This window comes from Vibrio lamellibrachiae (assembly GCF_050337265.1).
GTDB lineage: Bacteria > Pseudomonadota > Gammaproteobacteria > Enterobacterales > Vibrionaceae > Vibrio > Vibrio kyushuensis.
In genome coordinates this window covers 115,344-173,014 of the sequence record NZ_JAKJSU010000008.1, presented here as the reverse complement: position 1 = coordinate 173,014, position 57,671 = coordinate 115,344, and the positions used below count along the sequence as shown (strand labels likewise).

Here is a 57,671-nt window from a genome sequence, read left to right as displayed (position 1 = left end):
AGAAGATAAAAAACTTTTATAGGCCACTACTCAGCAAAAATCAATAAGAAGCACATCAATGATACGCTTTTATTATCCTCACTACTGCTCGTGGTATTAATGAGCGTAGTCTATTTAGCCTCGGTCTGATTTACAAACCTAATTCTCTTATTTGCTTTACAGCTCATCAAAAGCCGCAATTGCATCAGATAGCTTTTTAACCCCATGAATTTGCATACCGTCGATACCATTCTTAGGCATATTGGCGGCTGGAACGATTGCTTTTTTAAAGCCATGCTTAAACGCTTCCATCAATCGTTCTTGGCCACTTGGTACAGGGCGGATCTCTCCAGCCAAACCAACCTCACCAAAGACAACCACATCTTTCGGCAATGCTCTGTCCTTAAAGCTTGATAGTAACGCGAGCACCAAAGCAAGATCGGCACTAGTTTCAGTGACCTTAACGCCACCCACTACGTTAACAAAGACATCTTGATCAGCCATCTGCAAGCCACCGTGTTTATGCAATACAGCTAACAATAGAGAAAGTCGGTTTTGATCTAAACCGACGGATACGCGTCGCGGGTTAGCTAGCTGAGAGTAATCAACCAACGCTTGAATTTCGACAAGTAAAGGACGCGTTCCTTCCCATACCACCATGACTGAACTGCCCGACGTCTCTTCTTCACCACGGGATAAGAAGATAGCAGAAGGGTTGCTCACCTCTTTAAGTCCCTGCCCTGTCATGGCAAACACACCTAGTTCATTCACCGCACCAAAACGGTTTTTATGGCTTCGCATGGTTCTAAAGCGGCTATCTGCACCACCATCAAGTAAGACTGAGCAATCAATAATATGCTCAAGTACTTTTGGACCGGCTAATGTACCGTCTTTAGTTACGTGACCGACAATAAAGACTGCAACGTTATTTTGCTTTGCGTATCGGGTCAGCATCGTTGCAGACTCTCTTACTTGCGCAATACTCCCCGGTGAAGATTGCACATCCGCAACGTTCATCACTTGAATAGAATCAATCACCATAATACGTGGCTGCTCTTTTTCAGCGATTTGACAAATTTTGTCTACATTTGTTTCCGACAACATTTTTAGGTGTTCTTTCGGTAAACCTAAGCGTGACGCTCTCATTGCGACTTGCTGAAGCGACTCCTCACCCGTTACATATAACGTTGGCATTTGAGCTGAAAGCAAACACATGGTCTGAAGTAAAAGCGTCGACTTACCAGCACCAGGGTTACCACCTATCAATATCGCAGCACCGGGAACGACCCCACCGCCAAGTACTCGATCTAGTTCTTTAAAGCCACTGCTAAATCGAGGCACTTCTTGTAGATCGATTTCAGACAGAACCTGAACCTTTGATTCATTGATACCGCCTGCATATCCAGACAAACGATCATTGCGCGCTACCGTTGGTGATGCCGCCAAACGAATCTCTGTAATCGTGTTCCAAGCCCCACAAGCGTTACATTGCCCTTGCCAGCGGGGAAAATCCGCACCACAATCGTTACAAACGTATGCACGTTTTGCCTTAGCCATGTTTCCTCAATCTACTAAACTGTTTAATAAGCACTTAATTAAACGAATGATGAAAAGCGCGTGACGCATTCAGTGATGACTAACACCACTTGGTCACCTAGAGAGTTAACATCTGGCTAAAGATCTCGGTGATTCTGCCGATGTTAATGTAACGGACTACTCTAACAGAAAAATATGCAGCAATCTGAAATTCTATCTATCGCAGAAAGACTCATCCCCGCTTTTCATTCAGGGGATTTCGATTACCTTTTGTCACAAATGACAGAGGGTGAAGCTCCGTCAGCAAAACTGCTCATAAAGATGGAATTAAATCGGGTTATGGCACCTTGCACTAAACCCATTGACCTAAGAGGTCGAGTTCAAGGCGAGTGTCGAGAGTACGAGCTTGATGGTTTAAAGCACTGGCTCGATGATGTGGCTTTCAATGCCTACCACAAGAATTTCAAGAAGTTTAACGGCTACACCGAAGGAATGTGGGAAGCCTTAATTAATACCAAGAATAATTTCAGAGTAATGAAACAAAACGGTATTACGCCTCAAAAAGAGTCGTCACCAGAGACAACCCCTTTTCATGTTGAACCAATAACGCTGGGCTATGACTTAAAACGGCAAGAGAATCGCCTAAAGGTTTACTCTCAAGTTGAAATTACTTTGCAAAATAAGCAACTTGTTCATGCGGTGAGTATCGATCTGTCTCCCTCTGGCGCTAAATTTAAAGTTCCAGCCGCAATAAACTATAAGTTGGGCGAACTTGTTAGCGTTTCATTTGTTGAATTACAAAAATCGTCTGAAGTTGAAGAGATTGTTCTGCCGCTCAACTATCGGGTCGTGGGAATTGATGATAGTTATGAGAATGATGCGGTTAAATTTATTCGGGCACTCAAAGTGTCAGAATCTGATGTCATCAATCAAGTCATTGAAGAATCGCTACAAAACAACTCACAAAAAGTTCGCCATGATAACCAAGATAAAATAATTCGAGCTCGCACTCGTGGCTATGAACACACCTATTTAAAACATACCTGCAATCTGCCACTGTTTTTTAGTGGTAGTGAATTAAAGCTGATATTGATGACCGAAAATAACTTGCCCATTTGGAACTATTGGCAAGATGAGCGTAACCAGCAGGCTTTGGGATCTCTGTTTCACGAAGAGCGTATCTCACTGCTGACTAAGGCAGGTATTCGTGGCAGCAGCAACACAATTTACTCTTTCACGCATCAACATGAAGGGAAATCTCTTTTCTTCTCAATGATGATGCCTGAAGCAACGAGAGAAGAGCGTCAATTGTTCTGGCACGTAGGAGCAAGACGAAAAAGTTGGAAAGCCTTTAAGCTGTCTATTTTTGAACTCTCCGATCCTGAATGTCAGCAACTAGCGCAGCATGCCAACGAGTTGGGTATCAATACTGAAGCCCTCTCTCATTGCGGTATTTTACAAGAGATAGCTGATAGCGATTCAGCAGGGGATTATCTTTTCACTCAAAAGCCGAAACTACCAAGTAAGACGTTAAATCGCTTTCGACATACTCGAAAAATAATAGGCAACCCAACCTCTATCTATTTTGATGCAAAATCTCGTCGAAAAGAGCCTCGCTATCAATTTAAGTCACCCGTTGAATTAACCACACAATCTGGAAAAGTGTATTCAGGCAATACTCTTGACCTCTCAAGGCATGGCTTAAGTATTCAGCTTGATACACCCAGTGACATCACCGCAAATGACCGATGTACCGTAAACTTACGTGAATTGCAGTTGTACGATAAATCGTTGCCTCTCAGCGAAGTTCCTTATCAGGTAATACGTGTCGGTTCAGATGATCAACAAGTTCAAATGAGTATCGATAACTCGACTCAGAATTTAAGAACGATAGGCTTCTTTGATCGACTAATAAAACACAATGAGAAAAAGCTGCCACAGAAAAAAGAGCTACTCCCTAGTAATGAATTACTTGAAGGGCTGCACGATATTTTATTGGATAAGATGGTCAGCAATCCTGTCTTCATCGAAAAAATCAAAGGCTCATTAGTCCCTAGGGTGATCGGTGTGAACTACCCTCTTCCTCCACACTTAGTACTAATGGCAAGATTAGGCATTGAAAAACAGTTTTCATTAGAACCTATTTATAAAGGAAGAATGACGACACTTCTTTCTGTACCAATGAAGCGACTTGAGGGTGCTGTTCCGCAATATCATGAGGTTTATATCTCTGCACTGATTTTTGGGAATCGAATTCAGTCATTACAGACAAAGTTAAGCAGTGAGTTTGAGAGCAATAAAGAACGACTTATTTTCATTAAAAAAGCGATGAATGTGGGTGACTTTTATGTTTTGCGAGTCTCTGGCGCGCCCATTTTTGAACCACTGAGTAATCTATTAAAAGTGGATATTGAAGAGCTGACTCAAATCAGTATGCATCAAGCGAGAAGCTTGGAAAAAGAGATAAGTTCAACCGTTGGTTACGGTGAGATTGTTGATATTACCGATGAAGTATTAGTTCGATTAGAGCTGACTCGATAAGAGTAATAAGTCGCTTAAAGAATCGCGCGAGGGCTCTTCCTCGCGCTATATATGGCATAATTCGTTGAATTACAGCCATTGGGTTACCGTTTTTTGGCTACCGTTCACTCACATAATAGTCAGCCTAAGGTCTAGATTGCCAACTCAACTTCTTCTGTTTTACAAGCCCAGCAGAAAGTATGCATAGCACCCCACCAAGCCCTGAAAATCGAATCGCTGTTTGTGCCTGCTGTTCCACTTTTGCCTTTGCGTGATAAGCAATACCCAGACCTGCCGCATCCATCATAACAAGATCATTGGCACCATCGCCTACCGCTACAGTATTGTGCAGCTCAATATCGTACTGCTCAGACAGGTCGAGTAGAATATCCGCTTTCGTCTGTGCAGAGACAACATCCCCTAAAACATGGCCAGTTAACTTGCCATCGATAATTTCCAAGGTATTTGACTGAGCATGATGTAAGTTCAATTGCTCTTTTAGATAATCTGAGAAATAGGTAAAACCGCCTGAAGCGATGGCAGTTTTCCACCCCAGCGCATTGAGCGTTGTGACGAGTTCTTCTAAATCAGGCATGAACGGCAGGTCGCTACGTACCGCTTCTAAAATCGACTCATTCGCGCCAGTAAGCTTACCAACACGTTGGCGAAGACTCTGTTCGAAATCGAGTTCCCCTTGCATCGCACGCTCAGTAACCTCAGCCACCTCTTCTCCAACGCCTGCAAGTTTTGCAATTTCATCAATACATTCAATCTGAATGGCTGTTGAATCCATGTCCATCACAATCAAACCAGGCAGAGAAAGGTCAGGCATATCATCCAGACTGGCGAAATCTAGCCCCAATGAAATAACAATATCTTGATGCGCTTGAGTAAGTTGCCCAGACATTAGCGCGACTTCGTAGTGACCTACTTTCCAAGTTTCAACAATAGGCGTATAAACACCTGTGTAGGCATCGATGTCTTCAAAGTGCTGAGCTGAAAGCTGTGTTGAAAATATAATCCAATTAGCTTTGGCTTTATCATGTTGATTAGCAAAGCGAGTTTCTGGTAATCGGCTAAGAAGCGCAGTGTGTCTTCTAATAGAGAGTGTCTTTAACGTGTCCATGTTTTTAATCCTTGAAATAACTCCTCAACGTTACCCTATTGCAATTTAAAAACGCAAGTATCAATATTAATGAAAGTAAAATAAAATTAATGACAGTAAAATAATTCTGTCTAGGAATGCTATGAATCAATCATTGTTTTCATTTCGTATAGCAATCAAAGTCGTTGCGGTACTTACCCTACTCGCTATGGTGGCTGTCATTGCAGTCAATAGTGTTAAAATAAGCAAAGGTAATGAGCAGATTCAACATAATCAGCTCGAGACCTTAACCAAAATGTTGATTTCACAAGCCGCACTTTCAGCGAGTGAACCTGTCTTACAACAAGATCAGGAAAAACTGCTTAAGCTGGCCAATCAACTGACTCACAGTCACCTCTCTTTTGACGCTACAATTTATAATGCTGAAGGCGTTAAGTTAGCTGCTAGTGATGAAGCTCTATCAGCAAGAGAAGTGCTCGGACTCGATACGCCTTTATCTACCGCTAGAATAGGCCGTCAGCAGCTTGTAGAACCAATCATGCATGATTCAACTATTATAGGCTTTGTACGCATAACCTTTGAGACAGGGCGTGTTACAGCGATTTCAGATCACCACTATCGAAAGAGTGATCGTTACATGTACACAATGATTTTGATGAGTTTTATTGGTGGGGTGTTGATGCCGCTACTGATTAGAAAAAAGAGAAAGAACAAAGGCGAGAACTTGCTACTTCAAGGGCACTAGATATTCCAAGTACTTAGCTGATCAAGCATTTGTCTAAACACTCAAACAATAAAAACCTCAGGTCATATCGAACTGAGGTTTTTTGTTTTCTATTGCTAGAGGTGACAGTGAGAGTCATTCACTCAGATTAATCTTCGTCGCCAAGCAGTACTGAATCTAATGCAATTTCCATCATTTCATTGAAGGTCGTAGCGCGCTCATCAGAGGTTGTCTGCTCACCGGTTTTGATATGATCAGAAACGGTACAAATCGCCAGCGCTTTTGCACCATATTCTGCTGCGACACCGTAAATACCCGCTGCTTCCATTTCAACACCAACAATGCCGTACTTGTCCATCACATCAAACATCTCTGGATCTGGCGTATAAAACAGTTCAGCAGAGAACAGGTTGCCGACTTTTACTTCAATACCACGTGCTTTTGCTGCATCTTCAGCATTGCGAACCATCTTATAGTCTGCAATTGCGGCAAAGTCATGATCTTTAAAGCGAATGCGATTTACTTTTGAGTCAGTACACGCGCCCATGCCAATCACAACGTCGCGTAACTTGATATCTTCGCTTACTGCACCACAGCTACCAACTCGAATGATCTTCTTAACACCAAAGTCTTTGATAAGCTCGGTCACATAAATAGAGCATGATGGAATGCCCATACCGTGTCCCATTACAGAGATCTTGCGACCTTTGTAGGTGCCCGTGTAGCCGTACATATTGCGGACATCACAAACCTGAACGGCATTATCTAGAAACGTATCAGCAATGTATTTAGCACGCAATGGATCGCCAGGCATTAAAACGACGTCTGCAAAAGCACCATTTTCAGCATTAATATGTGGAGTTGCCATTATCTAATCCTTTGTTGAAAGCCTAGAGTTGATGACTAGGCTTGAATCATCATTATAAAAAGTTTTTACCGTAATCCATTGGCGAAGTGCCGAAATACGATGCCAAACTTTGACCAATATCTGCAAATGTATCTCTAAGCCCTAATGAGCCCGCAGGTACATTTTTGCCGTACACAATGACTGGAATATGTTCACGAGTATGATCACTACCAGGCCAAGTTGGGTCACAACCATGATCTGCGGTTAGAATAAGAATGTCATCTTCTTCCATTAACTCAATCACTTCATTCACTCGACTATCGAAATATTCGAGTGCTGCAGCATAACCAGCGACATCACGGCGATGGCCATAAGCAGAGTCGAAGTCAACAAAGTTAGTGAACACAATCGTATTGTCACCCGCTTCTTTAATTGCTTCTTTGGTTGCTTCAAACAGATCAGGAATGCCCGTTGCTTTAGTTTTCTTGGTAATACCACAGCCAGCGTAGATATCTGAGATCTTACCTATCGAATGTACATGACCATCTTTTTCTTCAACGAGCTTTTGTAAAACAGTTGCTGATGGTGGCTCTACAGAGAGATCTCTTCGATTACCTGTGCGTGCAAATTCACCCGCTTTAGCGCCAACAAACGGACGCGCGATAACACGACCAATATTGTAATCACCCAGCTCTTCACGAGCGATTTGGCATAACTCTAGTAGGTTATCTAGACCAAAGGTCTCTTCATGACAGGCAATTTGGAATACCGAGTCACCCGATGTATAAAAGATCGGAAGACCGCTCTTCATGTGCTCTTCACCCAAGTCATCAAGTACTTGAGTACCCGACGCATGGCAATTCCCTAGAAAACCAGACAGACCTGCACGTTTTAGAATGCGATCAGTGAGCTCTTTCGGGAAACTATTCTCTTTGTCGGTAAAGTAACCCCAATCAAACAGAACAGGAACACCCGCAATTTCCCAGTGACCAGAAGGAGTATCTTTACCTGAAGAAAGTTCTGCGGCATGACCATAAGCACCAATCACTTCGACACTCTCTTCTAAACCAGCAGCGAACTTACCCGTTGATTCTTTGTGAGCCATCGCAAAGCCAAGCTTTGACAGGTTAGGCAACTTTAGTGCCCCACTGCGATCGGCATTATCTGCCAATCCTTTACTGCACTGTTCTGCAATGTGACCCATGGTATCTGCACCAACATCACCGAACCTATCCGCATCAGCTGTTTCACCAATACCAAATGAATCTAAAACTAAAATAATTGCTCTTTTCATTTCTCTCTCCAACAGACTTTACACGTCTTCAGAACGAATTTGACGATAAACATCTGGAGTCGCTTGATACTCTCCGCCCACACTAATTGCATTTAATAGTGCAGATGCGGCCTCTTGCCATTGCTCTTCATTACGTGCATGGATAACAGCTAGCGGTTTATCGCTCGTCGCTACCTCACCTAGACGAATGAAGTTATCAAAACCTACTGCGTAGTCGATACTGTCAGTGGCAACGCGGCGTCCACCGCCCATGCCAACAACAGCCATACCGATAGCGCGAGTATCCATCGCAGATACAACACCGCTTTCAGATGCGTAGACAGGTTTGATAATTTCTGCTTTTTCTAAGTAGTTATTATAGTTTTGTACAAAATCTTCAGGACCACCAAGGCCTGCAACCATTTTGCCAAAGCACTCTGCAGCTTTGCCGTTATCGAGTACTTCCATTAGCTTAGCGCGCGCGTCTTCAGAGTCAGTGGCTAAATTACCCAGCACCAACATTTCAGCACAAGATGCCAAGGTAATATTGAGTAAACGAGGGTTACGGTATTCACCCGTTAGGAACTGAACCGCTTCTCGAACTTCAACGGCATTACCAGCAGATGAAGCTAGAACTTGGTTCATGTCGGTTAAAATAGCAGTTGTCTTAGTACCGGCACCGTTCGCCACAGCAACGATTGATTTTGCCAGTTCTTCAGATGCTTCATACGTTGGCATGAATGCGCCAGAACCCACTTTCACATCCATTACAAGTGAGTCTAAACCTGCGGCTAATTTCTTAGACAAAATAGAGGCAGTGATCAGTGAGATATTATCAACGGTCGCAGTGATATCACGAGTGGCGTACACGCGCTTATCAGCAGGAGCCAAATCGCCCGTCTGACCAATAATAGCAACACCTGCGTCTTTAGTGACTTGTCCAAAAACATCGTTGGTTGGCGTAATGTTGTAGCCAGGAATTGACTCTAGCTTGTCAAGAGTACCACCAGTATGACCTAAGCCACGGCCTGAGATCATTGGAACGAATCCGCCACATGCTGCCACCATTGGGCCAAGCATTAATGACGTTACATCGCCAACACCACCAGTTGAGTGTTTGTCTACGATTGGACCATCAAAGTTCATGTGACCCCAATCGATCACCATGCCTGAATCACGCATAGCACACGTGAGAGCAATTCGCTCAGGCATGGTCATTTCATTAAAGAAAATTGCCATTGCGAATGCCGCAATTTGGCCTTCAGATACGGTGTTTTTCGCAACACCTTGAATGAAGAAGTTAATTTCTTCAGTCGTTAGAATTTCGTTATCACGCTTTTTGCGGATGATTTCTTGAGGTAAGAAAGTTTGAGATAAAGACATTAGAGCCTCCCAAGCGGTTAAGCATGGTTAGTAAGGTAAGAGGTATATGGAGCGAACTAGATCAACTCGACCTAGTCACTCCACGAATCAGACTTATTGTTTTCAGTTCAGAGCCAGTAGCGATTAGTACGCTGCAGGATCTGCTGTTTCGTCTGTTACTTCTAATGTATTTAATAGATTAGTTAGCAGGCTTGATGCACCAAAACGATAATGCATATTATCTGCCCACTCAGCGCCAAGTAACTCATCAGCCATACCAAGGTAAGCTTGAGCATCTTCAGCTGTGCGAACACCACCAGCAGGTTTGAAACCAACTGTTTTTGCAACGCCCATGTCACGAATAACTTCAAGCATCATGCGTGCGTATTCTGGTGTTGCGTTTACTGGCACTTTACCCGTTGAGGTTTTAATGAAATCAGCGCCCGCTTCAATACAGATTTGAGAGGCTTTTTTAATTAATGCTTCTTCTTTAAGTTCACCCGTTTCGATGATCACTTTAAGAAGAATGTCACCACACGCTTCTTTACACTGTTTAACCAGCTCAAAACCAACTTCTGCATTACCAGCAATCAGTGCGCGGTATGGGAAAACCACATCGACTTCATCTGCGCCATAAGCAACGGCAGCTTTTGTTTCAGCAACAGCAATAACAACATCATCGTTACCGTGAGGGAAGTTTGTTACTGTCGCAATACGCACATCTGGAGTGCCTTGCTCACGAAGAGTCTTCTTCGCAATAGGAACAAAACGAGGGTAGATACAGATTGCAGCAGTATTACCTATGGCTGTTTTTGCATCACGACATAATGAGATCACTTTTTCATCAGTGTCATCATCGTTCAACGTTGTAAGGTCCATTAATTTAAGTGCGCGTAGTGCTGCTGCTTTTAAATCGCTCATTTCTATCTCCGATCAATATATTCAATTCATTTACCACTGGGCATGAGATCTTTAGTTATAACCTCGATAGTTAGCCCAGTAGCCTTAAATGAACGGACTTGGTTCCTTGAAGACTCAATACATACAGCGAACATGTATTGATTGCTATCCTTGTCACCGCACAGTACCAAATGGTACATGGCACAACCATCACTGATGGACGTACCTGCGTAGGCAAATCATTTGCCTGTATGAGATGTGCTGCCGTTAAGTGATAAGTGGTCACTCAAACAGAAGTGCTTTATTTAATCTATACAGTATAGATATTCATCGCAAAACTGTAGTGCCATATAAAACGCAAACGGTTTGTATCTCAAAAATCTTACGCTCTTTCCTAAATTCAGGTTTATTGACTCCCATCTCTACGACTTTAAGCCGTAATCAAGTGAAACAATAAAACCTTATCGCCCAAAACGAAAAAAGCCCCGCAGCAATTTCTTGCTACGGGGCGATTTATTAAGGCGTCTATATATTAATTACCGAGTTCTATTAAAGAGCCGCAAGGCTTAAACAGAAACCAGCAATTGTTGCTGCCATTAGGTTCGAAAGCGTACCAGCGGCAACAGCTTTCATACCCATGCGAGCAATCTCATGACGGCGTTCAGGAGCAAGGCTACCTAAACCACCTAGTAGAATCGCGATTGAAGAAAGGTTTGCGAAACCACATAGTGCGAATGAGATGATTGCTTTCGTTTTCTCAGAAAGAATAACTTCAGCACCTTCAGCAAGGTATGGAGAGAATGCAACGTACGCTACGAATTCGTTCGCTACGATCTTCTGACCGATGAATGAACCTGCAAGTGTCGCTTCAGACCATGGAACACCGATTACGAATGCTAGTGGAGAGAATACCCAACCTAGAATCATTTCTAGCGTTAGTTCTGGCATACCAATCCAGCCGCCAACACCACCAAGCATGCCGTTTACTAGAGCAATCAAACCGATGAATGCTAGTAGCATTGCACCAACGTTTAGAGCCAGTTGTAGGCCCATTGCTGCGCCGCCAGCGGCTGCATCAATTACGTTAGCAGGTTTGTCATCGCCACCATCTAAACTATCTGCAATGTTATCATCAGGCGTGTCTGTTTCAGGCATGATGATTTTAGCAAACAGTAGACCACCAGGTGCAGCCATGAATGATGCAGCTACAAGGTACTCAATTGGAACACCCATGCCAGCAAATGCTGCAAGTACACCACCAGCGATAGAAGCTAGACCACCACACATTACTGCGAATAGTTCTGACTTAGTCATCTTAGGAACAAACGGACGGACTACTAGAGGTGCCTCTGTTTGGCCAACGAAGATGTTCGCTGCCGCTGACATTGATTCCGCACGTGAAGTACCTAGCGCTTTTTGTAGTGCACCACCAAGAATCTTGATGACCCACTGCATAACGCCAATGTAGTAAAGTACAGAGATGAAAGCAGAGAAGAAGATTAATGTAGGAAGAACGCGGAATGCGAAGACGAAACCGCCGCCACCGAATAGTTCGAACATTTTACCCGATACTAGGCCACCGAAGATAAATTCAGTACCTTTGTTACCGTATGCGATTACATTTGATACTCCATCAGAGAAGCTTTTCAGCAGCTCTTGTCCCCAAGGAACGTAAAGAATAAATGCACCCAACACAAATTGAATAGCGAAAGCGCCACCTACAGTTCTTAAGTTGATCGCTTTGCGGTTGTCAGATAAAAGTACTGCTAGTCCAAGCAGAACGAACATCCCGACGATACTCATAAACAGGCTCATAGTTTATGATTTCCTTATTAGTTATTTATTGGCGTGTTACAAAGTGGAAGCTAAAAAAGCTAGTTAATTATACGCACCACAAATAAGATAAAGTAATGCCACGTTCACACTTTCTGTTAAGACACACAGTTCATTCATGCATAAGTGTGATCATGATCACTATTTTCAATAACTACATTCATCTATCGTACATTTTCTTTAGAAATCATTCACAAATAGAGAAGAGTAAATGGCTGTTTTGCCACAACGATTGCGCAATCGTTTGCTCTGTCTGTTTTTTCATCAAAGCCAGTTCTGATAACACTTTAGGTAGCATTAGTGGGTGATTATTTTGCCCCTGAAAACCATGCAGTGGCATATCTGGTGCGTCCGTTTCAATGACCAAATAGTCTAATGGTAAATCTGTAATCGCCTGCCTTGTCTTGTTCGCTCGTGGATAGGTAATGGTGCCACCGACGCCAATATAGAAGCCTAACTCAATGTAAGCCATTGCCTGCTGATAGCTACCCGAGAATCCATGCAGCACCCCTCCTTTCGATAACGGGTAACGTTTTAATAAAGGAATAAGACGATGGTGCGCTTTGCGACAGTGCAGAATGACGGGAAGCTGATACTGTTGTGCGAGTTCCAATTGCACTGAGAGACAACGCTCTTGCAGGCCATGCTCGCTCTCAATGGCGAAGTCAAGCCCACATTCACCGATAGCAACACAATGTGTAGAGCGCTGCTCTAGCGCTTGTGAGAGTGCAGGCTGTATATCTTTTGAGGTAGGCGGAAGAAACCAAGGGTGGAAACCTAGAGCGTGATAAATCTGTGGGTAGCGTTTTGAAAGGGATTGAATCGATGACCAATTGCTTTCATTGATCGCGGGAACTAAAAATCGCTCAACGCCCTGCCTTTCAGCTAATCTAAGTTCTGCTTCAAAATTGCCACTAAAACTATCAAAATCAAAGTGGCAATGGGTATCGAATAAACCAATCATCGATACCTACTTGTCTTTTTCTTCATTTGGTTTGTTAATCGAAGAGCAGCTATTGGCAGGGGCTTTCCGGTAAGGGACGCAACTTCGCTTGTTCTCAGGAGTCAGCCCCATAGAGAGACACCAAGCATCATACTTGCGCAAACAAGACTTCAACCATTTCAGCACTGCTGCTCTCCTTTTAATTCACCTATTAGCTGTTTAATAAACCAAAGAGCTTTATTGCTCATCACGTTTGAAGACAAGCTCTTTGTCTGACGATTCCGCTTCAACAAAGTAATAGCCTGCTGTATCAAAGCTTTGTAATGCCTCTACCGAATCGACTCGGTTTTCAATCATATAACGAGCCATCATGCCACGTGCTTTTTTAGCGTGGAAACTGATCACTTTGTATACGCCATTTTTACAATCTTTAAATACAGGCGTAATCACCTGAGCTTCTAAAGACTTAGGCTTGACCGCCTTGAAGTACTCATTCGAGGCTAAGTTAACCAATACCTTATTCTCTTGAGCCTCGAAAACTTGATTCAGCTTATCTGTAATTAGCTTGCCCCAGAACTGATAAAGGTTAGTACCACGAGGGTTCGCCAGCTTGGTCCCCATCTCTAGACGGTACGGCTGCATCAAATCCATTGGTTTAAGCAACCCATACAGCCCAGAAAGCATTCTTAGGTGTTGCTGAGCATAATCTAAATCCGCTTGTGAAAGAGAGCCTGCATCTAACCCTGTGTAGACGTCACCTTTAAAAGCAAAAATAGCCTGACGTGCGTTATCAAATGAAAACGTCTCACTCCACTGCTCAAATCTAGCCACGTTCAGCCCCGAAATTTTATCGCTCACCTTCATTAAAGCAGCAATATCGAGAGGCGTTAGTTTTCGGCACTCATGAATCAGCTCTTTAGAATGCTCAATAAAGTCAGGCTGAGTACACTGCTCAGTAGGAAGTGGAGACTCGTAGTCCAGTGTTTTAGCCGGTGAGATAACGATCAGCATATTTAGTTTTCCATGTAGGTTTATCTTTTATAGATTACAAAAAAAGCCATGCATTGTCTGCATGGCTTTTCAATTACTCTAATAGGAAGAACTAATTAGATTTCTTACTATTGTCCCAAATGCCTTTCTCAAGTTGAGACTGAAGCTCAGGGAAGTCATTTGCGTCAAATGTCGGCACTTTACCAGCGTCCAGTTGGCGGTTGTAATCTTTAGCCAGCTTAATCACGATGCCTGAAAGCAAGATGATCGCGACTAAGTTAACAATTGCCATTAAGCCCATTGATACGTCAGCCAGAGCCCATACCGTTGGTAATGACGCTAATGAACCAAACATCACCATGCCAAGAACAATCAGTCTAAAGAAGATAAGACCTTTCTTATTGTTGTGCTCTAGGAAGATTAGGTTTGTTTCAGCGTATGAATAGTTTGCAATGATAGAAGTAAATGCGAAGAAGAAAATCGCTACTGCTATAAAGATGCCACCCCAGTCGCCCACTTGCGCCGTCAATGCACGTTGCGTTAGTTCGATACCCGTAATTTCACCGTGAGGCACATACTCGCCAGACATCAAGATGATGGCAACAGTACATGAACAGATCACAATAGTATCCGTGAACACGCCAAGCATCTGCACATAACCTTGTGACGCAGGGTGTGGAGGATAAGGCGTTGCAGAGGCTGCTGCGTTAGGCGCAGAACCCATACCCGCTTCGTTTGAGAACAAACCACGCTTGATGCCTTGAATCATTGCTTGAGCAATCGCGTAGCCTAGGCCACCAGCAGCTGCTTCTTGAAGACCAAATGCACTCTTGAAGATCAAGCTAAGAACGTCTGGCACTTTCTCGATGTTCATCAACATAACGTAGATAGCGATCAATAGGTAAGCCAGTGCCATCACAGGAACAATCAGTTCAGCTGTGCGAGCAATCTTACGAATGCCGCCGAAGATAACGAATGCTGAAATAACAACGATAGCAATACCAACATACATCTCTTCAAAACCAAATGCGTTGTTCATCGCACCAGCGATAGCATTTGCTTGAACTGCATTAAAGACCAGACCAAATGCAATAATTAGGAAGATAGAGAACAACACGCCCATCCAGCGCATGCCTAGCCCTTTTTCCATATAGTACGCTGGACCGCCGCGGTAGTTACCGTCGCTGTCACGTGTCTTATAGAGCTGTGCAAGGGTACTTTCGGCAAATGATGTCGCCATACCAAGCATAGCAATCAACCACATCCAGAAAATCGCACCGGGACCACCAGCAGTCAGTGCAACGGCTACACCTGCCATGTTACCAGTACCGACACGAGCAGCTAAGCTAGTACAAAGGGCCTGAAAAGATGAGATACCCGCTTTATCTGCTTTACGGCTGTGTTTAAGAACGCTAAACATGTGGCCGAAGTGGCGAAACTGAATAAAACCAAGACGTACAGTAAAGTAGATACCAACGCCAACAAGTAGATAAACAAGGATCGATCCCCATAGAAGATCGTTCATCAAATTAATTAAGTCTGTCACAAGAACCTCTCTCGGTGTTTGCACTACTCTTAGCTACGAAAGCTTAGCTCTAAAAAACTCACATCGCTCTTCAAAGAGAAGGCGAAAAGTGTCTGTTATTTTATAATGATGTTTTTTATGTCGAACCCTAATTCTAGCTAGGGTTTCAAAGCAGTGTGTATTTTTGACCGCCGGATAATGCCGTGTGGCACATCAAAAATCAATACTCAACAAAACACACATAAATAGTATTCCACACTGTAAATTACGCCATTTTTAACATAAAACACTTACATTTCATCACAATTACAACACATAGATAAACTTCATTTGCAACATTAACAACTCGTTACATTCGGGCGGTCAAATTCAAGCCTAAAACACACCTCAAGCTAATAGCATAAAGGTGCAAAGGGTTTTGGTTCAATTTGGATAAATCATAAAGTTCAGCTTGTATGGTTTCTAATAAAAAGTGGCAAATGTTAACTATTGAAGCGAATCATCGTTTTTAATCCCATTTGCCAATTAACAGTAAACTTTATCGTTTGCTAACGTCTGTTTGCTTACTGTTTGACCAACTGAGTTTTGATATTTGTGATATTCAGTAAAGAAACCACATAAAATATTCATAAAAAATAAACAAATGAGAAACAAATCAAGGATAGTCTTAGGCAAAACATGGTATTAAAAAGATCCTGTTTCAGGCATATTCGAATAAATAGAGGTGGCTTATGGAAGGCATACAGTTCGACGAAGTTATGGAAACATCTTTCCCTAGAGGTAAAGCAGCTCGTTCAAAACCCGTTAAACGTAAATGGCGAGAAATAGAAGCAATAAAAGACCGACAACGTCTACGAAAAGAACTACTAGATATGGACATGAACCTTAAACTCGAAGACATAGATATTTAAAATTCACCACTTACATGGCTTAAAGAATTAGATATAAATAAAAGGCGCTACCTAAAGCGCCTTTTGTCTATCTGGATATTAATGACAGCGATTACTTTAGACACATTCAGAATCTAATTGGCTGATTCTGCGGGAGAGCTGCTGATATTTATCCGCGATGGTGCTACCAAATAAAGGATCGTCTTCACTCACATCCCAAAGTTTCTCAACCGCTTGCCAATCGCTGGTATTAAATGTGCGGCTTATAAGGGGGAGTATCGACTCCTCTTCAGTTTCTAAGTGACGCTTTTGTGCCAACATAAACTCTTCTAACAGACCGACAAACATTTCCTGAGGAATAACCGCATCTTTAAGAATCATGTCTACGACATTTAAAAACTCATGGGTCTTTTCTGATAGTTGGTGATGTTCTAGCTCTAAATTACTGATCTCAAATTGATGACCATATTGAGTAAGAAAGTAGTGGTATAAGATATTTTCTTTTGGGTGGTGTACTTTTTCAGAATGATTCGCAAGATAATCCACAACATCTCGAATGAGTGAATAATTGACGGTTTGTTCATTCTTCAGTCTTAATAGTTTTTGTCTCAATATAGCAAGCAAACGAATCATATAGCCATGCTCGCGCCGAATCCTTTCTATCATCATAACCTTCTCTCCTTAACACTTACTTTTTTTAAGTGTATATGAGAGTCACTGAGTGTGTATTGAGCTTGTTCAAAAAACACTCAGCTAATTTCAATTCTGGATTCTAACTCTAAATAGAGGCTATTTATTAGTAATAGAGTCGTCACTAGTACAACCTACCGAGTAAGACGCGGTTACCCAGTAATCGACATTAATCTAATTCAATATCTTTCAGTTTCCAATCAATAGGTTGTCTGTTTTGCTTCTCTAATAACTGATTGACTTGTGAAAAGTGCTGACAACCAAAGAAACCACGGTAGGCAGACAAAGGGGAAGGATGAACAGAGGTTAGAACATGATGCTTATCGCGGTCAATAAAGCGACCTTTCTTTTGAGCATGCGCTCCCCACAATATAAAAATAACCCCTTCATTATGTTGAACAATCTGATCAATCATGTGATCGGTAAATGTTTCCCAACCAATCTTCGAATGTGAATGAGCCTTACCTTGCTCGACAGTCAGTACAGTATTGAGTAGTAAAACGCCCTGTTTAGCCCAACTCTCAAGCGAGCCATGATTGGGAGCCTTAAAACCATCAATGTCCTGAGTAAGCTCTTTATAGATATTGACCAGTGATGGAGGGGTCTTAACGTTAGGAAGTACCGAGAAGCTTAGGCCATGCGCTTGATTTGGCCCGTGATAAGGATCTTGTCCTAAGATAACTACTTTGACTTGATCAAATGGCGTCATTTCAAATGCACGAAACACATCCTCTTGCGCAGGATAGATTCTGCTTCCACCAGAGCGTTCATCATCAATGAACGTCATCATTTTTGTAAAATACTCTTGTTGTTTTTCAGCTTCGATTAAATCGAACCATTGCACAGAGTTTGCCATGTCGCATCCCTATAAATTGCAGTTTTGCTCATTTTATCAGAACGCATGCAATTTACAGAGATTCGATCGGCCTCACGAGCTTTTCTGTGGCGTTCTAAAACGGCCTTGGCCACTAATATGGCGATTCGGAGTTGGCATGCGTGAAGCACGTGCAGTATATGATACAGGGGTATAATGAATAGTAGACTGAGTAATAATAGACATAGTGTGGCACTCCTCTTTGATACAACTAACAACATTTCTATTCCGTGGGGAGTTATCTATTAGATAGTCTCCCACTACAATGTTGATTCTCATTAGTAGTAATGAAAGATCAGTGCCAACTTTTTCATGATGACAATTAACTTATTGAGTTCCAATGAAACTTTCTTAATGCATTGATTTCCTCAGCCCAAACATCAGAGTCTATTGTCTCTAAAATCAAAGGGATACCGTCAAACCTAGGGTCTTTTGCTATGTATTCAAAACAATCCCAACCAATCTCACCTTGGCCCAAGGAGTGGTGGCGATCGACACGACTCGCTAATTCTACTTTAGAATCATTGATGTGCATTGCACGAAGGTAGTGCATACCAACGATTCGATCGAACTCTTCAAAAGTATGATCACAGGCTTCTTTGGTGCGTAAATCATAGCCAGCGGTAAAGGTGTGGCAAGTATCGAGGCAAACGCCTACTCTGCTCTTATCCTCTACTTTTTCAATGATTTGTGCCAAATGCTCAAACTTCCAACCCAGGTTAGTCCCCTGACCCGCTGTATTTTCAATAACAGCTATCACATCAGGTACCGCTTGGTGGGCTAGGTTGATTGATTCTGAAATTAATTCTAAACACTCATTCTCAGATATCTTCTTTAAATGACTCCCAGGATGAAAATTCAATAATGTCAGCCCCAATTGATGGCATCGTTCCATCTCATCAATAAACGCCGCTCTCGATTTGAGAAGCTTCTCTTCCTCCGGCGCTCCGAGATTAATTAGGTAAGAGTCATGGGGAAGAATATGATCGGTTGTAAAGCCGAGCATTTCGCAATTTGCTTTAAACGCGCTAATGGTTTTGGCCTCAAGAGGCTTCGCTTTCCACTGTCTCTGGTTTTTCGTAAACAGTGCAAATGCATTAGCACCAATCTCTCTTGCCCTCATAGGAGCGAGATCGACACCACCTGCAGCTGATACGTGAGCACCGATCAACTTATTGCCATATTTTTTCACATTCATTGTCACAAACTCGCTGTCTAATGGATCTCTTACAATCTCAATATGATTCATTTTTTCAGACGCTTTATAGCGCGTTTGGGCTTAAAAATCACCTTTTCATAATGTTGGAAAATTACTACAAAAAATCCGATTAAAAAATATTTTAATCTATAAACTATTTTGGAATCACTTATTTAACAACAAGTTATTGATCTAAATCAAAGAAATACCCATAATTTAAATAATGTTTTTGGTTGTATTTTGACTCAAATCAATATTAGAATAGACCGCATAAGATAATTATTATTAGCTCAACTTAAAATTTAACAACAATTTCCACGTGAGTGGACTAGGAGATAGTTATGATTCAAGGTATCCAAATTACTACAGCAGCAAACGACGACCTACTTAACTCAATCTGGCTACTAGATAGCGAGAAGAACGAAGCACGTTGTGTTGCTGCAGCAAGTGGCTACGAAGCTGACCAAATCGTTGCAATCAACGATCTTGGCCAATTTGAGAGCCGTGAAGTTGCAATCGAAACTCCACCAAAAATCGAAGGTGGTCAGCACCTGAACGTTAACGTTCTTAAGCGTGAAACTCTGGAAGATGCAGTTGCACACCCAGAAAACTACCCACAGCTAACTATCCGTGTATCGGGTTACGCTGTACGCTTTAACTCACTGACAACTGAGCAACAGAAAGACGTAATCGCACGTACTTTCACTGATTCTCTATAATCAGATTGCTTGTCATTCCGATAGGGGTGAACCAGTAGCAAATAAAAAAAGCGGCGCTATTAGATAGCGCCGCTTTTGTATTTAAGAGCCTCACCTACTTCCTAAATACAAAGTAGGTAAGATTTTAATCGTTGATTATTTTTGCACTCGACGTAAAACGACTTTAAGCGCGTCAAAATCATTCGCTAGATCTTCAGACAACAGTTCCATTGCTGCATGCTTAGCTAAAGGCGCTGGCACATCAATATCAGAAGATAAAATGTCATCTACCACTTCTTTAAATTTAGCCGGATGCGCAGTACATAAGAACAGACCAGTCTCACCAGCTTGTAGCTGATCACCGAGTAAACGGTATGCTATCGCACCATGTGGTTCGCATAGGTAACCTTCGTTATGCAACTCACGTACTGACTCAGCACTTTGCTCATCAGTTACCATACCTTTACCTAATGTATCTAAGCCCCAACCTTTCAACTGACAAAGCTCTTCAATACGTGGCCAGTTGTTTGGTTGGCTAACATCCATTGCATTTGATGTTGTAGCAACAGTTGGTTTTGGATCCCATTTACCTGTTTCTAGGTAACGTGGAACGGTATCATTTGCGTTAGTTGCAGCAATAAAGCGCTTGATTGGCAAACCTAACGCTTTAGCAAGCAAGCCAGCAGTAAGGTTACCAAAATTACCACTCGGTACGGAGATCACTAGGTTCTCACGCTCTGCTTTCGTTAATTGAGAAGCGGCCTCAAAGTAGTAACAAATTTGAGCCATCAGGCGGCTGATGTTGATTGAATTCGCAGAGTTAAGGCCAATCTCTTCGCGAAGTTGTGCATCGTCAAAAGATTGTTTAACTAGAGCCTGACAAGCATCAAAATCGCCATCAATAGCAACGGTATGGATATTTCCACCCAATGTGCAGAATAACTTCTCTTGCAGTGGACTGATCTTTCCTTTCGGATATAGGATTACAACATTGATGTCTTCCATACCGTAAAAGGCATGCGCTACTGCTGCTCCAGTATCACCAGAGGTAGCCGTTAAGATGGTGATTTTTCCACCATTAGACACAGCCGCTAGAGACTGAGCCATGAAACGACCACCAAAGTCTTTAAACGCTAATGTTGGGCCATGGAATAACTCTAATGCGTAAACACCATCTTTAACTTGTTTAATCGGTGCTGGAAATTGAAAAGCTTCAGCAACTAGACCAGTAACAACCTCTTTTGATAGTTCGTCACCGATCAGTGCCGATAAGATTTTTGCGCTGCGCGACGTGAAATCTTCTGCTAATAGAGCATCGATATCGTCAAATTTTGGCAATTCAGATGGGAAGAATAGCCCTTGATTACGACCTAGCCCTTGGCGTACGGCTTGGCTAAAAGAGACTTGTTCATCATTTTCTTTGATGTTGTAGAGCTTCATAGTGAACTTCCTGTAACGGTCGATCCTTGCTTATCCAAACGACAAACATGGACGAATCCTTCTTGATTTTGTGCATAATTCTGTTCGAGCCAGCGTGCAACTCGCTCGGCGACATCTTTATCTTGGCAAACACTGAATAGAGTTGGGCCGCTTCCTGAAATGCCAGTCGCTAATGCCCCTGCTGAGGTTGCGTATTTACGCGCTTCAGCAAAACCCGGTAGCAGTTTCTCACGATATGGTTCTGCAATCACGTCTTTGATCATTTTCGCGGCTAATTCAGGTTGACCAGAGTGACAACCGTGAATAAATCCTGCGAGATGACGACCATGAGCAATGATATCTTGTCGACGGTATTGAGAAGGTAATATTTCACGTGCTTCCGCCGTTGATACGGTAATGCCAGGGTAAGCCATAACCCAGTACCACTCATCGAAACAAGGGACTTCTTGGCTGATGATTCCCAACTCTTCAAGCATCAATTGTAAGCCACCAAGGTAACATGGAGCTACGTTATCGTAGTGAATGCCACCCGATATCTTACCTTCCATCTCACCCATTAATGCCAGCAGCTCAGTCTCATTTAATGGTTGACCGTGAAAACGATTCAGCGCATCAAGTGCGGCAACAATAGAACATGCACTTGAGCCTAGACCAGACCCAATCGGCATATTCTTCTCAAGCGTCATCTCTAGTGGTTTTAGCTCAATACTTTTTTTCGCTAACTCTCTGGAGAAAACAACCCAACAGTCATAAACGATATTTTCTTTTGTTTCTTTAGGAAGCTTTGAAACAAAGCTCCCTGAGGTTTTTAATGTAAACGCCTCTTCGCCAGGTTTTACCAATACTCGGTCACCTAGCAACGTACCGTCGATCGGTGAGACAGCGGCTCCTAATACGTCAAAACCAACACTGACGTTACCAATCGAAGCGGGAGCGTAAACAACAACATCCATATCACTTGAACTCATTATTAAACCCCTAACTTCCAACCAAGAGTACGCATAACATCCGAGAAAACACCTGCAGCAGTTACTTCAGTACCAGCACCGTAACCACGTAGAACAAGTGGGATTGGTTGGTAGTAGCGGCTGTAAAATGCTAATGCATTCTCACCATCTTTAATTTTGTACATAGGATCGTCACCATCAACAGCAGCAATACGAACCTTACATTTACCATCGGTAATTTCACCAACGTAACGCAATACTTTGCCTTCTTGGGCAGCATCTTCTACTTGCTGCTTAAAGTACGCATCCGCTTCAGGTAGACGAGCCATAAACTCTTCAACACTGCCTGAATCATCAAAGCCAGGTGGCAATGCTTGGTCAACAATAACGTCTTCAAGCTCTAACGCCATGCCAGCTTCACGAGCAAGAATAAGCAGCTTACGCGCAACATCCATGCCTGAAAGATCATCACGAGGGTCTGGTTCTGTAAAGCCATTGTCTTTAGCAATGTTAGTTGCTTGGCTAAGTGTCATTCCTTCATCTAGCTTACCGAAAATGTAAGAAAGAGAACCAGACAAGATGCCATTGAATTTTTCTAGTTCATCACCCGCAGAGATTAGGTTTTGCAGGTTTTCAATAACGGGAAGACCCGCACCTACTGTTGTTTCATACATCAACTTACGACGAGAGCTACGTGCGACTTCGCGTAATTGATGGTAGTAAGCCATGCTCGACGTATTAGCTTTCTTATTTGGTGTAACTACGTGGAAACCCGCACCAAGGAAGTCGGCATACTGATTCGCGATTGACTCACTTGACGTACAATCAACCAACACAGGGTTAATGATGTGGTTACGCTGAACCAATGAAATAAGACGCGCTAAGCTGAACTCTTCAGAGGCATCCTTCATACGGTCACGCCAGTGATCCAGTGGAAGACCAGCGCTATCAAGCAATAGGCCTTTGCTGTTTGCTAAACCACAAACTCGAATCACAATGCCTTTATCCGCTAGCTTCGCTTGTTGACGTTGAATTTGGTCAACAAGTTCACCACCAACACCACCAATACCAACAACAAAAACATCTAAGAAGTGTTTAGAGTTAAACAGATTCTCATGACACGCTTTAATCGCTTCAGCAATCTTGTCTTCAGGGATAACAGCAGAGATAGCACGCTCAGAAGAGCCTTGTGCGATAGCCACGATGTTAACGTTCACTTCAGCCAGTGACGCAAAGAATTGAGATGCAACACCACGTGATGTACGCATGCCGTCACCAACGAGCGTCACAATTGATACGTTGTCCATAAACTCAACAGGTTCTAGAAGACCGTCTTTGAGTTCTAGTTCAAACGCATCACTTAATACTTGTTTGGCTTTTAATTTATCAGCGGATTCAATACAAAAACTAATGCTGTATTCAGACGAAGATTGAGTGATCAGGACAATAGAAACACCCGCGGATGACATTGCGCCAAATACGCGACTTGCCATACCAACCATGCCTTTCATGCCAGGGCCAGAAACGTTAACCATGGTTAAGTCATTAAGCGTTGTAATACCCTTTATCGCTAGGTTGTCTTCACCGGTATCTTGACCAATTAACGTACCTGCACCTTGAGGGTTAAAGCTGTTTTTAATCAAGCAAGGGATATGGAACTGGGCAATAGGAGCGATTGTTTTTGGATGTAGTACCGACGCACCAAAATAAGAGAGCTCCATAGCTTCTTGATAGCTTAGCGATTTTAACAGGCGTGCATCATCAACAAGGCGAGGGTCACAGTTATATACGCCATCGACATCAGTCCAGATTTCACAGCAATCAGCTCGTAGGCAAGCAGCGAGTACCGCCGCTGAATAATCTGAGCCATTACGACCAAGCGTAACAAGCTCACCTTTTTCATTACCCGCAGTAAAACCCGGCATAATATTCACGTGGCCAGCAGGTAGTGGGTTTTGCTTAAAATTCTGAGTTGATACTTCGACATCAACCATTGCTTCTAGGTGGTCACCTTGAGCAAATAGGTATTGAATAGGGTCAATTAAACTTGCAGGCTGATCTTTCGCTTCAAGCACTGCTTTCATTAATTGAATAGAGATTCGTTCGCCTTTACTGATGATACGAGCATTGACATGGTTAGGGCACATACCCAATAAATTGATGCCATGAACAAATTGGCGTAGTTGCGATAAAGACGTTTTCAATTGATTGGTGAAGCCTTTACCACAAATGCTTGGTAACTCTGCCTTAATACGCTCAAATAGATCTTGAAAAGACGTTTCTAGCTCAGAAATTTGTAAATCCGCTTCACCATTTCTAAGAGCGGCTTCAATGACTGCTACTAGCTTATTGGTTGTTTTTCCTGGTGCTGACAGTACAACTGCCACCTCTTCTTGCTGTGCATTATTAGCAATGATATCCGCCGCTCTTAAAAAGCGGTCAGCATCAGCTAATGATGAACCTCCAAACTTTAATACTCGCATCCTTTCTCTCCAAAGTTTTTAAACTGATATAAAAAAAGGCCTGTATCTCGTGGGATACAGGCCTTTTTTTGAATTTCTTTTCGGTTAGCAGCCTGCCCCAACAAATGTAATGTCGGTAATAATAATGGTGGTCATTATTAGTGTGCGGCTGTGTAGCATAGAATATTCTCTAACCTTCTCTGTCATTACCTATACGTTTACCTTACTTTTAGCTAACGAGTCAATGAAAACTTATTTTTTTTAACGTTCGTTCACTAATCAAGCAACAAAACGCCTATATTCAACCACTTTTAGTGATACAAAGCTTATTTGAATATCCTAATAACCAATTGCTATATAGAAGACAAGACACACGGTTAGTTTTTGTGCTTTACTTATCGTTGCAACAAAATAGTTGCTTTAAAAAATAATAAAATATAAACCAAGGAGTGGCCTATGAAGATACTATTCAGTTTTATCATGCTGATGATGTGCTCATACGTAAGTGCTACGCCATTGCCTTCGCTACCATCTCTTGCCAATTCAGCAACGACTTCGCCACATAGGCTTTTTGTCACCAGTGAACAAGGCCCTACTCAATTTGATTCTTGGAAAATTGACAGTGGCTATTCATATAGCCTCTTTGACAAGATTGACCTATATGTAGGTACTCGGGTTAACAACTCAGACAGTAATGAAAATGGTTTTTTAAGTGGAGTTAGTTATCAACTCACCAATCGAGTCTCAGTAAAAAGTACCCTTCATTCATATTCTGAAGTAATCGATGACACGAAATCGGATTCTGTGTCTGCTGAAGTATCAAGTCGAATGAAAATCACCGATAACCTTGATTTGCATGCCACCCTAGATTATCAAGAGTGGCAGCAAGGTATTGAACTTGGGCTAGGATTTCGTTTTTAGTTAACCTAAACGGCTTGAGATCCCATTAAAAGAAAGAGCTAAAGAAGTTTTTCTTTCGATGTCAGCACACCATTCCAATCAGCGTATATATAGTCACCAGGTAGAATCATTTGGCCTTGAATAGAAAGTGGAACACTAACCTGCCCAGCCCCTCGTTTTTCTGTTTTCAATGGACAGGTACCTATCGCTTTGATTCCTAATTCCATTTGAGACAATACAGCCACGTCTCGAACTGCACCAAAAATGATGACGCCTTCCCAATCATTTTCGATAGCCATAATCGCAACTTGGTCACCCATTAATGCTCGTTTACAAGAATGACTGCCATCTACGACCAATACCTTACCTTTACCATTGGTACTCAAAACATCTCGAACTTTTGAGTTATCGTGATAACAGCGAACTGTCTCAATCTGTCCATAAAAAGCATCCTTTAAACCGAAGTTTTGTAACGGTTGCTCTATAAGGGTGACCTTATCTTCAAACTGGTCACAGATATCAGGTGTAATATCGTTCATACTTCCTCCATGATTTATATAAATCCTTTCCTGCATCTGGCGTTTAGCCGCCCAATACTTGTCTCTGCATGATCAATGCATGACAGTAGTATTAACTCGCCATCTTCAACGTAATAAATGGCATTTTGTGCGCATTTACTGGCCAGTTCCAATGCTGCTATTCTGTCAATAGCAACTGCATAACTCTCTTCATACCAAGTAAAATCTCGATTCCCGACTAGGACATTAACGACTTCTACAGTTGGCGCTGCTGCTAATAATTGCTCATTTTGCAATAGGTTATCTTGATGGGACTGCTTTTTACCGAAACGGTTCCATCCTGTAATGATTGCGTAGTTATTACTGTGGGGTGTACTAGAAAAATCAAAGTACGGATCTCCGTAAACTCCCCATAAATAGGCATCAATCATCATATACACCTTTATTACAACAACACCATACTATTAATATTTGTTACATTTGAACTATTGATATAAATCAACAAAATGAAAGGAATTAACATTCTTGCATTGTTAGCAAGCTGTTAAGAATATAAAATCCGCGTCATAGACTAGTAGAGTATCTGATAAGGAAAAGGAAATTCCCCCCACAAACTGTGGTACTAAGGATAGTAGGCAACTGTAGTATTATTTCTAATAAGTTTGGTTTATTATTAAAAATAATTAACATTATGTTATGATTTTTGCCTAGTATTTAATCTATTAGCACAATTTTATCACAAGTTTAGGTACCGCCAATGCAAACCCCGCAGATTCTTATCGTTGAAGATGAGCAAGTAACTCGTAACACTCTAAAAAGCATTTTTGAAGCAGAGGGATACGCTGTTTTTGAAGCCAGTGACGGTGAAGAGATGCACCAAGTTCTAACTGACAATCAAGTTAACTTGGTTATCATGGACATCAACCTTCCAGGTAAAAATGGTTTACTACTAGCTAGAGAATTACGTGAGCAAGCGAATGTCGCTCTTATGTTCCTAACCGGTCGTGACAATGAAGTTGATAAAATTCTAGGCTTAGAAATCGGTGCAGATGATTACATCACTAAACCATTTAACCCTAGAGAGCTGACTATCCGTGCTCGTAACCTACTAAGTCGTTCTATGAATGCAAGTGCTGCTCAAGAAGAGAAGCGCAGCGTAGAAAAGTACGAGTTTAATGGTTGGGTTCTAGATATTAACAGTCGCTCTTTAGTTAGCCCAAGCGGAGAAGGCTACAAGCTGCCTCGCTCAGAATTCCGTGCATTGCTTCATTTCTGTGAAAACCCAGGAAAGATTCAAACACGTGCAGACCTACTGAAGAAGATGACAGGCCGCGAACTTAAGCCGCACGATCGTACTGTTGATGTAACGATTCGTCGTATTCGTAAGCACTTTGAATCTGTTTCTGGTACGCCAGAGATCATTGCAACGATTCATGGTGAAGGTTACCGTTTCTGCGGTGACTTAGAAGAGTAAATAGCTTAGAGAGTTACTCTTTTAAATAAGATAACTTTCTGTTCTATAAGAAAGGCTTGCTATGATTAGCAAGCCTTTTTGTTTTATTGGTCACTTGTTTTAAGTAACTAACGTTTTACGTAACTAACAGCAGCGTTTAGTACACGACATCGATATTCACGTCATGCTCAACTAGCCACTTCTCATTACCATTGTTATTAAGCTGAATGGCAATATCAGCGGGCGTGTCTGGTGAAATCGGAAGCTGCCAAGCAAAAGCTAACTCCCAGTGACTGGCACTGTGAGTGCGTACATCAATCTCTTCACTCTCAATTAGCCACGTTTCTGCGCCTTGCTTAATCGAAACACTGACCACTTCTAATTGTGCCGGCAATTCATCTTTTGACTCAATAGAGAGCGCTGCATGCAAATTTTGCTCAGAAGAAGATGCTTCCCCAATGGTTGGCATTTTATCAATCCAAAGAGAGCTTTTAAGTTCAATCATCATCTCTTCAACCATAACGGTACTGTCTTGCTGCCAATTAACTTCTGCTGTCTGGCATCCACCAAGTAGTACTGTGGCTAGTGACACCAATGCGATTTTTTTTATCATATAATTACCTTTGCGCTAACCAATTTTTTAATATTTGAATATCGTGCTGATAGCCATTCTTGATCTCTTCAACCCAATCAGCAATATTTTCCCACCATGTTACTCGCTCTGGTGATTGGGCTTTTTGTGCGATACTTTGAATTCGTTTCAAACCAATTGAGCCCGCTGCACCCTTAATTTTATGAGCTTCCGATACTATTCTATCTTGATCCTTCGCCACCATGTTCGAATCTAATATTTCGATATAGTCAGGCATCATCTCCTCAAACATCTCGATGCTATCAAGAACAGGCTTTACACCAACTATATCTACATAGGACTCAAGCATAGGCAAATCAAGCAAGGTACAATACGTCTCATCTGAGACTTGTTCCTTTTTAACAGGCTCAGGTTTGGGCGCACATAGTACTGGATCAATATCGCATAAGCGAGCAATCACATCTTGAATTGCAATGACTGAAAGCGGCTTACTTAACGCATCATCCATACCCTTATCTAAATATTCTCTTTTATTTTTCAAAACATTAGCGGTAAGAGCAACCAAAGGTGGGAGCTTGTTATAGGTCTGTCGATAGGACTGAGCAACATCAAATCCTGTCATATCCGGCAGTTGAATATCCAATAAAACCAAATCGTAACTGTCAGGATTAAACTGTTCTATCGCCTCTTGACCTGTCATGGCGACAGTAACTTGGTGACCTAAGCTCTCTAATAATGACCGAGCAACGGTAATATTTAACTCAATATCTTCCACCATAAAGATTCTTAGACCCGGCTGGTCTACAGGTGCAAGCTTTTCTGTTGCAGACTCTTCAGCTAAAGGCACTGTCAAAGTCACACTGAATGTCGTACCAAAGCCCTCTTCACTAGAGACAGTAATATCGCCATTCATCATTTTGATCAGTTGCTTAGACACTGCTAGGCCAATACCAGTTCCAACGGCATGTAAGTTATCCTTACCCGATTTCACCTGATAGTACATCGCAAATATTTTATCTAACTCGCTCTCAGCAATACCAATACCGGTATCTTCTATTTCAATGATTATTTCAGCTTGTTCCCCTTGAGTTTCGGCGCTGACGGTCATGACGACACCGCCCTCTTTGGTGAACTTCATTGCATTACTAATTAAATTCCATAGCACCTGACGCAGTCGAGTCGCGTCAATTTCAACCGCAGAAGGTAGTGCACTTAATCGTTCTAGATCAAATCGAAGGCCTTTCTGCTCAGCCATCAATGCAGAAATACTTTCGATTTCAGCAATGAACTCTTCAAAGTGTAATGATGTAGGTAACAGCTCTAGTTTACGTCGATCAAACTTGTCCATATCGATAATGTCACTGAAAATATTTCCTAGTGTGATCGCACTGACATTGATGGTTTGCATGTATTTACGCTGCTCTTGATTAAGCTGGCTATCAAGAAGCATACGACTTAGACCGACAATCCCATTAAGAGGTGTTCGAAGCTCATGACTGATGGTAGAAATAAACGTTGTTTTGTCTCTACTCGCTTTCTCTAGTGAGTCCTCGTGCTGTTTACGCTCGGTAATATCTCGACCAAAACCCACTAAACCTAAGTGTGCGCCCTCTTTACTGTAAAAAGGCACTTTTCGTAATTCAAAGTAGTTCTTCCTGCCATCCGGGTATTCAAGCCACTGCTCGTACGTAATAGCTTGATTATCAAGAAAGACTTTTTGGTCTGTATCGATAATTTGATCGGCAATCTCTTTACTGTAGACATCTCTTGGCGTCAGACCAACAAGATCACTTTCTCGCTTACCCGTCAGTTCTTCCATCGCTCTATTACAACCAGAGAAGACGCCTTCCGCATTGCGGTAATAAATAAGATCGGGAGAAGCATCAATAAACGATCGGAGCAGTGCCGTTCTTTCCGCGAGTTCAACTTGGGTACGCTCACGCTGGAAGACCTCATTTTCCAGATCATTAATCGCTTCTTTTCTTGCCTCTTCTGCTTTAATTCGCTCTTCAATTTGCAGGTTTAATTTAGAGATATTCTGCTGAAGCCTTAAGTTCAACTCTTGATCGCGCGAGCGCATGTCTTTTAATTTAGACACCAACTTTGATAATCGCTGGCGAGACTCTTCGAGTTGATCAACAACGACAGAAAGGAAGTAAACAGCCCAAGGGGTGATAATTAAACCAAAGAATACTGAGCGAACAATATCAATATCATCAACATGACCACTCAATCCAAGCGTTATCCCTACCTGTACGACAACGGCGAGTGCAACAAGCGCCATTGCTAATAATATAGAGAAACGAAGGATACCCAGCTTGACTAATAGATCGACATAATACTGAGCAAGATTTTTGATTGGCTTCATTAAAGGCTTCCTGCGTTAACTGCTGTAGGGAACTGGTGGTAATTAGATATTTATTCTACTCTTTTTACTCTTGATAGGTAAGCTAAGTGCATCACATCCATGCCCTTCTGGGTTATGGGTTTAGCCACTAATAATCAAGTATTTATAGAGAGCTAACATGGATGTTAGTTCGATTGCGGCCATCCGACTTAGCTTGATACAAGGCGCTATCGGCCATTGCTACGATCGATTCCATTGAATCTGTCGGAGATGGAAGTATTGAGACTAGCCCTAGACTGACAGTGACATGTGAAGCCACACTAGAAGCTTTATGTTCAATCATAAGGGCTCTAACTTGAGCATGAACTTTCTCTGCAACATTATAAGCACCTTCCGTTGTCGTATTTGGTAGGATAAAACCAAACTCTTCCCCACCATATCGAGCGACACAGTCAGAAGATCGTGTTAATACACTCTTAAAAGCGTTAGAGACTAGTTTGAGAGCTTCATCTCCCTTCTGATGCCCGTAGAAATCATTGTATCCTTTGAAAAAATCAATATCGCACAGCAACACTGACATAGGCTGCTTCTCTCGAACATGAATAGACCACAATGTACTTAATTGTGAATCGAAATGACGACGATTAGATACCTGAGTTAACCCATCAATTAAACTTAATCGTTCTAGCTCTTGGTTTGCTTCTGCTAATTTTTGTTCAGCCAAGTATCGCTCTGAAATATCTCGCGACATAACCAATACTCCGTTGGTACCAGAGGTTGGTTCTCTGAACGGTGACTTAACAACGTCATACCATCTCTCATGCCCATCTGAACCCATAACTTTGTCCACATAGCGAAGTGAGATCTCCTCACTAAGAACGCGTTTATCTGAATCAGAAAAACGTTCATATAACTGCTTTGGAATAAGCTCATCAAGCCGACGGCCGATAAGGTCATCCACCTTTGTTAAGCCCAGATCTTTAACAAACGGTTCATTACAGGCCTGATACACCATATTCTCATCAAATATTCCAATGGAGTCAGGACTAGACTCAAGTATCACTTGTAGAATGGTATCGCGTTTGGCTAGTGCCACTTCCGTATCTTTACGCTTCTCCATTTCATCACTGAGATTCTTTTGAATATTGTGCCAATCCGTTACATCATGGCTGATGCCTAAAACCCCTAGCTGCTCACCTTCTGGCGACATTAATAAGTTTTGATATGTTTCAAGTAAGCAACCTTGACCGTCAGGAGAGGTTGTCCAATGTCGCTTACTTGCTCGACCTCGAATAGCCCCTTTAATATCTTTACTACCTTCCTCTTTTCGATCTAACCAAAAAGCATCAAAAGATCGATTACTAAAAACCATATTACCGTCGAGACCTTTTACAAAGATAAGTTCAGATAAAGAATCGAGTGCGGTTTTAGCCGTAGACAGTGAATTAATTTGGTCTTGAAGCTCCCTTGTGGAGGCTTGCTTAGGGAATGCATAAATCAACCAGACCGACTGGCCACGATAGGTCACCTTTCGCCCTGTTAAAGAAATAGGCAAGCTCGTTTGCGAAGTGACCGGCCATTGAAGTTGATGAGATTGAAACTGATCGGAAGTATAGCTTTCAAGCTCGTTAAGAATGAACTTATTAGGGATATGCTTAGGAAAGAAAGATGATCGGCCGATGAGTCGAATACCCAGCAACTGCATGGCAAGACGATTAGATAGCTGCAATTCACCACTTCTGGCGTTAACCACCATTAAGGCGGCTGGAACATCCTGAACGAGTGTTTCGATGTATCTGTTATATCGGGAATAAATGATCACAACGCATGCAATAGACAAAGCAATGATGATCACATCTAATCCGTGACCATCGGTCACATTCCACAACCAGTTTAACCATACTTCCATTGAAACAAATAACCCTAGTGTATCCATACTCTAAAGGGTACGAAAGATATCAGTTTCTCGCTGACTATTCTTGTGCTAACACGGGTTTTGAATAAATAAATGGCTGAGAAATTAATGAACCCTGAGCACCATCACTGTCTAGAGCCCGGCCGATTTCGGTCATCGCTAGCCAACGATTTTCACACCACAAGGGGGCAAGCAGTGTTGGACGACGAGCCGCAGAAGAGACGCGATGGTAAATGATGTCTGGTGGTGTCATCCGAATCATCTCACTAGCGATAGATACGTACTCATCAAGCTCTGGCGCTTTTAGTTTTCCGGCACGCCACGCTTTTGCCATTGTACTGCCTTCAACAATATGTAACCCATGAAGCTTGATTCCATCTGTACCAACATCGAGTACTTTTTGTAGCGTCTCAAGATTGCCACTGCGAGCCTCTTTGGGTAAACCTACAATGAGATGAGTACATACTTTTATGCCTAAAGCGCGAGCGCGTTTGGTGATGTCAGCGTAACACTCAAAATCATGACCACGATTAATACGTTTTAATGTCTGATTGTTTGCAGTCTGCAAACCCAATTCTAGCCATATCTCATACCCCTTATCGACATATTCAGATAACAATTCTAAAACAGCATCAGGGACACAATCAGGACGAGTACCAACACACAAACCCACTATATCAGCCGCTTTTAATGCTTCTTCATACATGTTTCTCAGTACTTGAACTTCGGCATAGGTGTTGGTGTAGGCTTGAAAGTAAGCGAGGTACTTGCGTGCTCGTTTGATTTCTCCTGCTCGGTCGGTTAGTTGGTCAACAATACTCTGGACTTGTGTTTGCTCATCAACAAATGAAGATACATTGCAAAATGTACAGCCACCTCGGCCTATGGTTCCATCCCGATTTGGGCAGCTAAAGCCACCGTGCAAAGTCAGTTTATGTACTTTCTCACCGTAACGGCGCTGTAAATCTTGTCCAATGGTATTCACTAACTCATGTAACTGCATATATAAACCACAACTGTATTTATCGATACTCTTTAAACGAAACCATTCTCAATTCGATCACTGAAAGTTAATTACATTCCTTGCAAGAGAAAGTCACGCATCATAATTAACCCGCTAAAGGTAATAACTATCAAAAATCAATAAACATGCAGAATTATTGGTAAAAAACACTCTTGTTGCGTAAATGTTATCTATATTATGCATTTTTTAACTAAAAAAAAGCACGACGGCAGTGAGTTTTCATTGCAATCAGCCTCGACAAAATTGTAGGATACTTACACAATGCCGCATAAATTGTGATCTTTATTACAAGATTAGTTGCGGATAAATCGGTGAATCCTACCTCCCACCTATATAAATCACTGGATTGTGATTGTAAATAATTGGATTTCACCAAGGATTGTTTTTCTCGCCATATATTTCAGCGAGAGACAGAAAGGACTCAGGCCAACCACCACTGGTTGGTTAGATTCATAAAAATAAAGGAACAGACTCAACACTAAGTTGGACTTAGGCATGTTGCGTCAATATTTAACTGGAAGGATGTAATCTATGGTAGATAGAGAGCAGGAAGCGCAAGGTCTGTATACTCCAGAGCTGGAGCATGACGCTTGTGGTATCGGTTTTGTCGCTCACCTAAAAAACCGTAAATCGCACGATGTCGTTACTCAAGCGCTCGATATGCTAGCTCGTATGGAGCACCGCGGCGGTCAAGGTTGTGACCCAAGTAGTGGTGATGGCGCAGGTATTTTACTGCAAAAACCTCATGAATTTCTTTTAGAAGAAGCTGTTAAGCACAGTATTAAACTGCCTTCTTTTGAAAAGTACGGTGTCGGTGTTGTTCTATTCCCTAGAGATGAACACAAACGTGCCCAATGTAGAGATATTTTAGAACGTAACGCTCAACGGCTTAATCTTGAAGTGTTGGGTTACCGCGAGCTGCCAACAGATAACTCGATGATTGGCGCTGACCCTCTTAGCACAGAGCCTCAATTTGAACATGTCTTTATCTCTGGTGGTCCAGGTACAGAACCTGAAGAGCTTGAGCGTAAACTGTATGTTCTACGTAACTATACTGTTCGTGTTTGCCTAGAAAGCATCTCAAATATTGGCGATGATTTTTACATCAACTCAATGTCTTACAAGACATTAGTGTATAAAGGCCAACTAACCACAGAACAAGTACCGCAGTACTTCCTAGATCTGCAAAACCCTACGATGGTAACAGCGCTAGCACTTGTTCACTCTCGTTTCTCAACCAACACATTTCCACGTTGGCGTTTAGCTCAGCCTTTCCGTTACATTGCCCACAATGGTGAAATTAACACTGTTCGCGGTAACTTAAACTGGATGAAGGCTCGTGAAGCGATCATTGAATCAGATCTCTTTACTCAAGCTGAAATCGACATGCTACTGCCTATCTGTCAAGAAGGTAGTTCAGATTCATCAAACTTTGATATGGCACTTGAGCTCCTAGTTCTTTCTGGTCGTAGCCTGCCACATGCATTGATGATGATGATTCCCGAAGCATGGCAAGAAAACAAAAACATGGATCCAACTCGTCGCGCGTTCTATCAATATCACGCTAACGTTATGGAACCGTGGGATGGTCCTGCGTCTGTTTGTTTCACCGATGGTGTTCAAGTAGGTGCAACGCTTGACCGTAATGGTCTTCGTCCATCTCGCTATACAGTCACTAAAGATGACTTCCTTGTAATGGCGTCTGAGTCTGGCGTTGTTGAGATTGCACCTGAGAACGTCGAGTTCCGTGGTCGTCTACAGCCAGGTCGTATCTTTGTTGCCGATTTAGAACAAGGCCGCATCATCTCTGATGAAGAAGTCAAAGATGGCATTGCCAATGGTCAGCCGTACGAGCAATGGGTTGAAGAAAACCTATTGAGCTTGAACAAGCTACCAGAGGCAACAAACCAATACAGCCAACCTTCTCCAGAAAAATTGCTTAACCGTCAACAGTCGTTTGGCGTAAGCTCTGAAGAAGTGAATGAGATCATCATCCCGCTGGTTAAAACAGCGTATGAGCCTCTTTCTGCAATGGGCGCTGACTGGCCACTTGCGATTCTGTCTCATCAATCTCAGCACCTTTCAAACTACTTTAAACAGCTGTTTGCTCAAGTAACCAACCCACCGATCGACCCGATCCGTGAGCGCATGGTTATGTCTCTGAACACTTACCTAGGTAAAGATCAGAACCTACTAGCAGAAACACCTGAACACTGTCAGAAAGTTGAGCTTGAATCGCCGATTCTGTCTAACTCAGAATTAGAGAAATTGCGTGCGATTGATAACGAGCACTTACAAGCTAAAACGCTTGATATAGTTTTCCAAGCAAACGGTGATGACGGCAAGCTAGAGCGTGCTCTTAAACGTATTTGCCAATACGCTGAAGATGCGGTTATTGATGGCTACTCAATCATATTGCTAACTGACCGTGCCGTTAACTCGCACCACGCAGCTATCCCAGCGATGCTTGCTGTAGGTGCAGTGCACCACCACCTAATCCGTAAAGGGTTACGTGCTAAGTGTGACATCGTTGTTGAAACTGGCGATGCGCGTGAAACGCACCACTTTGCAACACTGATTGGCTATGGCGCAAACGCGATTAACCCATACCTAGTAATTGAAACGATTGTTGAATCACAGCGCACTAAGAAGCTTGATCCTTCAGCATCACCGAAAGATCTGTTCGAAAGCTACCGTAAGGGTGTGAATGGCGGACTGCTGAAAATCTTCTCTAAGATGGGTATTTCAACACTTCAGTCTTACCACGGTGCTCAAATTTTTGAAGCGCTTGGTATCAGCAAGTCTGTTGTTGATAAATACTTCACTGGTACGGTTACCCGTATCGAAGGCCTAACGATTGACGATATTGCGAAAGAAGTTTTGATTCGTCACCGTCTAGGTTATCCAACTCGTGAAGTGCCAGTACAGGTTCTTGATGTGGGTGGTGTTTATCAGTGGAAACAGCGTGGTGAAAAACACCTGTTTAACCCAGAAACTATTTCACTTCTACAGCAGTCTACTCGTGAAAAGAACTACTCTCAGTTTAAAGAATATACAAGCGCAGTTGACTCACAAGGTGATAACGCGGCAACACTACGTAGCCAATTAGACTTTGTGAAAAACCCTGCGGGCTCTATTCCTGTTGAAGAAGTTGAACCAATTGAAAGTATCTTGAAGCGCTTTGCTACTGGTGCAATGTCATTTGGTTCTATCTCTTACGAAGCTCACTCAACACTTGCTGTTGCAATGAACCGTATCGGAGCAAAATCTAACTCCGGTGAAGGTGGTGAAGATCCAGCTCGTTTCGAACCTAACGCAAATGGCGATTGGGAACGTTCAGCAATCAAACAGGTTGCTTCTGGTCGCTTTGGTGTAACGTCTTACTATCTAACAAACTCTGAAGAGATTCAGATTAAGATGGCACAAGGTGCGAAACCGGGCGAAGGTGGTCAACTACCGGGTGATAAAGTCGATGATTGGATTGGTGCAACACGTCACTCAACTCCGGGCGTTGGTCTAATTTCACCACCACCACACCACGATATCTACTCAATCGAAGATCTAGCTCAGCTAATCTACGATCTGAAAAACGCAAACCGCGCTAGCCGTGTAAACGTTAAGCTAGTGTCTGAAGCGGGTGTAGGTACGATCGCATCGGGTGTTGCTAAAGCCAAAGCTGATGTTGTACTTATCGCAGGCTTTGATGGCGGTACTGGTGCATCACCAATGTCATCAATTCGCCATACGGGTCTACCTTGGGAGCTTGGTCTAGCGGAAACGCACCAAACTCTACTGAAAAACGGCTTACGTAACCGTATCGTTGTACAGTCAGATGGTCAGATGAAGACACCTCGCGATCTTGCTGTTGCCACTTTATTGGGTGCTGAAGAATGGGGCGTTGCCACAGCAGCACTCGTTGTTGAAGGTTGTATCATGATGCGTAAGTGTCATAAAAATACTTGCCCTGTTGGTATCGCAACTCAAAACAAAACACTACGTGAGCGCTTTGATGGCCGTGTAGAAGACGTTGTTACATTCTTCCAATACATGGCAGAAGGTCTACGTGAAATCATGGCTGAACTAGGTTTCCGCACTATCGAAGAGATGGTCGGCCAATCTCAGAAGCTTAAAGTTCGTGAAGACATTGCTCACTGGAAATATAAAAACCTAAATCTGACACCTGTTCTACACATTGAACCGGCTCGTGAGAATGATGGGATTTATAACCAGACACAGCAAAACCATAACCTTGAAGACGTCCTTGACCGCAAACTGATTCAAGTTGCTGCTCCAGCGCTTGAGAAAGGTGAAGCCGTTAGCGCTGAATTCCCGATCATCAATACTGATCGAAGCGCAGGTACAATGCTGTCAAATGAGATTTCTAAGATCTACAAAGACCAAGGCTTACCTCAACCAATGAACGTTAAGTTCAACGGTTCTGCTGGTCAATCTTTTGGTGCTTTCCTAGCGAAAGGCGTTAACTTTGAAGTTGAAGGCGATGCGAACGACTACTGGGGTAAAGGTCTATCAGGCGGTACGCTTGTTCTTTATCCAGATACTAAGTCAACCATTGTCGCTGAAGATAATATCGTTGTAGGTAACGTATGTTTCTACGGTGCAACTTCGGGTGAATCTTATATCCGCGGTATGGCAGGTGAACGATTCTGTGTTCGTAACTCAGGCGCAAGTGTTGTTGTAGAAGGCGTTGGTGACCATGGTTGTGAATACATGACTGGTGGTGTCGCTATTATCTTAGGCTCAACAGGCCGTAACTTTGCTGCTGGTATGAGTGGTGGTGTTGCGTATGTTTGGGACAAAGATGCAGACTTCAATACTAAGCTCAACGCTGAGCTTGTTGATATCGACCCTATCGAGCAAGAAGACAAAGCTCTACTGCTAGATATGCTAACTAAACATGTGAAATTCACAGGAAGTGAAGTTGCTCAATCTTTCCTAAACAACTTTGAAGCGAACCTAGCCTCTATGGCGAAAGTGATGCCGCGTGATTACAAAGCGGTTCTTCAAAAGCGTAAAGCGATCGCTGAGCAAGCGCAAACGGAACAAGTGGAGGCAGTATAATGGGTAAGCCTACTGGATTTTTAGAACATGGTCGCGAGCTTCCTAAGAAGCTCGACCCTTCTGTTCGTATTGAGAACAATAAAGAGTTTGTTCTTAACGAAGAGTTTGGTGACAAAATTGGAACTCAAGCATCTCGTTGTATGGATTGCGGTGTGCCGTTTTGCCACAGCGGTTGCCCAATTGGTAACATTATCCCTGAATTCAACGATGCTGTTTTTCGTGATAGCTGGGAAGAAGCTTGGAATATTCTAAGCTCGACAAACAACTTCCCTGAATTTACAGGTCGTGTCTGCCCTTCTCCTTGTGAAAGTGCATGTGTTCTTGGTATCAACCAAGATCCAATCACTATCTGTAACATTGAGAAGACGATTGTAGAAACCGCTTACCGTGAAGGTTATGCAAAGCCTAAAAAACCACGCTCTCGCACGGGTAAAACCGTTGCCATTATTGGTAGCGGTCCTGCTGGGCTTGCTGCTGCAGAGCAGTTAAACAGTGCTGGTCACTGCGTGACTGTTTTTGAACGTGATGAGAAGGTTGGTGGATTACTTCGTTTCGGTATTCCTGACTTCAAACTAGGCATGGATGTCATCGACCGTAAAACAAACCTAATGGCAGAAGCTGGTGTTAAGTTTGTAGTAAATGCTCATATCGGTGTTGATATTAACGCTCAGCAATTGCGCCAAGATTTCGATGTAGTCTTGCTTACAGGTGGCTCAACGGTACCTAGAAATTTACCAATTCCTGGACGTGAGTTAACTGGCGTGCATTTTGCGATGGAATTTCTTGGTCAAAACAACCGCCGTGCCAACGACATGGATCTTAAAACAGAAGAGATTCATGCCAAAGATAAACACGTCGTGGTAATCGGTGGTGGTGATACTGGCTCTGACTGTGTAGGTACATCAAACCGTCATGGTGCAGCAAGTATTACTCAAGTTGAAATCATGCCGATTCCACCAGAGAAACGTCCGGTTAATATGCCTTGGCCGCAATACCCAATGATCATGAAGACAACCACTTCTCACGAAGAAGGCTGTGAGCGTCACTGGAATATTTTGACCAAAGAGTTTATCGGTAATGATAAAGGTGAAGTTGAAGGTCTACGTATTGCTGATATCGTTTGGCAAGATGCTAAGCCTGGTGAACGTCCTGGTTTTGAAGAAGTTGCTGGTAGTGAACGTGTGATTCCATGTGATCAAGCGTTCCTAGCAATGGGCTTCTTACATCCTGAACCGGGTGGTGTTCTAGCGCAACTCGACATTAAACTCGATGAACGTGGAAACGTGGCTAGCCAAGGTTACGCGACCAATCAAAAAGGTGTCTTTGCCGCTGGTGATATGCGTACGGGCCAATCTCTGGTTGTTCGTTGTATTAACGAAGGCCGTGAGTGTGCCATTGCGATTGATAAATACCTACTTGGTAACTCAAACTTAGAAGCTAAAGCGGATTCATTAATGCTTTCTAACTAAAGTCATGAGTTAAACTCAATACGAGTTACCATCTAAAGCCAGCATTGATTGCTGGCTTTTTTATTTCCTCCCCTCAAGGTTTATGTTGCTAAAATGTAAAATCACAAACCCTATCCTCATGAATATACATGATATTTCAGAGTATTAAGCGGTAAATCGCAGTGCAACATGATAACCATCCAAGAACTTGACCTTTTTTATAATAACCTATACTTTGTGAATTCATTGATATCAAAGTTAATGAAAATTGTTAAATCAAAAAGGTATTTAGTCGCATAACTAAGCAAATATAATAACAATAACGAATAGTTAGTCATTTACTGTCTGGATGACAGAGAAGCAAAGGGAGAATTGCAATGGCTTTATATGATCCAAGTCTTGAGAAAGATAACTGTGGGTTTGGCCTAATCGCGCATATGGAAGGCGAACCAAGCCACAAACTAGTACGCACCGCCATTTCAGCACTTGACCGAATGACACACCGAGGCGGTATCGCAGCCGATGGTAAAACTGGAGATGGTTGCGGTCTACTACTACAAAAGCCCGACAGTTACTTACGTCTCATTGCCGAAGAACTCGGTTTCAAACTAAGCCGTCAATACGCTGTTGGTATGATCTTTTTTAGCCAAGACAATGCTAAAGCTCAACGAGCGCAAGAGATCATTAATAGTGAACTGGCAAAAGAGACACTCACCGTTGCCGGTTGGCGAAATGTTCCAACTAACTCCGATGTCCTTGGCCCTATCGCGGTAGACTCACTGCCCAATATCCAACAAGTCTTTGTATCAGCCCCTGCTGGTTGGCGTGAACGAGATATCGAAAGACGTCTATACATTGCACGTCGACGCATCGAGAAGCAGATCCTCGACGATAACGAATTTTATATCTGTAGCCTATCAACTCAAGTCATGGTGTATAAAGGCTTGTGCATGCCTGCGGACCTTCCAAGGTTCTACCTTGATCTTGCTGATCTCAGAATGGAATCAGCAATCTGTCTATTCCACCAACGATTTTCAACCAATACCCAGCCACGTTGGCCATTGGCACAACCTTTCCGTTACTTAGCGCACAATGGTGAAATAAACACCATCGAAGGCAACCGTCAATGGGCTAAAGCTCGCGCTTATAAATTTGCGTCGCCGCTACTGCCCGATCTTCAAACTGCGGCACCTTTTGTTAATGAGACAGGCTCCGATTCATCAAGCCTCGATAACATGTTAGATCTATTCTTAGCTGGCGGAATGGACGTCTTTAGGGCGATGCGCATGCTCGTACCGCCCGCATGGCAAAACCACCCAGACATGGATCCTGAGCTTCGTGCCTTCTATGATTTCAACTCAAAGCATATGGAACCATGGGATGGACCCGCTGGGATTGTATTATCCGATGGACGTTATGCAGCGTGTAACCTTGACCGTAATGGTCTTCGACCAGCCCGTTATGTCATTACCAAAGATAAACTGATTACCCTTGCCTCTGAAGTAGGAATCTGGGATTACGCGCCTGACGAAGTCGCAGAAAAAGGCCGAGTGGGGCCTGGTGAATTACTGGTTATCGACACCAGAAAAGGGAAGCTATGGCAATCCAGTGAGATCGATAATGATCTAAAAACCCGCCACCCTTACAAGAGTTGGATGGAAGAGAATGTACATCGATTAACACCTTTTTCTCGGCTTCCTGACGATCAAGTTGGAAAGCGAACACTTGACGAAGATCAGCTTAAAACTTATCAAAAACAGTTTGCGATGAGTAACGAAGAAGTGGATCAAGTATTACGTGTTCTTGGCGATATGGGACAAGAAGCAACAGGCTCAATGGGTGACGATACGCCAATGGCGGTACTTTCATCCAAAGCTCGCCTTGTTACTGACTATTTCCGTCAAAAGTTTGCACAGGTAACCAATCCTCCTATCGACCCATTGCGTGAAAAGCACGTTATGTCTCTGGCAACCAGCATAGGCCAAGAGATGAACGTATTTTGTGAGACAGATGGACATGCTCATCGTGTGAGTTTTGCATCCCCTGTTCTACTCTACTCAGACATGCAGCAGTTACTTAATCTTGACAGTAACTATTACCAAAACACTGTATTAGATATTAATTACACCCCTGAGAAGACTGATTTAAAACAGGCACTTCTTAGGCTTTGTGATGCTAGCGTCAACGCGGTTAAGCAAGGAAGTGTGCTGATTGTATTATCAGATAGAGCCTTAGTAAAAGGAGCACTTCCTATACCTGCAGCAATGGCAGTAGGTGCGGTTCAAACTCGATTAGCCAATGAAAACCTTCGCTGTGATGCCAATATTATTGTCGAATCAGGAGCGATACGTGATCCCCACCAATTCGCAGTACTTTTAGGATTTGGTGCCACAGCAATTTACCCATACCTTGCTTATGAATCACTGGGTAAAATTGTCGATGATGGTGGCATAGATAAAAGCTATCGCGATGTGATGCAGAACTATCAGAATGGTATCAACAAAGGGTTATTCAAAATCATGTCGAAGATGGGGATCTCAACGATCGCCTCTTACCGTTGTTCACAGCTATTCGAAGCCGTCGGTCTTCATCAAGATATAGTAGAGCTCTGTTTCAAAGGCGTTGCTTCACGAATCCAAGGAGCGAACTTTGAAGACTTCCAACAAGATCTTTTCAATTTATCTCGTAAAGCTTGGGCTAAACGCAAACCAATTGATCACGGTGGATTGTTAAAATACGTCCATGATGGTGAGTTCCACGCTTATAACCCTGATGTTGTGAGCACGCTACAAAAAGCGGTAAAAACAGGCGAATCAGCTGATTATCAGCAATACGCTAATCAGGTCAATGAGCGCCCTGCGGCAATGCTGCGTGACTTAATGGAACTGAATAAATCAGATAAGCCGTTAGCGTTAGAAAAAGTAGAACCTGCTAGTGAGTTATTTAAGCGCTTCGATTCGGCTGCAATGTCCATTGGTGCCCTTAGCCCGGAAGCTCATGAAGCCTTAGCCATGGCGATGAATAAACTGGGTGGCTATTCAAACTCTGGTGAAGGTGGTGAAGACCCTCGTCGATTTGGTACTGACCGAAACTCTCGAATCAAACAAATTGCTTCAGGCCGTTTTGGTGTGACACCTCACTACCTAACTAACGCTGACGTACTACAAATTAAAGTCGCTCAAGGGGCAAAACCCGGTGAAGGTGGTCAGCTTCCAGGACATAAAGTGACAGCTGAAATAGCCAAACTTCGCTATTCAGTACAGGGAGTGACACTCATCTCCCCTCCTCCACATCATGATATCTATTCAATTGAGGATCTCGCTCAGCTGATTTTCGATTTGAAGCAAGTTAATCCTAAAGCTCTGATCTCTGTAAAACTTGTTTCTGAACCCGGTGTCGGCACTATTGCCACTGGCGTCGCTAAAGCATACGCCGACTTAATCACTATATCAGGCTACGATGGCGGCACTGCTGCGAGTCCATTAACCTCGGTAAAATATGCGGGATGTCCATGGGAGCTTGGTCTTGCAGAAACTCAGCAAGCACTGGTTGCAAATGGGCTGCGTCATAAGATCCGATTACAAGTCGATGGCGGTCTTAAGACTGGCCTTGATGTCATCAAAGGCGCCATTTTAGGTGCTGAGAGTTTTGGTTTTGGTACTGCTCCAATGGTTGCGCTTGGGTGTAAGTTCTTACGTATCTGCCATCTAAACAACTGCGCAACCGGTGTTGCAACGCAAGATGAAACCCTACGTAAAGAGTACTTCAAAGGGTTACCCGATATGGTGGTTAACTACTTTACGGGCCTTGCTGAAGAAGTTCGAGTTCATCTCGCAGAACTAGGCGTTGAGAAGCTAACCGATTTAATTGGGCGAACTGATTTACTCGATGCTGTTTCAGGTCTAACAGCCAAACAGAATAAACTCGATCTTTCTAATATTTTAGAGAAACCAGTTTCCCCACAAGATCACCCACTCTTTTGGACAGAACCAAACTCTCCATTTGATAAGGCACAACTCAATCAAAAGATCGTTGAGGATGCCAAAACAGCGATTGAATCCAAACAGCCACTAAACCTCTATTACGACGTGATCAATACCGATCGTTCAATCGGTGCAAGCCTGTCTGGTGAAGTCGCCAAACGTTACGGTAACCAAGGCGTAGCAACCTCTCCAATCAAACTCAACCTAAACGGAACCGCAGGGCAATCCTTTGGCGTTTGGAACGCAGGAGGCATTGAGCTTTACCTAACCGGTGATGCCAACGATTATGTAGGTAAAGGAATGGCTGGCGGCAAGATCGTGATTAAGCCTCACACAGGAACAACGTTTGTTTGTAATGAAGCCACCATCATAGGGAATACCTGTTTGTATGGCGCAACAGGAGGCAAACTCTTTGCCGCTGGTACCGCTGGTGAACGATTTGGTGTACGTAACTCGGGCACAATTTCAGTTATTGAAGGTGCGGGTGATAATGCTTGTGAATACATGACTGGAGGCATTATTGCCATCCTCGGTGCGACGGGCGTTAACTTTGGCGCCGGAATGACCGGCGGGTTTGCGTATGTAATGGATAAAAATAATGACTTTGAAGGTCGCGTCAATAACGAGTCTGTTGAGGCTATATCTCTATCCGATCTCTATATCCATCAAGAGCACTTAAGAGGGCTGATTGCAGAGCACTTAGAAGAGACAGGATCAACCCACGCTGAAAATATATTGGCGAACTTCGATGCATGGATTCCTAAGTTCTACCTAGTGAAACCATTAGCTGCAGATCTTAACACTCTGCTTGGTCACCAAAGTCGTAGCGCCGCTGAACTTCGCGTTCAGGCACAATAAGAGTAGGAAGGAGCCTAAATTATGAGCCAGAATGTTTATCAATTTATCGATGTTAGCCGCGTTGACCCTGCGAAAAAGCCGATCAAGATTCGTAAGATCGAATTTATCGAGATTTACGAACCTTTCACTAAGCAGCAAGCAAAAGCGCAAGCTGATCGCTGTTTAGATTGTGGTAATCCATATTGTGAATGGAAATGCCCTGTTCACAATTACATTCCTCAATGGCTAAAGCTTGCCAATGAAGGTCGAATTATAGAAGCTGCAGAGCTCTCTCACCAAACAAACAGTCTTCCTGAAGTCTGTGGCCGAGTTTGTCCACAAGACAGGTTATGTGAAGGCTCATGTACCCTTAATGACGAGTTTGGTGCAGTCACAATTGGTAATGTTGAAAAGTACATTACAGATAAAGCATTTGAAATGGGCTGGAAGCCTGATATGTCAAATGTTGAATGGACAGATAAAAAGGTCGCGATTATCGGGGCCGGACCTGCTGGCTTAGCCGCAGCTGATATATTAGTTCGAAATGGAGTAAAGCCTGTTGTCTTTGACCGCTACCCTGAAATTGGTGGCCTTCTTACGTTTGGCATTCCCTCTTTCAAGTTAGAAAAAGGGGTAATGCAAAATCGACGTCGTATCTTTAGCGACATGGGCGTTGAATTTCAAATGAATACCGAGGTTGGCAAGGACATTCAACTACAACAGTTAGTGGATGAGTATGATGCCGTATTCCTTGGTGTCGGCACCTATAAAAATATGCGCGCCGGTTTAGCCAATGAAGATGCTTCTGGAGTATTCGACGCTCTGCCATTTTTAATTTCAAACACCTACAAAGTGATGGACCTAGACAGCCCAGAACCTTTAATCGATATGGCCAATAAGAAGGTTATTGTCTTAGGTGGCGGCGATACCGCGATGGACTGTGTTCGAACTTCCATCCGACAAGGTGCAAAAGATGTTATTTGTGCCTATCGTCGTGATGAAGCAAATATGCCGGGATCTCGTCGTGAAGTGAAGAATGCAAAAGAGGAAGGCGTGAACTTTATGTTTAACCTTCAGCCTCTAGGTATTGAAGTAAATTCAAACGGTGAAGTGAGCGGCATTAAAGTGGTCAAAACCGCTTTAGGTGAACCCGATGATGCTGGTCGTCGTCGCCCAGAGCCCGTTGCTAATAGTGAACATACACTAGAAGCTGATGCCGTGATTATGGCGTTTGGTTTCCAGCCTCATGCAATGGAATGGCTAAAACCTTTCGGCGTGGACCTCGATGAGTGGGGGCGTATAAAAGCACCTTCTCAGCAAGAGTTCATGTATCAAACCAGTAATAAGAAAATCTTCGCTGGCGGAGATGCTGTTCGAGGATCCGATCTTGTTGTAACAGCTATTGATGAAGGGCGCAAAGCTGCGGAAGGAATCTTAGACTTTCTTGATTTATAAGTTTTAACGGCAATACTATAAAGGATTCGATATCGGATCCTTTATTTTTTGTTGCTACCCAACAACTTATTGGACTCACTCTATGTCACGCGCAACCATTACTGTGTTATTTAGCTCCCTCCTTCTATCGGCATGTAGCCAAGGAGCTAAAAGTTTCAATGATCGTACAGCACTACCTTGTGGGGAAAGCCCCAATTGCGTCTCTACTGAGGATACTCGAGAGCAGCATCACCTCATCGCCTTTCAGCTAAAAAGCAAAGCAAATATCGAAGAAATAGAACAAGTTGCCCTACAAATGTCGGGGGCTAAAACGGCAACTAAAGAAGGTAATTACCTCAGAATTGAATACACATCTAAAATACTAAGGTTTGTTGATGATTTGGAGCTAAAAGTCGAAGGCTCGAAACTCATCGTTCGTTCTGAGTCTCGGGTCGGTTATTCAGATTTTGGAATTAATAGAAAGCGTGCCGATCAATTGAGGACGATGCTCGATTCTGCTCAATTACTTAAATAATCACTCAGTAAGAAATGAAAGGCGATTAAAGACCGCCTTTCACAGAGGTTAGCTCAATTTAGAATGACTGTTTAGGAACAAAAACATTCTCGAGTGGTGTTCCGCCATAAAGCAATGTTTGAGCCGTGTTGCCCTTAAGCCCACTCTGAGGATCGTAGTAGCGTACGATGAAGTAATATTGCTCACCATCAACAACCGGCATCCAGTACGTACCGTCTTTTGGATCCTCTGCACTGAACGTAATCGTTACATTACCGTCCGCATCCGGGGTTGTATTACCACCTGCGAATACTTGGCGATTGCTTCCACCGATAGTATCAGGGTCTAAAGGTAATCGTGTCGCTGATTTATAACGAGTAATAGACCAAAACTCACCAACGGCTTGCTCATGCGGCATTGTGAATACAAACGCCTCTGAACCATTTAGAGGCAGGCCTTGTGGAGTTACTGGAATATTTTCATAGTATGCATGTGCCGCGGGGAACCCTAAGTGACCTAAATGTGTCACTGCCGCACGGATTAAATTTATACTATCGTGGTCTGCATCTGGATGGTCAGGGGTTTCGAATCCGCTGCTGTTGTTGGTGATCACCCCTGTCAATAATTTCTCTGTCACATACTCAGCCGTTTGTACGTAGCGATCATAATCGAAATTATTCACAGCCCCTTGTAGTTCATCAGCCGTCTCAGCCCATCCGTCATGATTATCTATTGCGAGTTGGATTACCGCTTTCGTATCTTTACGGTCTGGTAGGTCAAATTCTTTCGACTTTTCTGAGATGTCCAATTTAAGTTGATGGCGATTTTCGTTCGCATAGCCATCGTCTCTATACTCAAATGTTTGTGTACGTACAAATAAAAAGGTCAGGTCCTCGTGGACTTCAATTATATCGGTGAACTCTCCGTCCGGTATATCATAATCAGCTCCTGCTCTAGTGATTAGGAATTGACCACCTTCTCGAGGGGTGGTTTCTGCATACACCGTGAAATGCTCTGAATCAACGATTTGTAATGAAGCATATCGGTCATCACGTATAGGCGTGGTTAATATAGCGGGCCCTCGGCTGACATCAACCATAGCTTTAGAGTAGAGGTGGTCTAATGCTGGCGTGATGACAAAGTAAGTATGATCCGAAATTGGTGGATGGTCCCACTGGTTGATACCAAACTCTTCAATATGAGCGATCATATTTTCAGCGTGGTGATAAACCCTTAAGCCTGTGAAATCTTCATTGGTGAATGTGTCTTGAGCATTAATGCTCAAACTGCACAATGCCAAGGTAGCTGCAATAATTTGTTTTTTCATTTTATAATCTCCGCAGTAATACGTAACTAGCCTGCGGTTAAGATAATGCACAAAAGTGCATATTTTGAAATGAAAATAAAGACTTCCAGATATAACCCATAACGATAACTAAAATTATATTGACCTCAGACTGACGCGATCATCATGAAAACATGAATCGTAACTCGTTTGATAGCCAATGTATTAATGGTGTATTTACACTTCTAGTCGCTATAAATGTACCTACATCACTGCCTATTTGCTCATCCTTGTGTCCAGAGTAAAATTGAACACCCTCTGGTAGTTTGACACCAGGTAAATCAGCATAGGGTAACAATAGGTCGCTTTCTTTTACAGCATCAAGGCAGATGTTTAGCTGATCAGCCTTAAGCTCGACCTTAGGCGTTATCCCAATAGCCAAGAGCTTTCGTTCAATCAGATTCTTATCCGTTGCAAAATCGGGTTGCTCTAAAAGTGCTAAAGGGTATGCTCCAATATCCTCTAAGCGTCCTTTCGATTGAAAGATAGGATGGCCGACACGGCATATCAGCTTAAATTGAGCATAGCTTAGCTTCTTCTGACTCAGTGCTTTGGATACCTCTAATGGGTAGTAGTTTATCCCTAAATGAATCTTGCCGACTTTTAAGTCATGTTCTGTATTCTCTCCCCAATTGACCAACCGAATGGTCGCATTAGGTATTGTTTCCCTAAGATGAGCATAAACTTTATGAGCGATGGGCTGATATAAAGAGGTACTTATCGCAATGCATATTTCATCAGTGTAATTAGAAATATCAAATTGCTCAGCATGGGAAAATATATCATCTAATACGTCGAACGCGAGCGGCAACTTTCTAAGTACTTCTTTACCAAATGGTGTTGGCTCTATGCCATACTGCTTTCGGGTGAAAATTTCATCACCACAATAATCTCGCATCTTTTTCAACCCCTTACTTACAGCAGGTTGAGATATGAACATTCTTTCGGCGGTGCGTTTAGTATTTAGCTCTTCACCTAATATTTTTAATAACTTAAGTGAATTAAAATCTAAGTTTCGCAACTGCTTATCATTCATGGTCATCATTCTCTACAATGCAATTGGTAATGATCATAGCGAGATTTAGTGTAGAGAGCGAATATGGAAGTGAGATCTCAATAACAAAAAGCCGAAGTTATACTTCGGCTTCATATAATTTAGCAATTAATGCTTAATTTTGTTCTTCATCTTGGAAAACAACAAGGCGCTTTGGTGCGACTCTTCCGTCATCATCAATCGTAGCAACGCCAAGAAATAATTTCTCTTCACCACTAGTCATGCGAACGGTTCCTTCAGTAGGTGCCCCAGCAATTTGCACTGGCATACCGTGTTGAACAAGGTCCATCAATTCAGCATTCATGTTCACTTCAGGAAGATCTTCTACCGCGGTATCCATAGGCATTAGCAGAGAATCCAGAAGCTCTCTAGGAGCCACTTCATCACGTTCCGCTTGCTCTAACAGTTCGTTCAACTGTTCAAGAGTCACCATTTTCTCATATGGATACTTTGCAACGCCAGTACGACGGAGATAGGTTACGTGAGCACCACAACCTAACATCTCACCGAGATCATCAGTAATAGTGCGAATGTAAGTCCCTTTAGAGCAGTGGACTTCCATTTCAATCTCGTCGCCTTCAAAACGTAGCAGCTCGATCGAGTAAACCGTGATCTTACGTGATTCACGTGGAACCTCGATGCCTTCACGTGCATATTCATAAAGCGGACGGCCTTGGTGCTTCAATGCAGAAAACATCGAAGGGACTTGGTCCGTTTCACCTTTAAAGCTTGCTACGCAGCGTTCTAGTTGCTCTTGTGTGACATTAATGTCGCGAGTCTCGACAACTTCACCATCAGAATCAGAAGTGTTTGTTCTCTCACCAAGCTTCGCTTTAACGACATAACGTTTATCTGAATCTAACAAGAACTGAGAAAACTTAGTCGCTTCACCTAAACAGATTGGCAACATACCTGTCGCTAATGGGTCAAGTGCGCCGGTATGACCCGCTTTTTGAGCAAAGTAGATTCGCTTAACTTTTTGCAAAGCATCGTTAGAAGAAATACCGGTCGGCTTATCTAATAAGATAACCCCATTGACTGGACGACCCTTACGACGGCGAGCCATTACTTGCCTTCCTCTTCAGAACCGTTTTGATCCTGTTCTTCTTCGCGACCAGATTCAATCTGCTTACGCTTGTCTTCAGTTAGTATTTCACTAACTAGGTTCGACATACGCATACCTTCAACTAAAGTATCGTCATAAGTAAAACGAACTTCAGGTGTTAGGCGGTGACGAATACGCTTACCTAGCGCCATGCGAACCGGAACTTCGTGTTCTTTTAGTGCAGCAAGACAGCTCTCTGGCGTTTGTTCACCAACACATAAAAAAGTAACGAATACTTTTGCGTAAGCAAGATCTCTTGATACTTCAACATCAGAGATGGTAACCATCCCTAAGCGAGAATCACGAACTTCACGCTGTAGAATAATTGCGAGTTCTTTTTGTAATTGCTGCGACACGCGTTGTGTGCGGCTAAATTCTTTTGACATAATCATTTCTCATAAATAGAAAGAATGGGGGGATGGCCAAAGCCAGCCCCCCATGGTGCATTCAACAACCGATTACCTTGCCTTTATAAGGCGGGTAACTTTTATCAATTAGTCGAGTGTACGTTTAATTTCAACGATTTCGAATACTTCGATTTGGTCACCAGCGCGAACATCATTGTAGTTCTTAACGCCGATACCACATTCGTAGCCATTCTTAACTTCTTGAACGTCATCTTTAAAGCGACGAAGTGATTCTAGCTCACCTTCGTAAATAACAACGTTTTCGCGTAGTACGCGGATTGGGTTGCTACGCTTAATGATGCCTTCAGTAACCATACAACCAGCGATTGCGCCCAGTTTAGGTGACTTAAACACGTCACGTACTTCAGCAAGACCAATGATCTCTTGTCTGAATTCTGGAGCAAGCATGCCGCCCATTGCTTGTTTAACTTCGTCAATCAATTGGTAAATGATTGAGTAGTAACGAAGATCTAGGTTTTCGTTATCAACAGTACGACGAGCAGTTGCATCAGCACGTACGTTGAAGCCTAGGATGATAGCGTTTGAAGCTGCTGCAAGTGTTGCATCAGTCTCAGTAATACCACCAACACCAGAACCTACGATGTTCACTTTAACTTCGTCAGTAGACAGTTTAAGTAGTGAATCAGAAATCGCTTCAACCGAACCTTGAACGTCACCTTTAAGTACAACGTTAAGCTCTGCAACTTCACCAGCTTCCATGTTAGAGAACATGTTTTCTAGTTTAGATTTCTGTTGACGAGCAAGTTTCACATCACGGAATTTACCTTGACGGTAGTTTGCTACTTCACGAGCTTTACGCTCATCACGTACAACTGTCGCTTCGTCACCAGATGATGGAACACCAGATAGACCGATGATTTCAACAGGGATAGAAGGACCAGCTTCAAGGATCTCTTTACCATTCTCATCGCGCATTGCACGAACACGGCCGTATTCTTGACCACAAAGAAGGATGTCACCTTTGTTAAGCGTACCAGATTGAACAAGTACAGTTGCAACAGGACCGCGACCTTTATCAAGACGAGATTCAACTACAACACCAGACGCCATGCCTTCTCTAACAGCAGTAAGTTCAAGAACTTCAGACTGTAGAAGGATAGTTTCTAGTAGACCATCGATGTTAGTACCTTGCTTAGCAGAGATGTGAACGAACATGTTCTCACCGCCCCACTCTTCAGGGATAACGTCGTATTGAGCTAGCTCGTTCTTAACGTTGTCTGGGTTAGCGTCTTCTTTATCGATTTTGTTAACTGCGATAATTAGAGGTACGCCAGCCGCTTTTGCGTGTTGAATCGCTTCAACTGTCTGTGGCATAACGCCATCATCTGCAGCTACAACTAGAACAACGATATCTGTCGCTTGAGCACCACGAGCACGCATAGCAGTAAACGCTGCGTGTCCAGGGGTATCAAGGAAGGTAATCATACCGTTGTCAGTTTCTACGTGGTATGCACCGATGTGCTGTGTAATACCACCCGCTTCTGCGTCAGCAACGTGTGCTTTACGGATGTAATCCAGTGTTGATGTTTTACCGTGGTCAACGTGACCCATGATAGTAACAACTGGAGCACGACCTTCTACTGCTGCATCGTTATCACGATCAGATAGTACCGCTTCTTCAAGTTCATTCTCTTTACGAAGAATAACCTTGTGACCCATCTCTTCAGCAACTAGTGCTGCAGTTTCTTGGTCAATAACTTGGTTAATGGTCGCCATAGCGCCCATTTTCATCATCACTTTGATGACTTCAGTGCCTTTCACTGACATTTTGCTTGCCAGTTCAGATACTACGATAGTCTCGCCGATAGCAACATCAGATTTAGCAACAGTTGCTGTCTTATCAAAGCCATGTTGCATTGAAGTTGGTTTAGCCAGCTTACCTTTATTACGACCACCGCGGCCGCCACGTTGGTTACGACCACCGTTGCGATCTTGAGTAGCAGCTGGTTTTTTCTTCTTCTTGCGACGGTTAGTACCAGCACCTTCTTCTTTACGGTCCGCAGCGTCTTCAGCTTCACGAGCGTAAGTAGAAGTAGTGATATGGTAATCAGCCGTTTTCTCTTGTTCTTTCTTCTTCTTCTCTTCTTCAGTCCAGCGGTCTTGGTTCTCTTCCGCTAGCTTACGAGCTTCTTCAACAAGCTTGGCAGCTTCTTGCTCAGCTTTACGTTGAGCTTCTTGCTCTTGACGAAGTTTCAGTTCATCAGATTCTTTCTTAGCTTGCGTATTAACGTCAGCATTTTTTGCATTCATGTCTTTTTTAGCCTTTTCAGCTTGTACACGCTGAGCCTTTTCTTCTGCACCACGTTTTGCATCCGCTTCACGTTTTGCTTTATCTTCGGCTTCGCGTTTTGCTTTATCTGCAGCATCACGTTTTGCTAGTTCATCCGCTTCGCGTTTCGCTAGCTCTTCCGCTTCACGTTTTGCTGCTTCCTCAGCCTCACGTTTCGCTTCGTCATCTACTGTGCTGCGCTTCACATAAGTACGCTTCTTACGCACTTCTACTTGAACATCTTTACTCTTACCACCACTTGCTGAAACACTTAGTGTACTGCGAGTTTTTCTCTGTAGTGTTAAGCGAGTAGGCTCAGTTTCGCCTGATGTATCACCGTGTTCTTTTTTCAGGTGAACAAGAAGCTTCTGCTTTTCGTCATCTGATACTTGATCGCCGCTTGCTTTAGTCATGCCTGCGTCAGCAAGTTGTTCAACTAAGCGGTCAACTGGCGTACCAATTTCTTCACTTAATGCTTTTACTGTTAGTTGCGTCATTCCGCTACCTCCTTGCTGAAATTATTCTTCGTCGCCGAACCAACAAATATTACGTGCAGCCATGATTAGCTCACCTGCGCGTTCTTCTGTTAATCCTTCAATGTCTTCTAGCTCATCAGTACCTTGATCAGCTAAGTCTTCAAGTGTTACAACACCTTTTGCAGCCAGCTTGAATGCTAGTTCGCGTTCTAGACCTTCTAGAGCAAGCAAATCTTCTGCAGGTTCAACACCGTCGAGTGTCTCTTCTTGAGCAAGAGCAAGAGTCGTCAGTGCGTCTTTTGCACGGCTACGTAACTCTTCAACCATGTCTTCGTCTAGGCCATCAACTTCTAACAGTTCATGAACTGGAACGTAAGCAATCTCTTCTAGCGTTGAGAAACCTTCTTCAGTCAGCATCTCGGCAAAATCTTGCTCGATATCTAAGTGCTTCATGAAGCTCTCAACAGCAGCTTGAGACTCTTCTTGGTGTTTCTTCTGTAGGTCTTCAACTGTCATTACGTTAAGTTCCCAACCCGTAAGTTGAGAAGCAAGGCGAACGTTTTGACCATTACGACCGATAGCTTGTGCTAAGTTGTCAGGTTCAACAGCGATGTCCATTGAGTGAGCATCTTCATCAACGATGATCGATGCAACATCTGCAGGTGCCATTGCGTTAATCGCAAACTGAGCCGGGTTATCATCCCAAAGAACGATATCGATACGCTCACCGCCAAGTTCACCAGATACAGCTTGAACACGAGCGCCACGCATACCAACACACGCACCAACAGGGTCGATACGACGGTCATTAGTCTTCACAGCAATTTTTGCACGTGAACCAGGGTCTCGAGCACCCGCTTTAAGTTCAATTAGCTCTTCACCAATTTCTGGCACTTCCACACGGAAAAGCTCAGCAAGCATTTCAGGCTTAGAACGAGTAATGAATAACTGGAAACCACGTGCTTCTGGTTTTACTGCGTACAGTAAGCCACGAACACGGTCGCCTGGACGGAAGTTTTCACGAGGAAGTTGGTCATCACGAAGAATAACCGCTTCAGCGTTGCTACCTAGATCTAGAATTACCGTTTCGCGATTGACTTTCTTAACAACACCGGTAACTAACTCACCTTCGTTATCAATAAACTGCTCTACGATTTGAGCGCGCTCAGCTTCACGTACTTTTTGTACGATAACTTGCTTCGCTGTTTGCGTAGTAATACGGTCAAACGTTACTGATGGAATATCGTCTTCAACGAAATCACCAATAACCATTGTTTCATCTTCGTATTGCGCTGCTTCTAAAGAGATCTCTTTAGTTGGGCTTTCAACTTCTTCAACCACTTCCCAGCGACGGAAAGTATCGAATTCACCCGTTTTACGATCAATCTCAACACGAACTTCAATTTCTAATGCGTGCTTCTTCTTAGTTGACGTAGCAAGCGCAGTTTCTAGCGCTTCAAAAATACGTTCACGAGGTACGGCTTTTTCATTTGAAACAGCCTCTACTACCGCTAAAATTTCTTTACTCATTCTATCTAGCCTCTTAAGCTCAAATTTTTCTAGGAGAACTAAAATTTAGGTATCAGGTTAGCTTTAGAAATATTGCTTAATGCAAAGCTTTCTTGCTGACCTTCAACAACGACTGAAATAGTCTCACCATCGACAGAGTGAATATCACCCTTCCATTTACGACGGTTTCCTACGGCCATTTTCAAGACGATGTTGACCTCGTGACCAATAAACTGTTTGTAGTGTGCTGCTGTGAAAAGTGGTCGTTCTAGACCAGGAGAAGACACTTCTAGGTTATAAGCCACTGAAATTGGATCTTCTACATCTAAAACAGCACTAACTTGACGGCTCACTTCTGAGCAATCGTCAACAAATATGCCATTTTCATGATCGATATAGATACGTAGCGTTGAATGCTCGCCTGCACGAATAAATTCTAATCCAACTAACTCATAGCCTAACGCAGATACTGCACTGTCAAGCATTTCAGTAAGTTGTCTCTCTAAACCAGTCATTTAAACCACTCCAGAAACAAAAAAAGGGCAAAGAGCCCAATTTAAATCCCAAGCAACAACCTAGCTAAAATTAAAAAGCTAGATAACAAAAAACCCCGAAATAGTCGGGGTTTTTTATTGCTGGACCCTTGATTCGTTAGATACAAATTGTATCCAACTCACAATCACTTTAGCAAAAGCAACTGCGCAAACTTGTCCACGAATCCTAAAAAGGATTTGGTTGCGGGAGCCGGATTTGAACCGACGACCTTCGGGTTATGAGCCCGACGAGCTACCAAACTGCTCCATCCCGCGTCCGACTTGCTGTGCATTATACGCTCAACAAGGTGATTTACAAGTTTGTAAATATGGTGCCGAGAGAGGGACTTGAACCCTCACACCCTAAGGCACTAGCACCTCATGCTAGCGTGTCTACCAATTTCACCATCTCGGCAGCTAAATCATTGAATTAGCTTATTGAGGAATCTCGTCGCCAGTTTCGGCTGGAAGTTCACTCACTACATCTTCAGCTTGCTGGATAACTTGACCTTGAGTTGGGTCAATCCATTGTGACTCAGTCGTACTAGTCGACATGTTGCCAAGCACTAAGCTAAGGATGAAAAATACTGTTGCAAAAATTGCAGTCATTCGGGTTAGGAAATTCCCTGAGCCACCAGCACCAAACACTGTGTTTGAAGCACCGGCACCGAATGAAGCTCCCATATCTGCGCCTTTACCTTGTTGAATCAACACAAGGCCAATTACACCGAGCGCTGCCAACAGGTAAGTCACAAGTAGAACTGAATACATGGTGTCCACCTATGTTCAAAATTGTCGAGCCAGCGCCGTCTAAAATTCGTTATGAAACAAGATTTTTAGAACAAAGCTAGCGACCTCCTAACTGAAGGCCGAGCAATACTAGCGAAAGCCGCGTACGCTGACAAGAAGATTTTAAGAAAAACTCCTTTAAGGAGCATCAATCGGTTAAAAAAAGCTCAAAAGCAAAGTTAAGCTAATTTACAGCTCATGAATAGGAGCTAATTTGCCCCTAAAACGATCTAATGTTTAGCAGTTAGCTTTTACCGCATCCGCGATTTTAAGCGCTGAACGTTGTACCAGTTCTGCATCTTCACCTTCAACCATGACACGTAGTAAAGGCTCGGTTCCCGATTTACGTAGCAGCACTCGCCCTTTTTCACCCAATTCAGCTTCAACTTCTTGTACAGAATCTTTTACAGCTTGAGCATCCAATGGATTCGAGTCGCCACTAAATCGTACATTCTCGAGAACTTGAGGGTATAAGGTCATTCCTTGAGACAGCTCGTTCAGCGTCATTTCGCTACCAACAATAGATGCAATCACTTGAAGCGCGGCAACAATCGCATCACCCGTGGTCACTTTATCCAGTAGGATAACGTGTCCTGAGTTTTCAGCACCAATTTTCCAATTGCGTTCAAGCAATTTTTCCATCACATAACGGTCACCAACTGAAGCACGAACAAATGGTATACCCAGCTGTTTCAAACCATTTTCCATACCAAGGTTTGTCATTAATGTACCAACAACACCACCTTTTAATTCACCACGGCGAAGTGCATCACGAGCAATAATATAAGCAATCTGATCGCCATCGACCTTATTACCAAATTCATCAACCATAATGATTCGGTCACCATCGCCATCAAAAGCAACACCTAAATGCGCTTTCTCTTCAACAACTCGTTTTTGAAGTGCTCGAACATCCGTTGCACCCACTTCATGGTTGATGTTAGTACCGTTTGGCTCCACACCAATCGTCACAATCTCAGCGCCTAATTCAGTGAAGACACTTGGCGCGATATGGTATGTAGCCCCATGCGCACAATCGATAACAATTTTTAGACCCGCTAGGCTAAGCTCTGAAGGGAATGTGCTTTTACAAAATTCAATATAACGGCCAGCGGCGTCGTTTAGGCGCATCGCTTTACCAAGGTTTGCCGACTCAACACACTCGATATCTTTATCCATCTCAGCTTCAATAGCCAATTCGATCTCATCTGAAAGCTTGGTTCCCTCTGACGAGAAGAACTTAATACCGTTATCGTAATACGGGTTATGAGAAGCAGAGATTACGATGCCTGCTTCAGCGCGAAACGTTTGTGTGAGATAAGCAACAGCAGGCGTTGGCATAGGGCCTGTTAATGTCGCTTTTAGGCCTGCTGCTGCAAGACC

Annotated in this window: 43 protein-coding genes, 2 tRNA genes and 1 other annotated feature (1 of these 46 only partly in view); of the genes, 11 read left to right on the top strand and 34 right to left on the bottom strand. The window is 43.0% G+C overall.

Features of this window, described 5'->3' with window-relative positions; all coding sequences use genetic code 11:
* Positions 1-156: 156 nt before the first annotated feature.
* Positions 157-1,536 (bottom strand): DNA repair protein RadA, encoded by a 1,380-nt coding sequence (gene radA / locus L4C54_RS13995; RefSeq protein ID WP_428808668.1) that lies wholly within the window; start codon positions 1,534-1,536, stop codon positions 157-159.
* Positions 1,537-1,710: 174 nt separating this feature from the next.
* On the opposite strand from radA, the gene L4C54_RS13990 reads away from it, so the two are divergent.
* The gene (locus L4C54_RS13990; RefSeq protein WP_428808667.1) at positions 1,711-4,056 is read left to right on the top strand and encodes a PilZ domain-containing protein; all 2,346 of its coding nucleotides are present in this window, start codon (positions 1,711-1,713) and stop codon (positions 4,054-4,056) included.
* Between the two features lie 124 nt (positions 4,057-4,180).
* On the opposite strand, the gene serB is transcribed toward L4C54_RS13990, so the two are convergent.
* Positions 4,181-5,161 carry a phosphoserine phosphatase gene (gene serB / locus L4C54_RS13985; protein WP_428801069.1) on the bottom strand — a complete coding sequence of 327 codons (981 nt, stop codon included), beginning with the start codon at positions 5,159-5,161 and terminating at the stop codon, positions 4,181-4,183.
* 121 nt (positions 5,162-5,282) lie between these two features.
* On the opposite strand from serB, the gene L4C54_RS13980 reads away from it, so the two are divergent.
* Entirely contained in the window at positions 5,283-5,885 is a 603-nt protein-coding gene (locus tag L4C54_RS13980) for a YtjB family periplasmic protein (RefSeq protein WP_428801070.1), read from the top strand.
* 127 nt (positions 5,886-6,012) lie between these two features.
* On the opposite strand, the gene deoD is transcribed toward L4C54_RS13980, so the two are convergent.
* From deoD to L4C54_RS13935, 9 genes are all read right to left on the bottom strand, one after another.
* Complete coding sequence (deoD, locus tag L4C54_RS13975; RefSeq protein WP_428801071.1) at positions 6,013-6,732, bottom strand: purine-nucleoside phosphorylase; 720 nt, start codon at positions 6,730-6,732, stop codon at positions 6,013-6,015.
* A gap of 52 nt (positions 6,733-6,784) precedes the next feature.
* The gene (locus L4C54_RS13970) at positions 6,785-8,005 is read right to left on the bottom strand and encodes a phosphopentomutase (RefSeq protein ID WP_428808666.1); all 1,221 of its coding nucleotides are present in this window, start codon (positions 8,003-8,005) and stop codon (positions 6,785-6,787) included.
* A gap of 18 nt (positions 8,006-8,023) precedes the next feature.
* Positions 8,024-9,367 (bottom strand): thymidine phosphorylase, encoded by a 1,344-nt coding sequence (gene deoA / locus L4C54_RS13965; protein ID WP_428808665.1) that lies wholly within the window; start codon positions 9,365-9,367, stop codon positions 8,024-8,026.
* A 123-nt stretch (positions 9,368-9,490) separates the two neighbouring features.
* Positions 9,491-10,267 (bottom strand): deoxyribose-phosphate aldolase, encoded by a 777-nt coding sequence (gene deoC / locus L4C54_RS13960; RefSeq protein WP_428808664.1) that lies wholly within the window; start codon positions 10,265-10,267, stop codon positions 9,491-9,493.
* 528 nt (positions 10,268-10,795) lie between these two features.
* Entirely contained in the window at positions 10,796-12,061 is a 1,266-nt protein-coding gene (locus tag L4C54_RS13955) for a NupC/NupG family nucleoside CNT transporter (RefSeq protein ID WP_428801075.1), read from the bottom strand.
* Between the two features lie 205 nt (positions 12,062-12,266).
* Positions 12,267-13,040 (bottom strand): TatD family hydrolase, encoded by a 774-nt coding sequence (locus L4C54_RS13950; protein WP_428808811.1) that lies wholly within the window; start codon positions 13,038-13,040, stop codon positions 12,267-12,269.
* 9 nt (positions 13,041-13,049) lie between these two features.
* A complete protein-coding gene (locus L4C54_RS13945) occupies positions 13,050-13,208 on the bottom strand; it encodes a DUF5363 family protein (RefSeq protein WP_428808663.1) in 159 nt (52 codons plus the stop codon).
* Between the two features lie 51 nt (positions 13,209-13,259).
* A complete protein-coding gene (gene yaaA / locus L4C54_RS13940) occupies positions 13,260-14,033 on the bottom strand; it encodes a peroxide stress protein YaaA (RefSeq protein ID WP_428808662.1) in 774 nt (257 codons plus the stop codon).
* A gap of 91 nt (positions 14,034-14,124) precedes the next feature.
* Positions 14,125-15,558 (bottom strand): alanine/glycine:cation symporter family protein, encoded by a 1,434-nt coding sequence (locus L4C54_RS13935; protein WP_428801078.1) that lies wholly within the window; start codon positions 15,556-15,558, stop codon positions 14,125-14,127.
* A 710-nt stretch (positions 15,559-16,268) separates the two neighbouring features.
* On the opposite strand from L4C54_RS13935, the gene L4C54_RS13930 reads away from it, so the two are divergent.
* A complete protein-coding gene (locus tag L4C54_RS13930) occupies positions 16,269-16,448 on the top strand; it encodes a DUF3545 family protein (RefSeq protein ID WP_428801079.1) in 180 nt (59 codons plus the stop codon).
* A 96-nt stretch (positions 16,449-16,544) separates the two neighbouring features.
* Here the strand turns inward: L4C54_RS13930 and L4C54_RS13925 are convergent, their stop codons facing one another.
* From L4C54_RS13925 to nfo, 3 genes are all read right to left on the bottom strand, one after another.
* Positions 16,545-17,096, bottom strand: coding sequence for a hemerythrin domain-containing protein (locus tag L4C54_RS13925; protein ID WP_428801080.1), 552 nt, complete (start codon positions 17,094-17,096; stop codon positions 16,545-16,547).
* 190 nt (positions 17,097-17,286) lie between these two features.
* Complete coding sequence (gene ung, locus L4C54_RS13920; protein WP_428808661.1) at positions 17,287-17,973, bottom strand: uracil-DNA glycosylase; 687 nt, start codon at positions 17,971-17,973, stop codon at positions 17,287-17,289.
* 340 nt (positions 17,974-18,313) lie between these two features.
* Positions 18,314-19,189 (bottom strand): deoxyribonuclease IV, encoded by an 876-nt coding sequence (gene nfo, locus L4C54_RS13915; protein WP_428808810.1) that lies wholly within the window; start codon positions 19,187-19,189, stop codon positions 18,314-18,316.
* Positions 19,190-19,530: 341 nt separating this feature from the next.
* On the opposite strand from nfo, the gene grcA reads away from it, so the two are divergent.
* Complete coding sequence (gene grcA, locus L4C54_RS13910; RefSeq protein WP_428801084.1) at positions 19,531-19,908, top strand: autonomous glycyl radical cofactor GrcA; 378 nt, start codon at positions 19,531-19,533, stop codon at positions 19,906-19,908.
* A gap of 135 nt (positions 19,909-20,043) precedes the next feature.
* On the opposite strand, the gene thrC is transcribed toward grcA, so the two are convergent.
* From thrC to thrA, 3 genes are read right to left on the bottom strand one after another with little or no spacing between them, the layout of a single operon-like run.
* Positions 20,044-21,327, bottom strand: coding sequence for a threonine synthase (thrC, locus tag L4C54_RS13905; RefSeq protein WP_428808660.1), 1,284 nt, complete (start codon positions 21,325-21,327; stop codon positions 20,044-20,046).
* Positions 21,324-22,280, bottom strand: coding sequence for a homoserine kinase (gene thrB, locus L4C54_RS13900; protein WP_428808809.1), 957 nt, complete (start codon positions 22,278-22,280; stop codon positions 21,324-21,326). The genes thrC and thrB overlap by 4 nt, the downstream gene beginning before the upstream one ends.
* 17 nt (positions 22,281-22,297) lie before the next feature.
* A complete protein-coding gene (gene thrA, locus L4C54_RS13895; protein WP_428808659.1) occupies positions 22,298-24,757 on the bottom strand; it encodes a bifunctional aspartate kinase/homoserine dehydrogenase I in 2,460 nt (819 codons plus the stop codon).
* A gap of 29 nt (positions 24,758-24,786) precedes the next feature.
* Positions 24,787-24,903 (bottom strand) — a sequence feature (Thr leader region).
* Positions 24,904-25,192: 289 nt separating this feature from the next.
* On the opposite strand from thrA, the gene L4C54_RS13890 reads away from it, so the two are divergent.
* Positions 25,193-25,657 carry a hypothetical protein gene (locus L4C54_RS13890; protein ID WP_428801087.1) on the top strand — a complete coding sequence of 155 codons (465 nt, stop codon included), beginning with the start codon at positions 25,193-25,195 and terminating at the stop codon, positions 25,655-25,657.
* Positions 25,658-25,695: 38 nt separating this feature from the next.
* Here L4C54_RS13890 and L4C54_RS13885 read toward each other — a convergent pair whose 3' ends face one another.
* Together L4C54_RS13885 and L4C54_RS13880 are read right to left on the bottom strand one after the other, a co-directional pair.
* Complete coding sequence (locus tag L4C54_RS13885) at positions 25,696-26,175, bottom strand: putative 4-hydroxy-4-methyl-2-oxoglutarate aldolase (protein WP_428808658.1); 480 nt, start codon at positions 26,173-26,175, stop codon at positions 25,696-25,698.
* 14 nt (positions 26,176-26,189) lie between these two features.
* Positions 26,190-26,588, bottom strand: a complete 399-nt coding sequence (locus tag L4C54_RS13880) for a DUF3293 domain-containing protein (RefSeq protein WP_428808657.1) — start codon at positions 26,586-26,588, stop codon at positions 26,190-26,192.
* A gap of 323 nt (positions 26,589-26,911) precedes the next feature.
* Here L4C54_RS13880 and arcA point away from each other — a divergent pair, with 323 nt between their 5' ends.
* Positions 26,912-27,628, top strand: coding sequence for a two-component system response regulator ArcA (gene arcA / locus L4C54_RS13875; protein WP_428801090.1), 717 nt, complete (start codon positions 26,912-26,914; stop codon positions 27,626-27,628).
* Positions 27,629-27,764: 136 nt separating this feature from the next.
* Here arcA and L4C54_RS13870 read toward each other — a convergent pair whose 3' ends face one another.
* The 4 genes from L4C54_RS13870 to mnmL all read right to left on the bottom strand — a co-directional run bounded on the left by L4C54_RS13870 (position 27,765) and on the right by mnmL (position 33,464).
* Positions 27,765-28,220: a hypothetical protein gene (locus L4C54_RS13870; RefSeq protein ID WP_428801091.1), complete on the bottom strand. Its 456-nt coding sequence runs from the start codon at positions 28,218-28,220 to the stop codon at positions 27,765-27,767.
* A 4-nt stretch (positions 28,221-28,224) separates the two neighbouring features.
* Complete coding sequence (gene arcB / locus L4C54_RS13865) at positions 28,225-30,567, bottom strand: aerobic respiration two-component sensor histidine kinase ArcB (protein ID WP_428808656.1); 2,343 nt, start codon at positions 30,565-30,567, stop codon at positions 28,225-28,227.
* 142 nt (positions 30,568-30,709) lie between these two features.
* Positions 30,710-32,455, bottom strand: coding sequence for a diguanylate cyclase domain-containing protein (locus L4C54_RS13860; protein WP_428808655.1), 1,746 nt, complete (start codon positions 32,453-32,455; stop codon positions 30,710-30,712).
* A gap of 64 nt (positions 32,456-32,519) precedes the next feature.
* Entirely contained in the window at positions 32,520-33,464 is a 945-nt protein-coding gene (gene mnmL, locus L4C54_RS13855) for a tRNA modification radical SAM protein MnmL/YtqA (protein ID WP_428808654.1), read from the bottom strand.
* A gap of 552 nt (positions 33,465-34,016) precedes the next feature.
* Here mnmL and gltB (L4C54_RS13850) point away from each other — a divergent pair.
* From gltB (L4C54_RS13850) to L4C54_RS13830, 5 genes are all read left to right on the top strand, one after another.
* Positions 34,017-38,564: a glutamate synthase large subunit gene (gene gltB, locus L4C54_RS13850; protein ID WP_428808653.1), complete on the top strand. Its 4,548-nt coding sequence runs from the start codon at positions 34,017-34,019 to the stop codon at positions 38,562-38,564.
* Positions 38,564-40,033, top strand: coding sequence for a glutamate synthase subunit beta (locus tag L4C54_RS13845; RefSeq protein WP_428801096.1), 1,470 nt, complete (start codon positions 38,564-38,566; stop codon positions 40,031-40,033). The genes gltB (L4C54_RS13850) and L4C54_RS13845 overlap by 1 nt, the downstream gene beginning before the upstream one ends.
* Positions 40,034-40,389: 356 nt before the next feature.
* A complete protein-coding gene (gene gltB, locus L4C54_RS13840; protein ID WP_428808652.1) occupies positions 40,390-44,853 on the top strand; it encodes a glutamate synthase large subunit in 4,464 nt (1,487 codons plus the stop codon).
* Positions 44,854-44,874: 21 nt separating this feature from the next.
* Positions 44,875-46,287, top strand: a complete 1,413-nt coding sequence (locus L4C54_RS13835) for an FAD-dependent oxidoreductase (protein ID WP_428808651.1) — start codon at positions 44,875-44,877, stop codon at positions 46,285-46,287.
* A gap of 82 nt (positions 46,288-46,369) precedes the next feature.
* Positions 46,370-46,801: a DUF1499 domain-containing protein gene (locus L4C54_RS13830; protein ID WP_428808650.1), complete on the top strand. Its 432-nt coding sequence runs from the start codon at positions 46,370-46,372 to the stop codon at positions 46,799-46,801.
* Between the two features lie 58 nt (positions 46,802-46,859).
* Here the strand turns inward: L4C54_RS13830 and L4C54_RS13825 are convergent, their stop codons facing one another.
* The 11 genes from L4C54_RS13825 to glmM all read right to left on the bottom strand — a co-directional run.
* On the bottom strand, positions 46,860-48,107 hold the full coding sequence (locus L4C54_RS13825) for a DUF1254 domain-containing protein (RefSeq protein ID WP_428808649.1): 1,248 nt from the start codon (positions 48,105-48,107) through the stop codon (positions 46,860-46,862).
* A gap of 142 nt (positions 48,108-48,249) precedes the next feature.
* The gene (locus L4C54_RS13820; RefSeq protein WP_428801101.1) at positions 48,250-49,161 is read right to left on the bottom strand and encodes a LysR family transcriptional regulator; all 912 of its coding nucleotides are present in this window, start codon (positions 49,159-49,161) and stop codon (positions 48,250-48,252) included.
* A gap of 133 nt (positions 49,162-49,294) precedes the next feature.
* Positions 49,295-50,245 carry a tRNA pseudouridine(55) synthase TruB gene (truB, locus tag L4C54_RS13815; RefSeq protein WP_428808648.1) on the bottom strand — a complete coding sequence of 317 codons (951 nt, stop codon included), beginning with the start codon at positions 50,243-50,245 and terminating at the stop codon, positions 49,295-49,297.
* Positions 50,245-50,670: a 30S ribosome-binding factor RbfA gene (gene rbfA / locus L4C54_RS13810; RefSeq protein ID WP_428801103.1), complete on the bottom strand. Its 426-nt coding sequence runs from the start codon at positions 50,668-50,670 to the stop codon at positions 50,245-50,247. Before rbfA ends, truB begins: the two co-directional genes overlap by 1 nt.
* Positions 50,671-50,778: 108 nt before the next feature.
* Positions 50,779-53,478 carry a translation initiation factor IF-2 gene (gene infB, locus L4C54_RS13805; RefSeq protein WP_428801104.1) on the bottom strand — a complete coding sequence of 900 codons (2,700 nt, stop codon included), beginning with the start codon at positions 53,476-53,478 and terminating at the stop codon, positions 50,779-50,781.
* Positions 53,479-53,499: 21 nt separating this feature from the next.
* Entirely contained in the window at positions 53,500-54,987 is a 1,488-nt protein-coding gene (gene nusA, locus L4C54_RS13800; protein WP_428808647.1) for a transcription termination factor NusA, read from the bottom strand.
* A 38-nt stretch (positions 54,988-55,025) separates the two neighbouring features.
* Positions 55,026-55,481, bottom strand: a complete 456-nt coding sequence (gene rimP, locus L4C54_RS13795; RefSeq protein ID WP_428801106.1) for a ribosome maturation factor RimP — start codon at positions 55,479-55,481, stop codon at positions 55,026-55,028.
* A gap of 217 nt (positions 55,482-55,698) precedes the next feature.
* Positions 55,699-55,775: transfer RNA gene (locus L4C54_RS13790), tRNA-Met, on the bottom strand.
* Between the two features lie 54 nt (positions 55,776-55,829).
* Positions 55,830-55,914: transfer RNA gene (locus L4C54_RS13785), tRNA-Leu, on the bottom strand.
* Between the two features lie 20 nt (positions 55,915-55,934).
* Positions 55,935-56,270, bottom strand: coding sequence for a preprotein translocase subunit SecG (gene secG / locus L4C54_RS13780; RefSeq protein WP_428808646.1), 336 nt, complete (start codon positions 56,268-56,270; stop codon positions 55,935-55,937).
* Positions 56,271-56,525: 255 nt separating this feature from the next.
* A protein-coding gene (gene glmM / locus L4C54_RS13775) for a phosphoglucosamine mutase (protein ID WP_428801108.1) crosses the window boundary here: on the bottom strand, positions 56,526-57,671 show its 3' portion. 195 nt of this gene lie beyond the right edge of the window; the window shows 1,146 of its 1,341 coding nt (coding positions 196-1,341); its start codon lies beyond the right edge, outside the window; its stop codon occupies positions 56,526-56,528.

Coding starts and splice junctions, on each gene's coding strand:
- radA (WP_428808668.1), bottom strand. CDS start 1,536: ATGGCTAAGGCAAAACGTGCATACGTTTGTAACGATTGTGGTGCGGAT.
- L4C54_RS13990 (WP_428808667.1), top strand. CDS start 1,711: ATGCAGCAATCTGAAATTCTATCTATCGCAGAAAGACTCATCCCCGCT.
- serB (WP_428801069.1), bottom strand. CDS start 5,161: ATGGACACGTTAAAGACACTCTCTATTAGAAGACACACTGCGCTTCTT.
- L4C54_RS13980 (WP_428801070.1), top strand. CDS start 5,283: ATGAATCAATCATTGTTTTCATTTCGTATAGCAATCAAAGTCGTTGCG.
- deoD (WP_428801071.1), bottom strand. CDS start 6,732: ATGGCAACTCCACATATTAATGCTGAAAATGGTGCTTTTGCAGACGTC.
- L4C54_RS13970 (WP_428808666.1), bottom strand. CDS start 8,005: ATGAAAAGAGCAATTATTTTAGTTTTAGATTCATTTGGTATTGGTGAA.
- deoA (WP_428808665.1), bottom strand. CDS start 9,367: ATGTCTTTATCTCAAACTTTCTTACCTCAAGAAATCATCCGCAAAAAG.
- deoC (WP_428808664.1), bottom strand. CDS start 10,267: ATGAGCGATTTAAAAGCAGCAGCACTACGCGCACTTAAATTAATGGAC.
- L4C54_RS13955 (WP_428801075.1), bottom strand. CDS start 12,061: ATGAGCCTGTTTATGAGTATCGTCGGGATGTTCGTTCTGCTTGGACTA.
- yaaA (WP_428808662.1), bottom strand. CDS start 14,033: ATGCTGATCGTTATCTCACCGGCTAAAACACTGGACTACGAGTCTCCA.
- L4C54_RS13930 (WP_428801079.1), top strand. CDS start 16,269: ATGGAAGGCATACAGTTCGACGAAGTTATGGAAACATCTTTCCCTAGA.
- L4C54_RS13925 (WP_428801080.1), bottom strand. CDS start 17,096: ATGATGATAGAAAGGATTCGGCGCGAGCATGGCTATATGATTCGTTTG.
- ung (WP_428808661.1), bottom strand. CDS start 17,973: ATGGCAAACTCTGTGCAATGGTTCGATTTAATCGAAGCTGAAAAACAA.
- nfo (WP_428808810.1), bottom strand. CDS start 19,189: ATGAATGTGAAAAAATATGGCAATAAGTTGATCGGTGCTCACGTATCA.
- grcA (WP_428801084.1), top strand. CDS start 19,531: ATGATTCAAGGTATCCAAATTACTACAGCAGCAAACGACGACCTACTT.
- thrC (WP_428808660.1), bottom strand. CDS start 21,327: ATGAAGCTCTACAACATCAAAGAAAATGATGAACAAGTCTCTTTTAGC.
- thrB (WP_428808809.1), bottom strand. CDS start 22,280: ATGGATGTTGTTGTTTACGCTCCCGCTTCGATTGGTAACGTCAGTGTT.
- thrA (WP_428808659.1), bottom strand. CDS start 24,757: ATGCGAGTATTAAAGTTTGGAGGTTCATCATTAGCTGATGCTGACCGC.
- L4C54_RS13890 (WP_428801087.1), top strand. CDS start 25,193: ATGAAGATACTATTCAGTTTTATCATGCTGATGATGTGCTCATACGTA.
- L4C54_RS13885 (WP_428808658.1), bottom strand. CDS start 26,175: ATGAACGATATTACACCTGATATCTGTGACCAGTTTGAAGATAAGGTC.
- L4C54_RS13880 (WP_428808657.1), bottom strand. CDS start 26,588: ATGATGATTGATGCCTATTTATGGGGAGTTTACGGAGATCCGTACTTT.
- arcA (WP_428801090.1), top strand. CDS start 26,912: ATGCAAACCCCGCAGATTCTTATCGTTGAAGATGAGCAAGTAACTCGT.
- L4C54_RS13870 (WP_428801091.1), bottom strand. CDS start 28,220: ATGATAAAAAAAATCGCATTGGTGTCACTAGCCACAGTACTACTTGGT.
- arcB (WP_428808656.1), bottom strand. CDS start 30,567: ATGAAGCCAATCAAAAATCTTGCTCAGTATTATGTCGATCTATTAGTC.
- L4C54_RS13860 (WP_428808655.1), bottom strand. CDS start 32,455: ATGGAAGTATGGTTAAACTGGTTGTGGAATGTGACCGATGGTCACGGA.
- mnmL (WP_428808654.1), bottom strand. CDS start 33,464: ATGCAGTTACATGAGTTAGTGAATACCATTGGACAAGATTTACAGCGC.
- gltB (WP_428808653.1), top strand. CDS start 34,017: ATGGTAGATAGAGAGCAGGAAGCGCAAGGTCTGTATACTCCAGAGCTG.
- L4C54_RS13845 (WP_428801096.1), top strand. CDS start 38,564: ATGGGTAAGCCTACTGGATTTTTAGAACATGGTCGCGAGCTTCCTAAG.
- gltB (WP_428808652.1), top strand. CDS start 40,390: ATGGCTTTATATGATCCAAGTCTTGAGAAAGATAACTGTGGGTTTGGC.
- L4C54_RS13835 (WP_428808651.1), top strand. CDS start 44,875: ATGAGCCAGAATGTTTATCAATTTATCGATGTTAGCCGCGTTGACCCT.
- L4C54_RS13830 (WP_428808650.1), top strand. CDS start 46,370: ATGTCACGCGCAACCATTACTGTGTTATTTAGCTCCCTCCTTCTATCG.
- L4C54_RS13825 (WP_428808649.1), bottom strand. CDS start 48,107: ATGAAAAAACAAATTATTGCAGCTACCTTGGCATTGTGCAGTTTGAGC.
- L4C54_RS13820 (WP_428801101.1), bottom strand. CDS start 49,161: ATGAATGATAAGCAGTTGCGAAACTTAGATTTTAATTCACTTAAGTTA.
- truB (WP_428808648.1), bottom strand. CDS start 50,245: ATGGCTCGCCGTCGTAAGGGTCGTCCAGTCAATGGGGTTATCTTATTA.
- rbfA (WP_428801103.1), bottom strand. CDS start 50,670: ATGTCAAAAGAATTTAGCCGCACACAACGCGTGTCGCAGCAATTACAA.
- infB (WP_428801104.1), bottom strand. CDS start 53,478: ATGACGCAACTAACAGTAAAAGCATTAAGTGAAGAAATTGGTACGCCA.
- nusA (WP_428808647.1), bottom strand. CDS start 54,987: ATGAGTAAAGAAATTTTAGCGGTAGTAGAGGCTGTTTCAAATGAAAAA.
- rimP (WP_428801106.1), bottom strand. CDS start 55,481: ATGACTGGTTTAGAGAGACAACTTACTGAAATGCTTGACAGTGCAGTA.
- secG (WP_428808646.1), bottom strand. CDS start 56,270: ATGTATTCAGTTCTACTTGTGACTTACCTGTTGGCAGCGCTCGGTGTA.